The sequence below is a fragment of the Streptomyces sp. AHA2 genome (assembly GCF_036857595.1).
In the GTDB taxonomy this organism is placed as follows: Bacteria; Actinomycetota; Actinomycetes; order Streptomycetales; family Streptomycetaceae; genus Streptomyces.
Map to the genome: position 1 here is coordinate 510,129 of NZ_JAUQWJ010000003.1, position 57,123 is coordinate 567,251.

Genomic DNA, 57,123 nt, shown 5'->3' on the forward strand with positions numbered 1-57,123 from the left:
AGGACATCCACGCGGCCGGCATCGTCCACCGCGACCTCAAGCCGTCCAACGTGCTGGTCACCATCGACGGCCCGCGCGTCATCGACTTCGGCATCGCCCGCGCCCTGGAGACCGTGACCGACGGCGGGCTCACGCGCACCGGCGCGCTCGTCGGATCGCCCGGGTTCATGGCCCCCGAGCAGGTGCGCGGCGACCGCATCACCCCGGCGTGCGACGTCTTCTGCCTCGGCTCCGTCCTCGCCTACGCCGCGACCGGCGCCCTGCCCTTCGGCACCGCCAACAGCGGCGTCCACGCCCTGATGTTCCGCATCGCCCAGGAGGAACCCGACCTGGAGGGCGTCCCGGAGGGCATCGCCGACCTGGTCCGCGACTGCCTGCGCAAGGACCCCGCCGCCCGGCCCACCCTGGACCAGATCCTTGAACGCACGGGCGCCGACGACACCGTCGCGGACGGCCGTGCCCTCGACCCCTGGCTGCCGAGCGCGCTGGTGGCCCAACTGGGGCGCCACGCGGTGCGGTTGCTGGACGCGGAGAACCCGGAGGCGGACACGGCGGCGGGAGCGGCCGCCGGCGCCCTTCCGCCCGGGCAGGGGACTGCGGGCACGGACACCGGCGAACGCCCCGGCCGGATCGCGCCTGCCGCTGCGGGCGGACATCCGGGTCCGGGCGCCGCCGACGGGCACGTCGGTCAGGGCGGACCGTCCGGCCCCGGCGCGCGGCAGGGGCCCGGCCCCGGTGGGCAGTACGGCCCCGGCGCGCGGCAGGGGCCCGGCCCCGGTGGGCAGTACGGCCCCGGCCGCCAGCCCGCTGCCGACGGCCACCCCGACGCCGACGGTCGCCCAGCCCCCGGCCCGTCCCCCGAGCACGCCGCCGCGGCCGACGAAGCGTCCCGGCCGGGCCTGCCTCCGGCCCCCGCGCTGCCCCCGGTTCCCGGAGCCGCCGCCGGGGCCGCCGTGCCGCCTCCGCCGGGCCGGCCCGGCGACGGGCCGCAGGTGAATCACCTGCCGACCATGGTCGCCGGGCAGGGCACGGCCCCAGGCGCCCCGGCCCGTCCGCAGGCGCACACGCCCCCGCCGCCCCACCCCGCCTACGGCTACCCCCAGCAGCACCCCCAGCCCGGCGTCCCCGTGCATCCCGGTCACGGCGGACTCGGCTCCACCCCTCCGTACGGGCCGCCGCCCCACGGCCGGACCCCGCCGTACGGGCCGCCGCAGCCGGCGCAGCGCAGGGACGGCCGGTCCACCGCGCTGCTCGTCGTGATCGCCCTGGTCGTCGCGCTCGCCGCGGGCGGGTCGGTGTACGCCCTGATGCAGGGGGGCGAGAACGACACGTCCGGCGGCGACCCGAGCCCCACCCGGAGCACCGGCGCACCCCCGACCACGCCGGGCCCCGGGCCGACGACCACGCAGCCCGACGTCTCCGCCTCCCCGCAGGACGGCACCATCCCGGCCGGGTACCTCGGCACCTGGTCCACGACCATCGACAACGCCGACGGGCAGCACAGCCGTTCGCTGACCATCCGGCAGGGCGAGCCGGGCGACACGGTGCTGTCCCTCGTCGCCGACGGGCCCACCCGGGGCGGCGGCTCGTACCACTGCGTGTTCGAGGGCGAGCTGATCACGGCTCCGGGAGCGGGCGGCCCGCTGAAGATCGGCCCGTCCACGGTGACCGTCGGGCAGCCGCGCAGCGCCTGCACCCCGGGCGCCGCCACCGAGGTGACCCTCCTGCCGAACGGCACGCTGGAGCGTCTCAACACGAGCAGCGGGGAACGCCTGACGTACACGAAGCGGTAGCCGAAGTCCCGCCGCAGGTGCGGAGGTTGAACGTCCGGCGAATTCCGGCCGACGTGAGCCGGGTACGCGCCCGTGCGGCCGTACGGTGACCTCCCGGCCGATCGGGCGATCGGGCGATCGGGCGGCGACGGACGCGGGCACGGGCGGCACGGGGGCATCCACGGTGGAGTGGTTCAGCGCGGAGAACCTCGTGGCGGTGGCGACCGCCCTCCTCGGCATCGTCGCCTCGGGCGTCATGGTCTGGTACGAGCGCCGGGTGCCGCGGCGCAAACGCGTCGGGTACCGCGTCCAGATGGACAACGCCATCGGCGACGACGTGCGTTCGGGCCGGGCCAACCGCCGCCTCGGCCTGTTCGACGAGGCCCCGGGCATGGCCGACGCGACCCTCGTGCTGCTGCGCATCGAGAACGACGGCTCACAGGGCATCGACCGCGACGACTACACCGGCCCCGAACTCCACGGCCTCACCGCCGTCTTCACCGGCCGCACGGTGCACGGCGTCTCGGTCACCCAGCCGTCGGGCACCGACCACCTGATGGACCACTTCACCGCCGCACGCGGATTCGCCTACGACGGCAACGCCCTGCGCATCCCCCGCGTCCCGCTCAACCGCGGCGACCACTTCAAGCTGCTCGTCCTGCTGTCCGGCGGCGACGTCGGCGACGACATCCGGCTGGTCGGCGGCCTGCGCGACGGCGAGGTGCACCCCAACCGCAGCGCCACGCCCGACGACACGCCGCCGCTGTTCAGCCGGGCCGCGCGGCTGATCACCATCGCGCTCACCGCGAGCGTGGTCACCCTCGCGGCGATCGTCGTCGCGCGGGACGGCACCCCGGCGCCCATCGGCTGCGCGAGCGGCACGCTGACCCTCACCGGCTCGACCGCCTTCGCCCCCGTCCTGCGCGAGGCGGCCAGCGCCTACGAGCGGGACTGCGGCGGCGATCCCGTCATCGACGTGGACACCCACGGCTCGACGGCCGGGATCCGGGAGCTCGCGGCGGCCGGGGCCCGGGCGCGGCGGGACGGCACCGGCCCCCCGCCGCTGGTGGCCCTCTCCGACGGGCCCAAGCCGGCGGGCCTGCCCGCACTGCGGGAGACCCGGGTCGCGGTGTCCGTGTTCGCGCTCGTGGTCAACGACGAGGTGGGGCTGGTGAACCTGTCCACCGACGCCGTGCGGCGCCTGTACCGGGGGGAGATCCGCAACTGGCGGCAGCTCGGCGGCCCCGACCTGCCCGTGCGCCTGGTCAGCCGGGACGCCGGCTCCGGGACGCGGCAGGTCCTGCAGCGCCGGGTCCTGGGCCGCGGCGAGACGGCCAACTCCTCGGTCGACTGCGTCCACAAGGACGACCCGACGGCCCCCGTCCCGCGCTGCGAACTCGACTCCACCGAACAGGTCCTGGCCACCGTCGCCGGCCTGCCCGGTGCCGTCGGCTACAGCGAACTCAACCTGGCGGCCCGGGCGAAGGGCCTGCACGCGCTGCGCCTCGACGGCGACCCGCCCTCCGCCGACGCGGTCGAGCACGGCACGAGCGACTACCCCTACCGCGAGATCGAGTACGCCTACACCTACGGCCGTCCCCCGGCCCACTCGCTCGCTGCCGGCTTCCTGACGTACCTGTCCCGGGGCAAGGGGCAGGACGTCGTGCGCAGCCACGGCCACGTGCCCTGCTGGACTCCGGAGGGCCTGACGCTGTGCGCACCGGACGGCAGCGGGTCCTGACCGGCGGCACGACCACCGGGACGGCCCGGGGTCACCTCGGCTCGGGCGGGCGCTGGCGGGGCATGTTCGGCCGGGCGCCGCCCGCCGGCGGCACCGCGAAGCGCCCGTTCACGCTCCCCGCCTCCACGGGGCGGCCCGGCCCCGGGAACACCACCGTCTGCAGGCCGGCCGCCGTGGCGCAGCCGGTGCGGAACTCGCCCATCCAGTCCGCCGTCTCCACCCGTACCAGCTCGGTCACGTCCTCGGAGAACCTCCGCAGCACCCCCAGGCACCGCTCGGCGGCCTCACCGGCCGTGCCCTCCGCCGGCCCCAGCACCTCCCGCACGCTCTCCGCGGCCCAGTCGAACTGCAGCGCCTGGAGCCGGCGCTGCACGGCCTGCGCGGTGGCCACGTCCCGCATCCAGCCCGACGTCACCCCGAAGTACCGGTCGACGGCCACGCACGCCACCCCCAGCAGCAGCGCCAGACATCCCCAGGACGCGATCCCGCCCGCCACGCCCGTCAGGTCCAGCAGGGGCAGCGCGACGCCGGTGACCGCCCCGGCCAGCGCCCCGCAGCGCAGCACCCGCGCGCAGCGCCGCTTCCACATCCGGTCCGCCAGGTACCAGGCCGCCGTCCGCAACGCCCCCCGCTCCACCCACCGGTACAGCTCGTCCAGCCGGGCCGCCGGCTCGCCCCAGTCCCCGAGCGGGAAGGCCCGCCCGGTCAGGTCGCCCGGCCGCAACCGGGCCGCCGCCCCCTCGCCCCGCCCGTCCTGAGGCGGCCCCTCGGGCTGCATCTCCGGCTGACCCACCCGGCACTCCTCACTGACCACGAATGACCACGTACGGTTCACTCACCGATCACGCTGTGCGACGGACGGACGCCGCGTCCTGCCGCGCCCGACCCTTCCTACCCCCCAACGGGTGGCGAAGATGAAGCTTTCGCCGGTTTTCCGCCCGGAAGTATTCCTTGATCGGTTATGGGGCGCGAGAGGGACTCACTCGAAAGAGTGCTGGGGCGGCGGCAGGCCCGACCACGTAGGCTCGTGCCGAGCGGGAAAACCCGTACCGAGCAAGGAGCTGATCGTGATCCCCGGTGGTGGCCAGCCCAACATGCAGCAGCTGCTCCAGCAGGCCCAGAAGATGCAGCAGGACCTGGCGAGGGCGCAGGAGGAACTGGCGCAGACGGAGGTCGACGGGCAGGCGGGCGGCGGCCTGGTGACCGCGACCGTCACCGGCGCCGGCGAGCTGCGCGCCCTGAAGATCGACCCGAAGGCGGTGGACCCGGAGGACACCGAGACCCTCGCCGACCTCGTCGTGGCGGCCGTCCAGGCGGCCAACGAGAACGCCCAGACCCTCCAGCAGCAGAAGCTGGGTCCCCTCGCGCAGGGCCTCGGCGGCGGCGGGATCCCCGGCCTGCCGTTCTGACCCGCGCACCGCCTTCCTCGGGAGGGCGGCTGACAACTACGGTACGTACGGGTGGGTGCGTACCGACCCCGAAGACCCAGGAAGGGCAGTCCGTTGTACGAAGGCGTGGTCCAGGACCTGATCGACGAGCTGGGGCGGCTGCCCGGCGTCGGTCCCAAGAGCGCCCAGCGGATCGCCTTCCACATCCTCCAGGCGGAACCGACGGACGTGCGGCGGCTCGCGCAGGCGCTGATGGAGGTCAAGGCGAAGGTCCGCTTCTGCGCGGCCTGCGGCAACGTCGCGCAGGAGGAGCTGTGCAACATCTGCCGCGACACCCGCCGCGACCCGGCCGTCATCTGCGTGGTCGAGGAGCCCAAGGACGTCGTGGCGATCGAGCGCACCCGTGAGTTCCGGGGCCGCTACCACGTCCTGGGCGGCGCGATCAGCCCGATCGACGGGGTGGGCCCGGACGACCTGCGCATCAGGGAGCTCCTGGCCCGTCTCGCCGACGGGACGGTCACCGAGCTGATCCTCGCAACCGACCCGAACCTGGAGGGCGAGGCGACAGCGACGTACCTCGCCCGCATGATCAAGCCCATGGGCCTGAAGGTCACCCGCCTGGCCAGCGGCCTCCCGGTGGGTGGGGACCTGGAATACGCGGACGAGGTCACCCTCGGACGCGCCTTCGAGGGGAGACGACTCCTAGATGTCTGACGCCACGCTGCACGCGACCGACCAGAACCCGGACGACTTCGCGGTCCAGATCGCGGACCAGATCGAGAGCTTCCTGGTCGCCGTCACGGAGGTGGCCAAGGGCGACGAGCCGGAATCGGCCGTCCCCTTCCTCCTCCTGGAGGTCTCGCAGCTCCTGCTCGCCGGGGGCCGGCTCGGCGCGCACGAGGACATCGTGCCCGACGAGCGCTACGAGCCCGACTCGGGACCCGAGGCGGACGTCGACGAACTGCGCGAGAACCTGGCGCGGATGCTCGACCCCATCGACATCTACTCCGAGGTCTTCGACCCCTACGAGCCCCGCAAGGCCCCCGTCCCGGCCCGGATCTCCGACGACCTGGCCGACGTCATGGCCGACCTGCGCCACGGCATGTCCCACTACCGCGCGGGCCGCACCAGCGAGGCCCTGTGGTGGTGGCAGTTCTCCTACTTCTCCAACTGGGGCTCCACCGCGTCGGCCACCCTGCGCGCCCTGCAGTCGGTCCTCGCCCACGTCCGTCTCAACCAGCCCCTCGCCGAACTCGACGGGCTGGACACGGACCAGGGCATGGGCGACGACACGCTGGAGTTCGAGGCGGGCCGCGTGATGGTGGAGGAGATCGCGCGCCCCCTGGGCCTGCGCCAGACCAAGTGACGCGCCGTCAGGCCGCGGCCGGGCGCGTCAGATCCGGACGGCCGTGCCCGTCACGCCGATCCCCTCGCGAGGATCGGCCGGCACCGACACGGTGAGGGTGCTCGGCCGTCCCATGTCCTCCCCCTGGCGGATCGTCAGGGTCGCCGGGGGAGCGACGAGTCCGAGTTCCCTCAGGTAGCCGCCGAACGCGGCCGCCGCCGCACCCGTGGCCGGGTCCTCGACGACACCGCCGGGCGGGAACGGGTTGCGGGCGTGGAACACGGTGGGCGACTCCCGGTGCACCAGGTCGATCGTCGTCCAGTCCCCGCGGGCCATCAGCCCGGCGAGCGCGGGCATGTCGTAGTCCAGACGGGCCAGCCGCTCGCGGCTCGCGGTGGCGATCACGGGGTGCCAGGCCCCCGCGTAGGCGACCCGGGGCGGGAGCAGCGGGTCCAGGTCCCCCGCGGACCAGCCGAGGATCGACAGCAGCGCGTCCAGGTCCGCCTGGTCGAGCGGTGCCGTGCGCGGGGTCACGCTCACCAGCGTCGCCACCAGGCCGCCGTCCGCCGCCCGCTCGGTGGTGACCGGGACGAGCCCGGCCGCCGTGCGCAGCACCAGGGGGCCGGGGCCGTGCCGCTCGGCGTGGGCCACGGCCGTGGCGATCGTCGCGTGCCCGCAGAAGGGGACCTCGGCGAGCGGGCTGAAGTAGCGCACGGCCAGGGAGCCGTCGCAGGCCGCGGTCGCGAACGCCGTCTCCGAGTAGCCGACCTCGGCCGCCGCAGCCAGCATCGCCGCGTCGTCGGCCCCGCGCGCGTCCAGCACCACCCCCGCCGGGTTCCCGCCCCCGGGATCCCCGCTGAACGCCACGTAGCGCAGTATCTCCATGCCCGCACGGTAGCGCCCGGTGCCCGGCCGTACGGCGTGATCGGGAGGTTTCCCGTGCGCCCCGGGACGGCACCCGGGCAGGCCGGGGCGCGGGCCTGTGACGCCGGGCACTTTCCGCGTGGCCCGTGCCCAGATGGGCATGAGCCCCTCTGGACGGGCGCCGGGGTCTCACCATGCGATATCGCGGAGGGGATTTTCGGACGCTCGTTAGACTGAGCCGACCGCGGTACGAATGCGTATGAGCGGACAGAGACGGATTGAGCGAGGAGCGCACGTGGGCCTTGTCGTGCAGAAGTACGGAGGCTCCTCCGTAGCCGATGCCGAGGGCATCAAGCGCGTCGCCAAGCGGATCGTGGAAGCGAAGCAGAGCGGCAACCAGGTGGTTGCCGTCGTTTCCGCGATGGGCGACACGACGGACGAGCTGATCGATCTCGCCGAGCAGGTTTCCCCGATGCCTGCCGGGCGCGAGCTCGACATGCTGCTGACCGCCGGAGAGCGGATCTCCATGGCCCTGCTGGCGATGGCGATCAAGAAACTGGGTCACGAGGCCCAGTCGTTCACCGGCAGCCAGGCGGGTGTCATCACCGACTCGGTCCACAACAAAGCCCGGATCATCGACGTCACGCCGGGCCGGATCAAGACCTCGGTGGACGAGGGCAACATCGCGATCGTCGCCGGTTTCCAGGGCGTCAGCCAGGACACCAAGGACATCACCACCCTCGGCCGCGGCGGCTCCGACACCACGGCGGTGGCCCTCGCGGCCGCGCTCGACGCCGACGTCTGCGAGATCTACACCGACGTGGACGGCGTGTTCACCGCCGACCCGCGCGTGGTGAAGAAGGCGAAGAAGATCGACTGGATCTCCTTCGAGGACATGCTCGAACTGGCGGCGTCCGGGTCCAAGGTGCTCCTCCACCGCTGCGTGGAGTACGCCCGCCGGTACAACATCCCGATCCACGTCCGGTCCAGCTTCAGCGGACTGCAGGGCACGTGGGTCAGCAGTGAGCCGATCGATCAAGGGGACAAGCAGGTGGAGCAGGCTCTCATCTCCGGTGTCGCGCACGACACCTCCGAGGCCAAGGTCACGGTCGTCGGCGTGCCGGACAAGCCGGGCGAGGCGGCTTCGATCTTCCGCACGATCGCCGACGCCGAGATCAACATCGACATGGTCGTGCAGAACGTGTCCGCCGCCTCCACGGGCCTGACGGACATCTCCTTCACGCTGCCCAAGACCGAGGGCCGCAAGGCCATCGACGCGCTCGAGAAGAACAAGGCCGGCATCGGCTTCGACTCGCTGCGCTACGACGACCAGATCGGCAAGATCTCCCTCGTCGGCGCGGGCATGAAGACCAACCCGGGCGTCACGGCCGACTTCTTCACGGCCCTGTCCCAGGCGGGCGTGAACATCGAGCTGATCTCGACCTCCGAGATCCGCATCTCGGTCGTCACCCGCGCCGACGACGTCCCCGAGGCCGTCCGCGCCGTGCACACGGCCTTCGGTCTCGACTCCGACAGCGACGAGGCCGTCGTCTACGGAGGCACCGGCCGCTGATGGCCGGCCTTCGAGGGACCGCCCGGACCGGCCGGTCCGGCCGGCCCACCCTCGCCGTGGTGGGAGCGACCGGCGCCGTCGGCACGGTCATGCTGCAGATCCTGTCCCAGCGCGCCGACGTCTGGGGTGAGATCCGGCTCGTCGCCTCCCCGCGCTCGGCCGGCCGCAAGCTGGCCGTGCGCGGCGAGGAGACCGAGGTCGTGGCGCTCACCGAGGAGGTCTTCGACGGGGTCGACGTCGCCTTGTTCGACGTCCCCGACGAGGTCGCCGAGCGGTGGGCGCCCGTCGCCGTCGCCAAGGGCGCGGTGGTGGTGGACAACTCCGGCACGTTCCGGATGGACCCGGACGTGCCGCTCGTCGTGCCCGAGGTCAACCCGCACGCCGTGCGCATGCGCCGGCGGGGCATCATCGCCAACCCCAGTTGCACGACGCTCTCCATGATCGTGGCGCTGGGCGCGCTGCACGCCGAGTTCGGGCTGCGCGAGCTGGTCGCCTCCTCGTACCAGGCCGTCAGCGGCGCCGGGCGCGAGGGCGTGGCGACCCTGCGCCGCCAGCTCTCCCTGGTCGCCGGCACCGAGCTGGGCACCAGCCCCGGGGACGTGCGGCGGGCCCTGGGCGACCGCACCGGGCCGTTCCCGGAGCCCGTCGCGCTGAACGTCGTGCCGTGGACCGGTACGGCGTGCGAGGACGGCTGGTCCTCGGAGGAGCTGAAGGTGCGCGGCGAGACCCGCAAGATCCTCGGGCTGCCCGAGCTGCCGGTCGCCGTCACCTGTGTGCGCGTCCCGGTGATCACCGCGCACTCCCTCACGGTGCACGCCCGCTTCGAGGGCGAGGTCACCGTCGACAAGGCCCGCGAGATCCTCGCCACGGCGCCCGGGGTCGTGCTGTTCGACAACCCGGCCGCGGGGGAGTTCCCGACCCCCGCCGACGTCGTGGGCACCGACCCGACCTGGGTCGGGCGGGTGCGCCGTGCCCTGGACGACCCCACCGCGCTGGAACTCTTCGTGTGCGGGGACAACCTGCGCAAGGGCTCCGCGCTCAACACCGCCCAGATCGCCGAACTGGTGGCCCGGGAGCTCGCCTGAGGGCCACCGCCCCGCTCCGGGGGCCCGCCGGCACGGAAAACTCCCGGGCCGATGTCGGTGCCGGTTTGTAGGATCGGTGCACCCCGCATGTGATCCGGTCGATGATCCGGACCACTTGTGGCCTGGGGCTTTCGCGTCGGAGGATTTGTCTCCCCGCTCTCCGCAACCGCGCGGAGGGCGGGGAGCGTCTTTGCGGTCGCCCTTCGGGCCGTGGGAGCGCTTGTCAGGCGTGGGGACGCCTGGAACCGGACGTGGGGACGCCCGGTCACATCTGGACATAGGGGAAGAGCGGGACGCATGAGGGCATTTGATGCACCATCGGTTGTGCTGCCTGACGCGGGTAGACCGTCGGCGGCGGCGGTCGGCGCGAAAGTGACGCCCGGCACGTACAACCCTCACCGGGGTGAGCGTGTCCAACAAGCGTGGCAGAGGTACTCGACTTCAGCGCGGCACGCGGCACGGTCCTCAGACCGCCCCGTCCGGCGGCTCTCCGACCCCGCATGCCCGGCACGCCCGGTGGCATGCCGGTGATCGCGCCCGTGCCCGCAGCGCGGCCGGCCCGCATACCCAGTCAGCGTGACGGCGCCGAGGACTCGGTCGCGGCCGGGACGACCGTCGATCACCTCACCGAGACCTACCGCGCGCACTACCGCTCGCTGCTGGGTCTCGCCGCCCTCCTCCTCGACGACACGGCCTCCTGCGAGGACGTCGTCCAGGAGGCGTTCATCCGTGTCCACTCCGCCCGCAAGCGGGTCCGCGACCCTGAGAAGACCCTGGCGTACCTGCGCCAGACCGTCGTCAACCTCTCGCGTTCGGCGCTGCGCCGCCGCATCCTCGGCCTGAAGCTGCTGTCCAAGCCGATGCCGGACATGGCCAGCGCCGAGGAGGGCGCCTACGACCAGCTGGAGCGCGACTCCCTCATCAAGGCGATGAAGGGCCTGCAGCGCCGCCAGCGCGAGGTGCTGGTGCTGCGCTACTTCGCGGACATGACCGAGGCGCAGGTCGCCGAGACGCTCGGCATATCGCTGGGCTCGGTCAAGGCGTACGGCTCGCGCGGGATCGCGGCGCTCCGGCTGGCCATGGAGGCGCCGGCATGAGCGACGGGGACGGCGCGCCCCGCGACGGGCGCGACCGGCACGAGCCCTTCGAGTGGCACGAGCCGACAAGGCTGCACGGGCAAGATCCGAAGCAATCGCACGCTGGGAACGGAACTGTGAACCACGGCCCCGACGACCAGAGCCCCGACCGGCTCGACTCGGACGAGCTGGACCTGCGCAGGATGCTGCACCAGGCGGTGCACGAGGTGGAGCCGCGCGACGGCACCCTGGACTACCTGCGGAAGGCGGTGCCGCAGCGGCGCGCCCGCAAGCGCCAGGCCCTCGTCGGCATGGCGGCGGCCGCGCTGTTCGTCGGCACCGCCGTCCCCGCCCTGGTGCACGTCTCCGACGCCACCGGCTCCGACGCCAACCCCTCCGCCATCGGCCACGCCTCCGAGACGCCCGGCGACTCGGGCGGCGGCAAGGACCCGGACGGCCGTGAGAACTCCTCGGGCAAGCCCTCCGACAAGGTCGAGGAGAAGGAGAAGGAGGGCAAGAAGGACAAGGACAAGGGCAAGGGCTCCGGCGCCTCCAAGGGGGGGACGTCCGGCGGCGGCACCGGCCCCTCCTCCACGACCGACGCCGGCATCACGGCCTGCACCGCCGCCCAGCTCGGCCCCGCGTCCGCGAGCAGCGGCGCCCCCGACTCCACCGGCGCGGTCTCCGGCTCCTTCCGCGTCGTCAACGTCTCCGGTGCGGCCTGCACGGTCGGCGGCCCCGGCTCGGTGCACGCCTCGGCGCAGGGCGGCGCCGACCCGGCGAAGGTCGCAGCGGTCCGGCACACCGCGGGTGACGCGGCGGCCGGTCTGCTGCCCGACCCGTCCCTGGAGGCGGCCGGGCTGGTGCTCCGGCCGGGTGCCGGCTACGACGTGAGGTTCGCCTGGGTCCCCTCGGAGACCTGCGGCACCCCCGGCGGCGGCGTCGGCGGCCCCGACCCGAGCCCCGATCCCACCCCCTCGGACGACCCGGCGGCCACGGCGGGCACCTCCACCGGCGGCGACACGGGCACCGCCCCGCAGCTCGTCCGGGAGGACGGCACGATCGACGGCAGTGTGGCGGTGACGTACACCCCGGGCACGGGCTCGGGCGCGGGCTCGGTGACGGTGCCGAACGCGTGCGCGGGGACCGTGTACTGGACGGGAGTGCTGGCGGGGGCGTGACCCCCGCCCGGGGCCCGCGGGCGGGCGCCGGGGTTACCCGGCGGCGCTCTCCGCGGCGACCGGCTCCTCGTCCGGCACCAGCCCCAGCTCCATGTCCCGCGCGAGCTCGGTCTCGCGGCGCAGCAACCGGAACCACATGAAGATCACGAACCCGACGAAGGCGAACCACTCGGCGGTGTAACCGAGGTTCTGGAACGCCTTCAGGTCGAGCCCGGAGTCCGGCGGCGCGGCGGCCGGCACCGCCTTCATCCCCGCGTCGCCCTCGGCCAGCGTCACCCACGCGTCGTAGACGTCGTAGGAGACCAGGTTCACCAGCGACGCCGCGCTGATCGCCGCGGTCTGCCCCGCGGGCAGCCCGCCCCGCGCGCTGACCCCGTTGTCACCCGGGGTCTCCGACGCCTGCAGCACCCCGGTGACGGTGACCTCGCCGCGCGGCGGCGCGGGGGCCTTCGCCGCGTCGGCCGTGCCGGGCAGCCAGCCGCGCACCACCGGCAGGGCCTCGCCCGAGTCGGTCCGCAGCAGCGTCAGCACGTAGAAGCCCTGCCGGTCGTCGAGCTCGCGGTCGGGGACCAGCAGTTGCTTGCCGTAGCGCCCGGTCGCGGTGACCGGCTTGCCGGAGGTCGCCTTGGTGACCGGCAGCATCTCGCCGAGCGGCCGCGGCGCCTCGCGCCCCGCCTCGGAGACCTGCTCGGTCGCGGTGCGGTGGTCCTGCACGCGGTCCTCGAACCGGCCCAGCTGCCAGGACCCCATGAAGATGCAGAAGGGGATGGACAGCAGCACGAAGACGTTGATCCCCCACCATCGGGGCGTCAGCAGAAACCGGTACACACCCCCACGGTACGGGGCCTGCGGACGTTCCCGGCCCGCGGGGTGGGCAACGGCGGCCCCGCCGCGGCACCGCTCGGCGGCCCTCGTCGCCGGCCTGCGGCGGAGGGGGACCGGTGCGGGTTTTCCACAGGCTGGGGACCTCGGCAGCGAACAGCCGGTCCGGGCGTGCACTATGGGGCCATGACTGAGAGCAACGGGTCCGAAGCGCGCGATCGGCGGGACCAGCAGCGAGGGGCGGCACCGGGTCAGCAGGAGCGGATGCCGGACTGGGAGAAGCGCTTCCGGGCACCCCGGGTGTCCCTGCCCGACTGGGCGCTGGACGCGCCCGACCGCTCCCTGTTCGTGTCCAACGCGACGGGGACCTACGAGCTGTACGCCTGGGACCGGTCGACCGGTGAGCAGCGCCAGGTGACGGACCGGCCGAACGGCACGACGGACGGCGTCCTGACGCCCGACGGCGCCTGGATCTGGTGGTTCGACGACAAGGACGGCGACGAGTTCGGCGTCTGGCGCCGCCAGCCCTTCGAGGGCGGCCCGGACGAACCGGCCGCCGACGGCCTGGACGCCTCCTACCCGGCGGGCCTCGCCCTCGGCCGCGACGGCCGGACGGCGGTCGTGGGCCGTTCGACCGACGAGGACGGGACGACGATCCACCTCGTGCGCACCGGCGAGACCCCGGTGGAGATCTACCGCCACCGCGAGTCGGCCGGCGTCGGCGACCTCTCGCACGACGGCTCCCTCATCGCCGTCGAGCACACCGAGCACGGCGACGCGATGCACTCCGCGCTGCGCGTGCTGCGTCCGGACGGCACGCCGGTCGCCGAGCTCGACGACACCGAGGGCGGCACCCGGGAGCTGGGCCTGGAGGTCCTCGGCTTCGCTCCCGTCGACGGTGACACGCGTCTGCTCATCGGCCACCAGCGCCGCGGCCGCTGGGAACCCCTGGTGTGGGACGTCGCCACCGGCGAGCAGACGGACCTGGCGCTGGAGCTGCCGGGCGACGTCAGCGCCGAGTGGTACCCGGACGGCAGCGGCCTGCTCATCGTCCACAGTTTCGAGGCGCGCAGCGAGCTGTTCCGCTACGACCTGGCGGGCCGCGCCCTCACCGAGATCCCGACCCCGCCCGGCACGGTGTCCGGGGCGACGGCCCGCCCCGACGGCAGCGTCGAGTACCTGTGGTCCTCGGCGGCCGAGCCGCCGGCGGTGCGGTCCACGAGCGGCGGTGTGGTGCTCGACCCGCCCGGCATGAAGTCGCCCGGCTCGGTGCCGGTGCGGGACGTGTGGGTGGAGGGCCCCGGCGGCCGCATCCACGCCCTGGTGCAGAAGCCCGAGGGCGCCACCGGCCCGCTCCCCACCGTCTTCGACATCCACGGCGGCCCCACCTGGCACGACAGCGACTCCTTCGCCGCGGGCCCGGCGGCCTGGGTCGATCACGGCTACGCCGTCGTCCGGGTCAACTACCGCGGCTCCACGGGCTACGGCCGGGCCTGGACGGACGCCCTGAAGCACCGCGTGGGACTCATCGAGCTGGAGGACATCGCCGCCGTCCGTGACTGGGCCGTCGAATCCGGCCTCGCCGACCCCGACCGCCTGATCCTCACCGGCGGCTCCTGGGGCGGCTACCTCACCCTCCTCGGCCTCGGCGTCCAGCCCGACGCGTGGGCCCTCGGCATCGCCGCGGTCCCCGTCGCCGACTACGTCACGGCGTACCACGACGAGATGGAGGCGCTGAAGGCGATGGACCGCACGCTCCTCGGCGGCACCCCCGAGGAGGTCCCCGACCGCTTCGAGGCGTCCTCGCCCCTCACCTACGTCGACAAGGTCACGGCCCCGGTCTACATCTCGGCCGGCGTCAACGACCCGCGCTGCCCGATCCGCCAGATCGAGAACTACGTCAAGCGCCTGGAGGCGAGGGGCGCGGTCCACGAGGTGTACCGCTACGACGCGGGCCACGGCTCGCTGGTCGTGGACGAGCGGATCAAGCAGGTGCGGCTGGAGTTGGAGTTCGCGGAGAGGCACCTGCAAGGGGCGCCGGTCGCGAAGTAGCCCGAGAGGCGGGGGCGGTGGGGCGGCCCGCGGCCGGTGTCGGCCGATCGCGGGCCGCGGGGCCCGCAGCCCCGCGGCGCGCCCAGGTGCCCCTTGGTGCGCCCCTGTGCCGCTTGGGGCGTCCGGCGTTCTTCGGCTGTCCCGCGTCCCTCGGCGTCCGGCGTCTCTCGGCGTCCTCGCGCCCCTCGGGGCGCGGGGAGCCCCGTCACGCCCCCGCCCGCTCCCGCCGTCGGCGTCCCAGCAGCTCCGCGAGGCCCCGCCGAGTCGCTGCCAGCACCACCCGGTCCGCGGCCCCCAGCACATACGAAGGAGGCAGATCCCACACCAGCCCCGACGCCGCGCCGTCCTCCTCGGCGCCCTCCCGGTCGCCCCGCCGGGCCCCGGAGGGCGCCGTGTTGAGCGCCAGCACCCGCCAGGCCCCCGGCCGGAACGCCTCCCCGACCGTGCGCCCCTCGAGCTGCGGATGCCCGCCCACCTCGATCTCCGCGAACAGCAGCACCCGCCGCTCCACCGGGATCGCACCGAGGATCTGCCGCCCCATCATCGCCCCCGCGAAGGCGGGTGCGGCCAGGTGGGACACGCTGCGGCTGCGCGTCAGGGCGGAGGGGTGCGCGGCCCGCAGCGTCCGGTAGACGGCGGTGGCGAAGTCGTCGTCGTACAGCCGCAGGACGACCCGCAGGTCGGGCCGCAGGGACCTGGCGTACAGGGACGCCTCCAGGTTCGTCGTGTCGGCGCTGGTCAACGCCAGCAGGGCGTGGGCGCGGTGGATCTTCGCCGCCTCCAGCACGCCCTCCTGCGTGACGTCGCCGAGCACCACCGGCACCCGCAGCCGCCGTGCCGTGGCCATGCCGCGCGCCTCCGGGTCGGACTCCACGCACACCACGGGGATGTGCAGCTCCCGCAGCCGTGTCAGCACCCGGGTGCCGATCTTCCCGAGCCCGAGCAGCACCACGTGGCCGCTCAGCCCCCGCGGCGGCTTGCGCAGCGCCGACGCGCTGCGGAAGGTGCCCAGGGCCTCCAGGACCGCGGCCAGCAGCACCGGCAGCAGCAGTAACCCCACCAGCCCGGACAGCAGTTGCAGCACCTGCTGCCCGGTCGGCCGGTGGAACGCGGGGTCGTTGATGCCGAACAGGTCGAGCAGGGTGACGTAGGTGGCGTACAGCGGGTGCTCACCGGTGACCAGCGTCAGGGCGACCGCGAGGGCCAGCACGCATCCGATCAGCCCGGCCAGCGACCACCGCAGCCGCCGCGAGAACAGCGAACCCAACGGCGGCACCCCGCCGCGCCCGTTGGGCAGGGAAGGACCGGAGTACGACACCTGCTCCAGGACGACGGTCCCGCGCCCCGTCGCCGACGCCACCGCCGCCTCGTCGGGCAGCAGCCGCGGGCCCTGTTCCCCGCTGCCCTCCGAACCGTCGGCGCCCGCCGGGTCGCTGCTCGTCGCGGACAGCAGCGCCAGGGTGCACAGCCCCGGGTCGGCGACCTCCCCCGGCCGGGGCGGCTGCCGTTCGACGGCCCGCAGGACGAGCCCCTCGGTCTGCACGACCTTGCTGGTGCCGACCAGGGCGGTGGCGGCCAGCGCGGGTGCGGCCGTGTCGGCGTCCGACAGCACGGTCGTCGACGCGTCGAAGCCCGGCCCGCCGCCGTCACCCGAGCCGGAGGCCAACGAGGCCGCCTGGTCGAGCAGTTCCTCGATGTGCTGCCCCAGCCGGCGGTTGTACAGCCGGAGAACGAGACGCAGCCGGGGGTTGAGGCGGCGGGCGGTGAGCGCGGCGCGGATGTTGGTCTCGTCGTCGTCGTACACGAGCGCCAGGGCCGCCGCCCGTTCGGCCCCTGCCTCGCCGAGCACCGCCTCGGTGACCTCGGCGGCCTCCACGACCTGCTCGTTCCCGGCGGGTTCGCCCCCCGGGGCGCCCGCGCCCGCCCGGTTGACGGCGGCGCTGACCCGGTCGAGCAGGGCCGCCGAGGCGGCCCGGGCCCGTCCCACCACCGGCTGCCGCACCCGGCGCCCGGAGGGCGGCACGACGAGGGTGACCTGTTCGCCGTACACACCCCGCAGTTCCGCGGCGAGCCGGTGCGCGAGACCGTCGTCGCCGCACACGATCATGTGCGTCGCCGGATCACCTGGCCGACCTTGGTTCGGAACGCTCCCCACGGGGAGAAGACTGCCCCACCCGGACCGCTGGTTCCAGACGGGCCGCCGGGACGAACCCGCGGTCGGGGCCGCCGGTTCCGGAGGGGACCGCCGGGGGCGTGAACGCGCGGGCCCGGCCACACGTACGCATCGGGAGGGAACGGGGAACGCCCCCGCGCACCACCGGAGGTACCGGACCCGTGGGCAGCACGAAGACCGCACCGCGCGACGGCGGCGAGCGCGCGGGCGGCGCACCGGACGGCCGCGCCCCGCACAAGGCCCCGCGACTCGACTCCCCGCTCCTGCTGACGCTGCTGCTGCTGACCGCGGTGATGTTCCAGGGCCCCGTCCGCGGGGTGCTGGCCGCACCGGTGATGCAGAGCTGGACGACGGTGTTCGTCGCGGTCATGGTGCAGGCCCTGCCGTTCCTGGTGCTGGGCGTGCTGCTGTCCGCGGCGATCGCGGTGTTCGTGCCGGCGGCCTTCTTCGCCCGCGCCCTGCCCGGGCACCCGGTCCTGGCCGTGCCGGTGGCGGGCGCGGCCGGCGCGGTGCTGCCCGGCTGCGAGTGCGCGTCCGTGCCGGTGGCCGGCGCCCTGGTCCGCCGCGGGGTCACGCCGGCGGCCGCCCTGGCGTTCCTCCTCTCGGCGCCCGCCATCAACCCGGTCGTGCTGACGGCGACGGCCGTGGCGTTCCCCGGCGAGCCCGAGATGGTCCTGGCCCGTTTCGTCGCCGGCCTGCTCGTCGCCTGCGCCATGGGCTGGCTCTGGCACCGGGTCGGCCGCGCGCACTGGCTGCGGCTCCCGGCCCGGGCCTCCTACGAGGGGCAGGGCAAGGGGGCGGCCTTCTGGGGCTCGGTCCGCCACGACGTGACGCACGCGGGCGGATTCCTGGTCGTCGGCGCGATGGCCGCGGCGACGCTGAAAGCGGTGGTGCCGGCGCACTGGCTGGGCGCGGCGGCCGGCCACCCGGTCCTGTCGGTCCTGGTCCTCGCGGCCCTGGCCGTGCTGCTGTCCCTCTGCTCGGAGGCGGACGCGTTCGTCGCCGCGTCCCTCACCCAGTTCTCCCTGACGGCCCGGCTGACGTTCCTGGTGGTCGGGCCCGTGATCGACCTGAAGCTCTTCGCGATGCAGGCGGGCACCTTCGGCCGTGCCTTCGCCCTGCGCTTCGCCCCCGCGACCCTCGCCCTGGCCGTGCTCGTGTCGGCCCTGACCGGAACGGTCCTGCTGTGAACCGCCTCGCCCAGTCGGCCCTGCTGTTCCTGCTCGGCGCGACCCTCCTGCACGCCGGCACGACCGACCTGTACCTGCGCTACGTCAAGGAGGGCCTGCGCCCTCTGGTCCTGCTCGCGGGCGCGGTGCTGATCACCACGGCGGCGGCGACCTGCTGGTACGACCGCCGCAACCCCGCACACGACCACGGGCACCGCGAACCCCGCGTCTCCTGGCTCCTCGTCCTGCCGGTCTTCGCCCTGATCCTGGTCGCGCCACCGGCCCTCGGTTCCTACAGCGCGACCCACACCGGCACGGCCCTGACCGAGCCGCTCGGCTTCCCGCCCCTGCCCGCCGGTGACCCCCTCCGCCTGGCGGTGGCGGACTACGCGGGCCGGGCGGTCTACGACGACGGCCGCTCCCTGCGCGACCGCGAAGTGAAGATCACCGGCTTCGTCGCCCTCGACCGCGCGGGCACCCCGTACCTGGTCCGCATGGGCCTCAACTGCTGCGCCGCGGACGCCCAGCCGGTCAAGATCGCCCTGACCGGCGACGTCCCCCCGGTGCTGCGCCCGGACACCTGGCTGGAGATCACCGGCCACTACACCCCGCGCCGCACTCGGGACCCCGTCAACGACGGGCCGATCCCCTACGTCGAGGTCACGGGCTCCAGCCCCGTACCCGCGCCGCAGGACCCGTACGACGAGACGCAGAACGGCTGAACCGCGGTGTGGCAGGCCCCGTCCGGGGTACTCGGATATGCCGCTGTTCAGCGAGGGGGGCTGATGACCACACTCGGAACCCGGCGAGCCGGAGGGCGCATCGGAGCGGCCGGACGGGCGAGAAGGCAAGCGCCGCGGGGGAGGGGAGCGACGGCGTCGCCGAGCCGGGAGCGGGCGAGGGCCGACGACCGGGCCAATCTGACCCTGGCGACCCTGGGCGCGGTGCTGACCGCCCTCCTCACGGCGATCACCACCGGCGTCCTGACACCGGCCCAGTACGCCGTACTCCCCCAGCTCCTGCTGTGGACCGGCTGCGCGGCCTGCGCCCCGTCCCTGTTCCTGCTGAGTCTGGCCGCGGGCCCCCGCCCGACCGCCACGACGAAGCACCGCCGCACACGGCACGCGATGCTCTGGGGCGCGGCCTTCCTCGCCCTCACGGCGGCGGGGACGCTGACCGGCACGCTGACGTGAGGGACCGGCCGGCGGACAGCCGGTGGTGACCGGCCGTCACACCGCCGGGTGGACGGCGAACACCCGGGCCGGGAATCCCGAACCGCCGTGCGGCCGGGGCCAGGAGGCGACGAGCAGCGCGCCCGCCTCGGGGACCCGGTCCAGGTGGGTGAGCAGCTCCAGTTGCCAGCGGTCGCGGGCCAGGACGTACTCCTCCAGGCGGTAGTCCCCCGCGGAGGCGGCGAGACCCGGGTCGGTGTCGGCCTGCTCGTGGCCGATGGCGGTCACGCCGGCGTCCTCGAACAGGTACCGCAGGACCTCCCGCGACCAGCCGGGCGTGTGGCGCACACCGGCGTCGTCCCGGTTGTCCATCGCCACCGGGTCCGGCCAGCGGCGGCTCCACCCGGTGCGCAGGGCGACGAACGAGCCGGCGGGGACCGGGCCGTTGCGGCGCTCCCAGGACGCCACGTCGTCCGTGGTGGGGGTGGCGTCGGGGTCGGTGGCGACCCGGGCCGAGATGTCGAGCACCACCAGCGGCAGGATCATCTCCCGCACCGGGATGAGGTCCAGGGTGCGGGCGCCGGCGACGAAGTGGGAGGGCGGGTCCACGTGGGTGCCCCACTGGCCGGCCAGGGTGTAGCGGTGCACGGTGAAGCCGTCGCCGCGCTCCACGTCGAAGAGGGTCTCGCGCCGCTCGTCGCCGAAGCCGGGGAAGTGGGGCTGGCCGGGGCGGAAGGCGTGGGTGAGGTCGGTGAAGACGGTGCCCTCGATCAGCTCCCGGTGCAGCGACCACAGCCGCGGCTCCCCGCCGCTCACCGCACGCCCCCGGGTGTGCCCCGCCGCGCCGCGCCGGGCCGGGCGGACCGCCGCCCGGCCCCGTCGCCCCCGGCCGCGGTCGCTTCGGCGTCGATCCGACTCCCGTGGACGCCGGTTCGGCCCGCGTCGGTGTCGGTTCGGGCTCCTTCGCCGTCGGTTGCGTCCGTTCCGGTCTCGTCGGTGTCGGTCCCGTCCGTCCCGGTGGCGTCGGCCGCGTCCGGTGCCGCCGCCGGGCCGGCTGCCGGGGCCCGTCCGGTGGTGGGTCCGGCCGGTGCGGAGGTCCGGCGGGTCATCGCGACGCCCGCCAGGACCACGGCCATGCCGAGCACCACGCGCAGCCCGACGTCCTCGCCCAGGACGACCGCGCCGAGGAGGACGGAGACCACCGGCAGCAGGTAGCCGACGACGGCCGCGTTGGTGGCGCCCTCGTCGTTGATGATGCGGTAGGTGAGGTGGAACGTGACGGCGGTGCAGAACACGCTCAGGACGACGGCCGCCACCAGCACCACCGGTGTGGGGTCGACCGGCTCCAGGCCGCCGCCCGCCGGCAGGGCCACGGCGGTCATCCCGCTCGCCGCCAGGAGCTGGGCGGACGACAGGGAGAGGGTCGGCGTGCCCCGGCGGACCAGGGTGCGGCCCATGTAGGTGAACGCCACGGCGTAGCTGGCGGCCGCGCCGAGGATGGCCAGGGCGCCCCAGCCGGTGGCCCCGGAGGTGCGCCACGGGGCGAAGATGACGATCGTGCCGGCGAATCCGAGCACGAGCCCGGCGAGCCGGACGGGCCGGATCCCGCGTTCCGAGCCGAGGGCGAGACCGAGGGCCACCGACCACAGCGGGGTCGTGGCGTTCAGGACGCCGGCCAGACCCGAGCCGACGGTCTGCTGGCCCAGGCTGAACAGCGCGAAGGGGAGGGCGTTGCAGAAGAAGGCCGCGACGCCGATGTGACGCCAGACGGCGACGCCCCGCGGCAGCCTCCGCCCCGTCGCCCACGCCGCGCCGACGAGCACGAGCGCGCCGAGGAAACAGCGGACGAACGTGACCTGGAGCGGGGACAGCCCGCGCAGTGCCAGTTCGATCCACAGGAAGGTCGAGCCCCACAGCAGGGCGAGCACGGCCACCCGCACCCCGCCCCGCAGGCCCCTCGTCCCGCTGTCCACCATGGCCCTCCTTCACCGGGTCGCCGTCGGACCCGTCACGCCCACGCCGTCCGGCGCTTCCACGCCCTCGGCCGTCCTGCTCCTTCGAAGGTGCCCCAGCATTGGATTGAGCACAAGCGAATGGTTCTGTACGTTCTGTTAAGCTGCACTACATGCTTGATGTGGGGCGACTGCAGGTCCTGCGCGCGGTGGTCACCAGCGGCACGGTCACCGCGGCGGCGGCCCACCTCGGCTACACCCCGTCCGCCGTCAGCCAGCAGATCGCCGCGCTGGAGAAACAGGCGGGCACGGCACTGCTCGAACGGGTCGGGCGCGGGGTGCGGCCCACCCCGGCCGGCCTGCTGCTCACCGAGCACGCGGCGCTCATCGGCTCGGCGGTCGCCCAGGCGGAGTCCGCCCTGGCCGACCTGAGGGCCGGTCGCACCGGGCGCCTGGCGGTGCGCTACTTCGCCACCGCGGGCTCCACACTGGTGGCCCCCGCCCTGGCCCGGCTGCGCGCCGACCATCCCGGCGTCCGCGTCGACCTGCGGCTGACCGACCCGGAGGACCCGTTCGAGGACGTGGCGCGGGGCCGGGCCGACCTGGCCGTGGTGGTGCAGGCTCCGGGCCGTTCGTCCGGCGAGGGATTCGACGTCGTGCGCCTCCTCGACGACCCCTACGCCGCGGTGCTTCCGGCCGGACATCCCCTCGCCGGCGAGGACGTCGTCGACCTGCACGAGCTGGCCGGGGAGCACTGGGTGGGCAGCGAGCCGCCCGGACCCTGCCTGGAGCCGGTGACCGACTCCTGCGCGGCGGCCGGTTTCAGCCCCGACTTCGTCATCCAGAGCGAGGACTACGCCACCGCGCAGGGCTTCGTCGCGGCCGGTCTCGGCGTCGGACTGATGCCGCGCCTGGGGCTGCGCACCCTGCACCCCGGCGTCGTCGTCCGCCCGGTCCGCAACCCCGAGCCGGTCCGGGTGATCTCGGCCGCCGTACGGACCACCGCGCTCGACCAGCCCGCGCTGCGCGGCCTGCTGGACGCCCTGCGGGACGCGGCCACCACCGCCGACCCGCCCCTGCGCGGACCGGACTGAACGCGGTCCGTACGGCGGGAGCCGGTGACGGCGGCGGGCCGCGCCCGCGTCACGTCGTGCGGCCGGAGGCGAGGGCCGGTGCCACGGCGAGGCTCACCACACTGGAGAAGATCTCCCGGTCGTGCTGCCAGGCTCCGACGCGCACCAGGCCGGAGTCCGCCGACCGTTCGGTCTCCAGCCAGCAAGGGGCGTCCAGCTCCGCGTACTTGACGAAGTCGGAGTCCATGCCGGTGACGACCGCGGAGCGAGGGTGGGCCGTGGCCAGGGCGGCCTGGCGGGCGGCCTCCAGCAGCAGCATCCCGGGGGCGTGGTCCACGACGTGGTCGAAGAGGAAGGGGTGGGTGGTGTCGACGCGCAGCTGCCAGCGGTCGGGCAGGTCCGTCGCGGCCAGCACCACGTCCGCGAACCGGTCGCGGCCGAACGCCGTGAGACCTGCCGGGGGCGGCAGCGGGACGGCCCGCGCGGTGGCCGCGGCGGCGTCGGCGTACGCGCCGCGCAGCCGGTTGTAGACGGTGCGGTCCTGGATGGTGAAGCGCGAGTGCGCGGTGGCCAGTCCGCGTCCCCCGCGCTGCACCTCGGCTCGCAGTGAGACGGCGGACGCCCGCTCGCGACGGTAGGTCACCTCGTCGCAGGTGATGTGCAGTTCGAGTTCCGCCGGATCGCCGTCGGCGTACGCGGCGGCCGGGTCGAGCGTCCAGTCGAAGTCCTTCCACAGCAACTGGTGCCCGAACGGCACCTGGTAGGCGCCGTGGGAGAGCAGGGGCAGCGTCTGGCGCACCGTCTCGCAGAGCAGGAGCGGATCGTGCAGGCCCTGACGGCTCGCGTAGAACGGGTGCGCGGCGGGCCAGGCGGCGGTGACCGTGAAGGAGTCGGACGCGGTCCGCCGCCAGCTGCGCAGCAGCACCTCGTTCTCGTTCGTCTTGTGGGTGAAAGACTGAGATATCACGCTAAAACGGCTGTCGTCGAGGCAGTGCTGGGCGATGTCGATGGACACGAGGTCCCCCCTGGATGCGGTGGCTCTGCGAATGGGCACGCGCAAGTGAAGCGGCGTCGCTCGCCGTGACAGGCGGGCGCCGACGTGAATAAAATAGAGGTCGTTCTTTTTGTTTGTCTACGGGTACTAGGGAGACTGCCGATGGCACGGCAACGGCAGGAACGCGCGGAACGCACCCGCGCCGCACTCATCCACGCGGCGGCCGAGGTGTTCGACCAGGCCGGCTACCGCGGTGCGGGCCTGAACACGATCCTGCAGCGAGCGGGCATGACGACCGGAGCCATGTACTTCCACTTCAAGTCGAAGGAGGAACTGGCGCGCGCGGTCATCGTCGAGCAGGCCGCCGAACTGCGGTGGCCCACCGGCACGAAGGGCCTGCAGCAGCTGATCGACGTCTGCCGGTACCTGGCCGTCCAGATGCGTTCCGACGTCCTGTTCCGGGCCGGTGTCCGGCTCGCCGTCGAGCAGAGCGAGGTGAACCTGCTCGACTACTCGATCTACGACTGGTGGGCCGAGCGGTTCGGCACCTACCTGGCCGAGGCACGCGAGCTCGGCCAGCTGTACCCCCAGGTCGACGAGGCCGCCTTCGCCCAGGTGCTGGTCGCCTCGTACACCGGCACGCAGATCATGTCGCGCCTCGCCAACAACCGGGACGACCTGCCGGACCGCATAAACGAGATGCTGCGCTGCCTGCTGCCGGCCGTCGCACCGCCGGACGTCGTCGCCACGCTGCGGTTCCCGGCCGACGACGGCGGCCGGCTGCCGGACGAGGGGACCGAGGAGACGGAGCAGGCCGTGGAGGCCGTGGACGGCGCCGCCTCATGAGAGCGGTGCGGGTGCTGCTGACGGGCCCCACCGGCTTCGTCGGCCGGGCGGTGCTCGACCGTCTGCGGCAGGAGCGGGCCCTGGGCCGGGACCTCGAGGTGCGGGCCCTGGCCCGGACCGTGCCGGAGGGGCCGCGGGAGCCGGGGGTGGAGTGGGTGCGGGCCGACCTGTCCGATCCCGACTCGGTGGCGGGGGCGGCCAGCGGCACGGACGTCCTCGTCCACCTGGCCTGCCGGGTGGACGGAAGCGCCGAGGAGTGCGAGCGGACCAACGTCGGCGGCACCCGCGCGATCGTGGGCGAGGCCCGGCACGCCGGGGTGCGGCGCATCGTCCAGCTCTCCACGGCGGCGGTGTACGGACCCGGACCGCACCGCGGCATCCCGGTGGACGGGGTCGCGCCCGCCCCCGTGTCGGCGGCCAGCAGGACCCGGCTGGCGGCCGAGGGGATCGCGCTCGACGCCGGCGCCGTCGTCCTGCGCCCCGGGCTCGTCCTCGGCGTGGGGGACCGCTGGGTCGTGCCCGCGCTCGGCGAACTGCTGCGGCGGGTGCCGGCCCGCTGGGACGGCGGGCGCGGGCGGCTCTCCGTCGTGGCCGTCGAGGACCTGGCCCGGCTCGTCGCGGCCCTGGTCACGGCACCGGAGCCGGCCGGCCCGGGCGTCTTCCACGCGTCCCACCCGGTGCCGGTGCGCAACGGCGACCTCATGACGAGGCTCGCGGAGCTGGACGTGCTGCCGGCGACCGGTGCCGACTGGCCCTGGGACCGGTGCCTGGAACGGCTCCGGCAGCAACCGGGTCGCATCAGCGAGCGGCAGTTCGCCCTGCTGGCGCGCGATCACTGGTACGACAGCGAGGAGATCTGGCGGCTCGCCCGCTGCGCCCCGGGACCCGGACCGCTGTACCGCCTGGCAGCGGCGGCCCCCTGGTACCGACGGCAACTGCAGCCGCAGCCGAACTGAGCCGCGTCTTGGTACCGGCGGACCGGGCGGCCCGCCGTGGTGCCGCAGTGGCCCGCAGCCGCGGCCGGGGGCACCGCGGTTCGTGGGGGAGCCGGGGAGGAAGCCGGGGAGATTCCGCCCGACTTGGCCAAGCCGTTCCGGGTTCGTGCGCGGCCGGAGCCGTGGGCGGTGCCCGGCGGTACGTTCGCAGGACCGGGCCCGTTTGGCTGCCGACGTCCCCCCGCGCGGGCGGGGCCGGAGCCCCCGCCGGGCCCTCCCCGGGCACGTGGAGCGCGCACCGCCGTCCGGGCGGCCCGTGGGATTCAGTCCCCGCGATGGATACCGAGGTCAAGCCCATGGTGAAGCAGGTGAGAGCGGAACGCACCCGTCAGGCGCTGCTCGCGGCGGCGGCCGAGGAGTTCGACCGGCAGGGCTACGCCGGCACCTCTCTGTCCGCCGTGCACCGGGCCTGCGGCGTGACCATGGGAGCCCTGACCTTCCACTTCCACGCCAAGGCGGACCTGGCGGCCGCCGTCTGCCGCGAAGCCGAACTCCTCACCCGCCGGGCCCTGGCGTGCCTCGCGCCGGCCGAAGCGCTCCCGCCGGTCGCCGAGTTCACCTTCGTCATCGCCCGGCTGCTGGAGGAGGAGGTCACCGTACGGGCGGCGGCCCGGCTGGCCCGCGAGCAGGCCGTCACACCCTGCTGGCACACCGTCTGGCGCGGTGCCCTGAGCCAACTCGTCGCCCCGGCCCGAAAGATGCCCGCTCACGGCGGTGAAGCCCTGGCCGACAGGCTGGAGTTGCTGGCGGTCTACCTGACGGCCGGCGCCGAGGCCGCACTGCGGGCGGGCCGTCCCGGCCGGGACGTGCAGACCGAACTGGTCCGGCTGTGGGCCCTGGTGCTGGTGCCCGGACCGCTGCCCGGCGTGGACAGACGCCCGGCCGCCGTCGCCACGCGCCCCGAACCCTCGCGCTCCTCGTAGGCCCGGTCCGCGCACCCTGTTCATCCCCTCACGAAAGAGCTCACTCCATGACTCGACGCTGCGCGCTCGTCACCGGTGCCTCCCGGGGCATCGGGGCCGCCATCGCCACCGAACTCGCCACCGCCGGGCACCGCGTGGCGGTGCACTGCCGTGCCGACGCGACCGCCGCGAAGGCCGTGCTCGACTCCCTGCCCGGAAGCGGCCACGCCCTCGTGACCGGCGACGTCGGGGCCCCCGGCGGGGCCCGGGAGATCATCGGTTCGGCCGTCGAGCAGCTGGGCACGGTGGACGTCCTGGTCAACAACGCCGGCCTGTACGCCGAACAGCCGGTGGCCACCACCTCCTTCGAGGACTGGCAGGCCTCCTGGCGGCGCCTGGTCGACGTCAACCTGTACGGTCCGGCCGATCTGATCTGGTGCCTGGTCGACCATCTGCGGCACCGGATCCAGGGACCGCAGGGCGCCTGCGTGGTCAACGTCGGGTCCCGCGGCGCCTACCGCGGGGAGCCCGACGCGCCCGCCTACGGCGCGACGAAGGCGGCCCTGCACGCCCTGACCCAGTCGCTCGCCCAGTCCCTCGGACCGCTGGGCATCACCGTGTCCGCCGTGGCCCCGGGCGTCGTCCGCACCGACCTGACCGAACCCATGCTGGCCGGTGACGCCGAGGAGGCCGTCCGCCGCCAGAGCCCGCTCGGCAGGATCGCCGTCCCCTCGGACGTCGCGGCCGCGGTGGCCTGGCTCAGCAGCGCCCGCGCCGAGTGGTGCAGCGGCGCCGTGCTCGACGTCAACGGCGCCTCCCACCTGCGCTGACCACCGGTCCACCCGACCCCGCACGCCCAAGGAAACGGAGACACCGTGCGCGCCGCACTGCTGCAGATCGCCGTACGACCCGGGGAACCGGCCGAGGAGCGGCGGGCCCGCGCGGCCGCCCTCGTGCGTGAACAGCGCACCGCCGACCTGGTGATGCTCCCCGAACTCTGGCCGGTCGGCGCGTTCGCGTTCGACGCGTTCGGCGCGCACGCCGAGCCGCTGGACGGTCCGACGGCCCGGGAGATGAGCACGGCCGCCGCCGCCGCCGCGGTCTGGCTGCACGCCGGCTCGATCGTCGAACGCGCGCCGGAGGGCGGCCTGTTCAACACCTCGCTCGTCTTCGCGCCCGACGGCCGGCTGCACCGTACCTACCGCAAGATCCACCGCTTCGGCTTCGACCGGGGAGAGGCGGCCCTGCTGGGCCGGGGCGAGCAGGCGGTCACGGCCCCGCTCGGGGACGGCCCGACGGCCGGTCTGGCCACCTGCTACGACCTGCGCTTCCCCGAGCAGTTCCGGCTGCTGGTGGACGCCGGGGCCGAACTGCTCCTCGTCGCCGCCGGATGGCCGGCCGCGCGCCGGGCGCACTGGTCGCTGCTGGCCCGGGCCCGGGCCGTCGAGTCCCAGGCGTACGTCCTGGCCTGCGGCACGGCGGGGGAGCACGCCGGGGTCCCCCAGGCCGGCCACAGCGTGGTCGTCGATCCGTGGGGCGAGGTCGTGGCCGAGGCGGGGGCGGGGGAGGAGACGCTCGTCGCCGACCTGGATCCCGGGCTCGTGGCCGCGACACGTGCCGAGTTCCCGGCCCTGCGTGATCGGGTGCTCGGTGTGCCGGCGCCCCGCTGACCGGCTCTCCCCGCCCGGTGCCGTCTTCCCCGCACAGCGCGGGGAGGGCGGCATCTGCCGTCTGCGGACACCGAGTCGGGCTTTCCCCGGCAACCCCTTGCGGCTGATGCGGCAGACGTGTAACACTCTTTCGCGAGGCAGTGTGTCCGCTTCCGGGCTCCTCCTCACCGTCACCGCGTCGCCCTCGGGCGGCGCTTTTTTGTTGCCCGCGCCAGCTCTCGGCCGCGCGCCTCCTTCCTCGCGTGCCTTCCTCTCGCGTGCCTTCCTCCTCGCTCGGTGCCCCTCTCCGCGCGCCGCGCTCCGACCTTCTTCCCAGTGAGGCGAACGATGACCACGACAGACCCGACCACCTCCGGCTCCGACGCCCGGGCGTGCGCGTCACGCCGGTGCCGCCGGGCGGGCGGCTCCGACGGGCTGCGGCGCAGGCCCGCACTGCCCGGCGCCCGGCTCTGCGGCTCCTGCAGGCGCGCCCTCGCCGCCGATCTGGCCGCCCTGCCCGGGCTGCACGACGACAGCGAGGAGCACCTGATCCTGCCGGCCCGGCAGGCCGGGCTGCCCCGGGTGACGGGCCACCGCCCGCAGGCGCCGCCCGTGAGCGAGGAGGCGCTGCAGGCCCGGCACGACACGGTCGTCCGGCTGGCCTTCTGGGCCCGGCTGGTCCTGGAGGAGGCCGGTACCGCGCCGAAGCCGCCGGAGCGGACCGTCCCCGCGCTGGCCGCCTTCCTCGGCCGGCACGCCGACGTCCTGGCCGCTCTTCCCGCGGCCGGGACGGCGGCCGACGAGATCGCGCACGCGTCCACCGCCCTGCGCCGGATCGTCGCACCTCCCCGGCCGGCGCTGGTGCCGCTCGGGCGGTGCGTCGAGCCCGGTTGCGAGGCCGAGGTGTCGCTGCCCGGGCGCGGCGGCGACGACCTGGTGCTGCGCGGACCGATGTGCGGGGCCGGGCACGTGCTGACCCCGCGCCAGTGGCTCCTGCTCAACCAGCGACAGCAGACCCCCCGCGACCGGCGACAGCGGACCTCGCGCGACAAGGAGACGGCATGACCGGCACCCCCGCCCCCCGCGGCGCACGCGTCCCCACCTCGCTCGCGGCGCTCGCCCTCGGCGTCCGTGAGGGCACCATCCGCCAGTGGGCGCGCCGCGGCAGGATCACCCGCTACGGCACCAAGCGCCAGGCCCTGTACGACCTGAACGAGCTGGCCGCGCTCGCGGCCGGGGAGGCCGCCCCCGCGACGGCCGCCTCCCCCGCCCGCACCGCCTGACCGGCGGCACCACCCGTACGGCACACGGCCGCCCGTGACCGTGGCGGATCGCCCCGCCCCGGCGTGGCGCCCCGCTCCGTCGCCCCCAGCAGCACCGCCCAGCACCGCACAGCACCCGCACCACACACCACGCCACCGTCCGGCGCACGCGCCGCGCGGCGCCGACGCATGCCCGGAAACGGCCCGTCGGCCCTTCCCCGAGGAGACAACAGCAGTGGACACCTCGCACACGTCACCGTGGCAGCAGAACTGGCAGGCACGGCGCGACCCCTTCGCCGAGGAGTGCTTCGCGGCACGCGAAGGCCTGCTCGCCGACCTGAAGGACCCGGGCGCCGCACAGGCCCGCGTCCTGGACGACCTCATCGACATCGGCGTGAGCGCGCTGCACTGGAAGGAGCGCGGCTACGACGTGGTCGCCGCCGACCCGTCCCGCTTCCGGTCGGTCCTGCCGGTCATGCGCTACGACGACTTCGCCGAGCAGATCGACCGCGAGACCCGCACCAAGGGCGGCATCCTCTCGTGCAGTCCGGTCCTGCGCTGGCTCAAGACCAGCGGCACCACCGGCAACCCCAAGCGGGTCCCGTACACGCTGCACTGGCTGCTGACGTACCGCATCCCGGCCATGAAGGCCATGTGGGGCACCTACCTCCAGCACCACCCCGAGATCCTCGCCCACCCCTGGGCCACCCTCGACACGCAGACCGTCCGGGAGGACGTCTTCGACTTCGTGCACGGCGTCGAGCACCAGGCGATCAGCAACCGGCATCCGCAGATCAACAGCCGCGACTGGAACCCGCCGTGGTACGACTCGCCCTGGTTCGGCCCCGGCACGCCCACCAGCCACGCCGGACGGATGTACCACCGCGTACGGCACCTCGTCGGCAAGGACCTGCACTACATCTCGGCCATCAACCCCAGCACCCTCGTGTCGCTGCGCGACCTCATCGCCGAGCACGGTGACCAACTGGTGCGCGACCTGCGCGAAGGCACCCTGGAGGGCCGGCCGTGCACCGAGCCCGACGAGGGCGCGGCCCGCCACCTGGAAGGGGTGCTGGCCAAGGGCGAGTTCAGCCTCGTCGACGTCTGGCCGTCGCTGACGCTGTACAGCTGCTGGCTGTCGGCCTCGGCCGAGCTGTACCGGCCGCGCCTGGACGCCGTGCTGCCCGGCGTCGCCAAGCTGCCGTTCATGAGCTGCGGCACGGAGGGCGTGACCACCATCCCCGTGGACGACACCCTGAACAGCCAGCCGCTCGCCGTCGGCCAGGCGTACTTCGAGTTCGTCCCCGCCGAGGTGCCGCTCGGCACGCTGCTGGACGCCGGCGAGGAGATCGGGACGCTGCTGTACGACGAGGTGGAGGCGGGACGCGACTACCACCTGATCATGTCGCAGGGCAACGGCCTGTACCGCCTGTGGACCGGCGACATCTACCGCGTCGACCGTGTCGTGGACGGCACGCCCTGGATCCACTTCACGCACCGGGACGGCGTCTTCCACTCCTTCACCGGCGAGAAGATCACCGAGGGCCAGGTCACCCAGGCCATCCGGCAGGGCCTCGCGCACGGCGGCCTGGAGACCGGCCTGTACATGTGCGGCCCGCGCTGGGACGAACTGCCCTCCTACACGGTCGTCGTGGAGGTGCCCGACCCGGGCGCCGCACTGGACGGCGAGCTGTCCGCCGCGATCGACCGCGAACTGTCCGTCATCAACATCGAGTACGCCTCCAAGCGGGACAGCGGCCGGCTCGCCGGGCTGCGCGTGCGGACCGTGGCGCAGGGCGCCATCGCCGCGTACGTCGAGTCGCGGCGGCAGCAGGGCAACGCCACTCAGTACAAGTACAAGCCCTTCCAGAAGGACACCGCCTTCGCCGACGAGATCCTCGCCGGCTGACCGCCCGGCGGAACGGCCTCACCGACCACCCCTCACCCCGGGAGAACCCGTCATGATCGAGACCCTCAGGCCCCCGCAGAACACCCGCCGCGAGATCGTCGACCTGCCCTGCGGCGACACCCGGCTCGCCCTGCACGTGTGGCGGCCGGAACGGATCAAGGGAGCCGTCTTCTACTTCCACGGACTGCAGAGCCACGCCGGGTGGCTGTGGGAAGTGGGACCCAGGTTCGCCGACAACGACATCGCCTTCTTCGTCCTGGACCGGCGCGGCAGCGGCATCAGCCCCGGCCCGCGCAACGAGATACCGGACGCGGACACCCTCCTCGGCGACTACGCGCAAGCCGTCGCCCACGTACGGGAGATGATCGGCGGGACCGTACCGCTGTCCCTCTTCGGGCACTGCCTCGGCGGCTCCTTCCTGGCCGCCCTGATGTGCCACGAGGAGTTCACGACCCCCTACGACGCGGCCGTCTTCTGCTCGTCCTGGCTCGGCAGGATGCACGCCACCCTCGACGCGGACGCCCGCGCGGCCCTCGCCGAGGACGGGAGCGGGGAGCCCTGGGACGCGGGCCTGAAGTCCGCCGACTTCACCGACGAGGCCAAGTACCAGCACTTCATCGACCACGACGACCTGGCCGTACGGCAGTTGACGCGCCGCTCGCGCGCCGTGCTGCTCGAACTGGAGCGGCGCTACCTTTCCCGGAGCCGCACGAACCCGAACGTGCCCGCGGCCACGTTCGTCTCCGGCATGACCGACCCGATCGTCGACCTCGACGCCGCCCACCGCGTCTTCCAGGACCTCGTCTCCGGACGTGGCGCGATCATGAAGTTCCCCACCGACCGGCACTACCTCTTCTACACCGACGTCTGCGACGACCTGGTCGACTGGACGTCGACGTACACCCTGCTGCGGGGCGTGAACCGTGGCGCCTGAGGGCGGCCGGGCCCGGCTGTACCACGTCGAGCTGCCGATGCGGACACCGTTCGACCACCCCGCGGCCCGGCGCAGCAGCTCCGACAGCCTGGTGCTGAGGCTCTCGGCGGACGGCACGGACGGCATCGGCGAGTGCGCGCCCCGGTCGTACGTCACCGGCGAGACCACCGCGAGCGTGCGCACCGCCCTGGGGCAGGTCGACCTCGGCGCGCTGTCCGGCCTGTTGACGGGCCGGCCCCCGGAGGAGACGCTCGGCCTGCTGCACCGGGACGGCTTCGCGCGGACCTTCGGTGTCGACGGCGGCAACAACCTGCTGTGCCTGCTGGAGACGGCCGTCCTCGACTGGCTCGGCCGGCGCACCGGCGCCGGCGCCCGCGCGCTGCTGCCCGGGACGTCACCGGGCCCCGCGACCCTGCCCGTGTCGCAGGTGCTGGATCTGAGCCTGGACGCCGAGGAGTTCCTCGCCACCCGGGGGCCCTTCCACTTCGTCAAGGTCAAGGCATCGGACGACATCGAGCGCGACGCCCGCACGGTCCGCACGATCCGCGACAAGCTGGGCGAGAGCGTGCCGGTCATGGTCGACGCCAACATGAGCTGGACCCCGGCCGATTGCGTCCGCCACGCCCGCCGTCTGGACGAGGCCGGTGCCGACTACGTCGAGGAACCGCTGCCCCGCAAGTCCTGGCAGGCGCTGCGCACGCTGCGCCGCGACGGCGGGGTGCGCATCATGCTGGACGAATCGGTGTGCACCGCCCGTGACGCCCGGACGGCGGTCGAGTCCGGGGCCTGCGACGCGTTCAACGTCCGGGTGTCGAAGAACGGGGGACCGCTGCCCGCCGCCCGGCTCGTCGCCTACGCGCGGGAGCACGGTCTCGGCCACCAGTTCGGCGTGCAGGTGGCCGAGGTGGGCCCGCTGATCAACGCGGGCCGGGCCCTGGCCTTCGGCCACCCGGACGCGCTCACCGTCGAGGCCGGCCAGTCCGACCGCTTCTTCCCGGAGATGATCGTGGTCCCGCCCCCGGCCGTCGACCGGCACACCAACACCCTGTCGCCCGCGGGCGGCACCGGCTGGGGCATGGAACTCGCCCCGTTCGCGGAGCGCTGGGCCGTCGCCGACCTCTGAGACCGGCCGCCTTCCGCACCGGCACTCCCCTCCCCGCCACGCACGCACCCGCCCCTCACCCGTGCCCGAAAGGCTGGAACTCCATGACCGTACTGTTCGAATGCACCTACCAGGGCCGCCGTCACGCCGGCCTCGGCCTGCCCCGGGCCGGCGAGCCCCTGCGCCTCGTGCCGCTGCCGGGCGGGCGCCTCGCGCAGGCCCTGGCCGAGGGCCTGGATCCCGCGGCCCTCCTCGCCGGCGCCGAGCAGGTGACCGTCCCGGCGGAGGCCCTCGGCGAGGTGTCCTTCCGGCCGCCGCTGCTGCCGGAGCACCCGGGTGACGCCATGGTCGGCGGTTTCATGCAGACCCACAACGTCAAGGTGGACGCGGACACCCCGTCCCAGCCGAACTGGTTCCTCAAGGGCCTCGGCGACGTGCTGAGGACCTCCGGGGAGGACCTGCGGGCACCCGCGGGCGCGGTCGCGCTCACCGAGGAGGCCGAGATCGTCCTCGTCTACGTCACGGCCGCGGACGGCACACCCCGGTACGTCGGCCACACCTTCGGCAACGACCTCACCGACATCGGCCGCTTCCGGCGCCACCGGGGCCATCTCTCCTACGCCAAGCTGTGCGACGCGGCCGTCGCGCCGTGGCTGTTCCCCGGCGAACCGCCGCGGCACGTCACCGGCCGCGTGACCATCGAGCGGGACGGCGAGACGCGGTACCGGGGCGAGTTCACCACCGGCACGAAGGCCCTGCACTACGGGCTCGACGCCATCATGTCCGAACTGTTCGCGCACGACGCCCTGCTCACCCCCGGCCGGGTGCACTACGTCTACATCGGCGCCGACCGCAGCAGCTTCCACGGCGGCCATCGCATGGCCGACCGGGACCGGGTCACGCTGGACTTCACCAGCCACGGGGTGACCCTGTCCAACACCGTGCGATGTGCCTCCCCGGCGCTCGCGTCCCCCCGGCGCGAGGCGTCGTGACCCGGGACGGGAGGGCACGCGGGGGCGGCGACCGCGTCCGCCGACTCAGCGACACGGAGGCCCTGTTCGCGCACGCCCACGCCCTCACGGGCGCCGGCCGGATCACGACCTCCTTCACGGTGGACGGGCGGTTCCCGCCGGACAGGGTGGAGCGGGCCGTCCGGCGGTGGGCGGGACGGCTGCCGCTGCTCTCCCTGCGGATCGCCGGCACGGGCGACGAGCTGTGCTTCCGGAGTCCGGCGACCGGACACGCACCCGGGGACACGGTGCCCGGGCCCGGGGACGGGGAGCGGCTGTGGGGACTGCGCGTCGGGCACGGTCCGTCCGGGGCCACCCGTTTCACCCTCAGCCTGCATCCGGCGATCGGCGACGCCCACTCGGCCGGAAGGCTGGTGCGACTGCTGCTGGACGCCCTGCTCGGCACCCCGCACACCGGTTCCGCCGGCCCCGACCGCGAGGCGCTGCCGCCCGACACCGACGACCTGACCTACGAGGCCGGCAACGGGTGCGCGTGCGGCGGCTGCGGATCCCCCGCGCCCGCACCGGCCCGGCGCACGGCACACCCCGGCGCGGGCCGGCCGTACGCGCAGGAGGAGGGGCGCGGTGAGGGGGCGGTGTCCGGCGGCCGTGCGGACGGTGCCGTGACGCTGGCGCTCACCGCCCGGGAGAGCCGCCGGCTGCGGGACTGGTGCGCGCAGCGGCGGGTGACGGTCGGCGGGTACCTCACGACCGTGCTGGCCGACGCGCTCGCCCGGGAGACCGGCCGCAGCGAGGTCACCGTGGCCACGGCGATGTCCCTGCGGCGGCGGTACGCCGAGCGGGCACTCATCACCGAGCCCGGGTGCGTCCAGACCCTGGTCGCCACGCGGCTGCGCGCGGGCACCCGCGGAGAGCCTCTGCGGTGGGCCCGCGCGCACGCCGCCGCCCTGTGCTCGGCCCGGCGTGCCTGGCGTCCGGCGCGGTGCGGGCACGCCGCCGTCCGCCGGGCCGTCGAGCGGGCGGCGCTGAGCCGTGCGCCCGAACTGCGCCTCGTCGACGCCGGTTGCTTCGACACCGTGCTCGGCGCGCACGCCGCGCGGGTCACCGCCCTGCACACGGTGACCGGCCACGGCGGTGGAGCACCGGGCGGCTCGCTGTGCCTGTCCACCTTCAAGGGCGGCTTGACGCTGGCTCTTTCGCCGCGGGGACCGGGTGAGCGCTGGGCCGCGCTGGCCGAGAGGGAACTGCGCGCGGCGGTGCTGCCGCAGCGGGCGCTCACCACCCTTGTCCGTGTGCACGGGTGAAACCGCAGGCGGGAGCGGTGCGTGGGGCCGGACTCCACGAAGTCGCACGCATGGCCGGACTCCTGTTTGAAAACAAAGAGATCACTCTTTATTGTTTTCCCCGGCGGGCCTCGAACCGACGGGGTCCGAGCGCAGCGACCCGTCAGACCAGAGGAGGGGAACGCGTCATGGTGAGAGCGTTGTCCACGCCCACGCCACGTCCCCGGGCCGGCTCCGTCGCGCGGCACGCCGCCTTCGACACCTACATCGCGGAGGTGTTCGGCCTGCTGCCCCGCGCCGACCAGCGCAGATGGGCCCAGGCCTACACCCGCGGCCTGTTGGTGACGCCGGGCCGCAAGACGGTGCGGCGGCTCGCGGCCTGCGTCTCGGACTCCGCCACGGCCGCCCAGGCGCTGCACCAGTTCGTCAACGCCAGCCCCTGGGACTGGGAACCGGTCCGCGACCGTCTCACCGACTGGGCCGTGCGCCGGTCCGCGCCGCGCGCCCTGGTCATCGGCGCCGCGGTGCTGCCCAAACGGGGCGAACGCTCCTGCGGGGTGCACCGGCGCTTCGTCCCGGGCGAGGGCCGCACGGTCAACTGCCAGGTCGGTATCGGGGCGTTCCTCGCGACGGAGGGCGCCACCGTCCCCGTCGACTGGCGGCTGCTGCTGCCCGGGCCCTGGTCCGGCGACCGGGAGTTGCGCGGCCGGGCCCGCGTCCCCGCCGCCGGTGAGGGCCGGGACTCGGCCTGCGCCCAGGCTCTGGACCTCGTCGACGCCTTCTCCCGGCGCCGGCCCGCCGCCGGCGCCGCACCGAACGCGGACGCGGACGCCGTGCCGGTCGTGGCCGACCTGTCCGGATTCGCGGACGCCGCGGCGCTGACCGCCGGACTCGCCGCCCGCGGGCGGCGGTTCGTCCTGGCCGTGCCGGACGGGCTGGCCGTCGTGCCCGAGCGCGGCGCCCCCGCCGACCGGGGCGCGGCGGCCCCGGTCCGGGCGCGGGACGTGACGGCCGCCCACCGAACCCGGCCGTCCCATCCCCGGCCGGCGGCCGTGGCGACGGGGAGGGTGCGCCTCCCCGGCCTCCCCGTCGCCCTCCGGCTGATCAGCGAGCACCTGCCGGACGGCACCGGCGAACGGGTCTGGCTCACCGACCTGGTGGACCGCCCGCCCCGCGAGGTGCTGGCACTGGGACGGCTGTCCGCGGACGCCGCCGGCACGGTCGACCGGCTGGCCGAGGACTTCGGACTGCGCGCCTTCGAGGGGCGCTCCTACCCCGGCTGGCACCACCACATGACCCTGGTCTGCGCGGCCTACGCCTACGCGGCCCTCGGCTCCACGGCGCCGCCCGCCGCCGCACCGTCCCGTCCCGCCCGGGGCCCCCGCGCCGGCCGTCCGCCCCGCGGCGCCCGCACACCGTCCGCACCCGCACGGACCGTGCCCGGCGCGACGGGCCCGTCCCCGGCGGGCCCCCGGACGGCGACGAGCGGCCCGCCCCGGGCCTCTACGGGCCCGGCCCGAACGCCCGTCCCGACCACCGGCGCCGGGCCGAACCGCCCCCGGACCCCGACCCCCGCGGCCCGCCCCCCGCAGGGCGGGCCCCCGCCCGCACCGAGCGGATCACGCGCCCCGGCCACCCCTCCCCGCCCCCGGCAGGACCCCTCGGGGTGCTCGTCGGCCCCGACACGAACGGACCCCTCCTGATGGCCCTTCCCAAAGCGTTCTGGCTGCTGTGGTGCGGGCAGACCGTCAGCCGGCTCGGTACGCTCGCCCCCGCCTTCCTCGTCCTCTACCTGGAGCAGGACGGCCTCGTCGCCCCCGGGACGACCCCGCTCGTCGTGGGCCTCTTCGGGGCCGGGGTCGTGCTGTCGGGGCTGGTGGGCGGGGCGGTCGCCGACCTGATCGGACCGCGCCGCACCATCGTGGCGGCCCAGCCCGTCACCGCCGCGATGGCCCTGCTGTTCGCCGTCGCCGACCATGTGGCCGCGCTCTGCGTGCTGTCCCTGATCACCGGCTTCCTGTCGTCCGTCGACCGGCCGGCCGGTGCCGGGCTGATCTCGGCGATCGTGCCGCAGGAGCAGTTCTCGAAGGCGTACAGCCTCTTCCTCGTCGGGTTCAACATCGGCATGTCGCTCAGCCCGGTCGTGTCCGGGTTCCTGCTGGCGGTCAGCCCCGGTGCCCTGTTCGTCGTCTGGGCGGCCTCCAGCCTGATCTACGCGGCCCTGGTGTTCGCCGTGCCCGCCGACGCACCGGCCGCCGCCGACCGGCCCGCCGGGGCGGCAGCCGCCCTCCGGTCCGCCGCGCGCGGCATCACCGAGCCCTTCCGCACCCCCGTGCTGCTGGGCTTCCTCCTGCTGACCTTCCTGCTGGCCTGCATCTACCTCCAGGTCAACTCCGCCCTGCCCCTCGGCATGCGGGACAACGGCCTGACCCCCGGCGACATCGGCTTCGTCCTGGCGGTCAACGCGGTGCTGTCCGTGGTGCTGCTGCCCCTCGTGCCCCGGCTCGTCGGAGGACTGCGCGCCCACGTCCCGCTGATGCTGGCCGGCGCCTTCATGGCCGTCGGCTTCGGCGCCAACGCCCTGGCCGGCGGCATCGTCTCCTTCACCGTCACCACGGTCCTCTGGACGCTCGGCGAGGTGCTGTGGGCCCCGATGTCCGCGACCTTCATCGCCGACCGGGCCCCCGCCGGCCGCAGCGGCACCTACCAGGGCTCCTACTTCTTCGCCTGGAACGCCGCCTTCGTCGTCGGCAGCCCCGCCGGCCTGGCCCTCGCCCGGTCCCACGGTTACGCGTCGCTGTGGATCACCGCCCTCGGCCTCGGCCTCGCCGTGACGCTCGGCTTCGCCCTGCTGCCGCGCCTGGCCGGGTTCACCACCAAGCCCCGGCCGGACGCCGCACCCGAACCCGCCCCGCGCACCACCGCCCCGCACCCCGCACAAGCGCTGACCCGAGAGAACAGGTGACCCTCATGTCCGCACCCGACACCGCCCGCACCGCCCTGCTGATCGGCGCCGCCGGCGGCATCCTCAAGGAGGTCGCCCGCGAGCTGGCCGAACAGGGGCACACCCTGGTCCTGTTCGACCGCGACGCCGAGGCCCTGGACCGCCTCGCGACGCAACTGGCCGCGATCACCAAGGTCGAGGCCGTGGTCGGCGACATCACCGACATCCCGGACGCCGAGCGCCGACTGACCGACATCGTCGACCGGTTCGCCCCCTCGATCCTCGTCAACGGCGTCGGCGGCGACACCCGCGTGATCGGCTACGCCGACCTGACCACCGACCACTTCGACCAGTCGTTCCTGGAGAACGTGGTCAGCAGCTGGATCGCGGTCAAGGTCTGCGCCCCGCGCATGGCCGCCGACGGCTACGGCCGCATCGTCAACTTCGCCTCCGCCGGGGGCCGGACGTACAGCCACTTCAACAACGCCGCCTACGTCGCCGCCAAGGCCGCCGTCATCGGCATGACCAAGCAGATGGCCTACGAACTGGCCGCCACCGGTGTCGTCCTCAACGTCGTCGCCCACGGCCCCATCGCCACCGACCGGGTCGCCGGCGCCTGGGAGCGGCGCGACCCGGCGCAGAAGGAGGCCGTGCTCGCCCGGTTGCCGATGGGCCGCATGGGCACCGTCGCCGAGGCCGTCGGCAGCGTCCTCCACCTGTGCTCCGAGAGCGCCGGCTACTCGACCGGTTCCGTCATCGACATCAACGGCGGCCTCTACATGTGAGGTCCGTCCTGCGCACGCGCGGCCCGTCCCGCGCCCGCCAGGGCCGCCGTCCGCGTGCCGGACCCGCTCCACGTGCCCCACCGGCAACCGCCCGCAACCGCCCGGCACTCGTCCGGGCACCCCAGGAGGCATCCATGGCGACCTTCGTCGTCGAGTTCGAGTACAACGTCGACCGCGAGGGCCGGGAGCACCTGCACCCCGCCCACACCGACTACCTGCGCAGCCTCACCGACCGCGGCGTGCTCCTGCTCGCCGGCCCGCTCGAGGACGTCAACGGCGGCCTGCTCGTCTACGAGGCCGACGACCTCCCGCGCCTGCAGCAGATCCTGGACGCCGAGCCCTACGTCAAGGGCGGCATCGTCTGCCGCGTCCGCATCCGCCGGTGGGCCCCCGGGAAGGGCGCGTGGCTCGCCGCGCCGCAGCCCTCCGCCGCCTGACCGCGCCGCGCCCCGCCCGGCCGCCCCTCCCGTTCCCCAGCCCCGGAAGGAAGCAACTGACGTGCTCGTGACGCCAGTCCAGCCCGACACCGCCCTTCGCCGCGAAGCGCTGCACGCCGGCATCGTCGACCCGGACATGGACTCCATGCGCCTGCTCAGCGAGACGGCGATGAAGTTCCCCGACGCCCTGTCGTTCTCCTCGGGCGCACCCCACGACGGCACGCACGACCTCGCCAAGCTCTCGTACTACGTGAACCGGTACCTGACCCACCTGCGCGACAACGGCGTCCCCGAGCAGCGCGTCACCCGCCTGCACTTCCAGTACGGGCCCGTGAACGGCTTCATCCAGGACGAGGTCGTGCGCATGCTCGCGCAGGACGAGGGCATCGAGGTGCCGCCCGAGGCCGTGATGATCACCCACGGTTTCCAGGAGGCGGCCCTCATCGCCCTGCGCGGGCTGTTCCGCTCGCCCGACGACGTCCTGCTGTGCGTGTCCCCGGCCTACGTCGGCATCCGGGGCGCCGCCCGCATGCTGGACATCCCCGTCAAGGGCATCACCGAGGGGCCGAGCGGTCTCGAACCCGAGGCCGTGGCCGCCGCGGTGCGCGCCGTCCGCGCCGAGGGCCGGCGCCCCGCCGCGCTGTACCTGGTCCCCGACTTCTCCAACCCCTCGGGCACCGTCGTCCCGCTCGAAGCGCGCCGGCGACTGCTGGAACTGGCCGCCGAGGAGGGCTTCACCATCCTCGAGGACAACCCGTACGGCCTGTTCGCGAGCGACGACGAACGGCTGCCGACGCTGAAGGCCCTCGACACCCGCGGCGACGTCGTCTACCTCGGCTCGTTCGCCAAGTCCGCGTTCCCCGGCGCCCGCCTCGGCTATCTGGTCGGTGACCGCACGGTCGTCGGCGAGGACGGCGTGCGGCGCACGCTCGCCCAGGAACTGTCCAAGGCCAAGGCGATGTTCACCGTCGGCTCCTCCTCGCTCTCCCAGGCCGCGATCGGCGGCATCCTGGTCGACGCCGGTCACGACCTGCGCTCCGCCACCCGCGACCTGGCCGCCGTCTACCAGGAGCGGCTCGCCGCCACCCTCGACGCCCTCGCCGCGCACTTCCCGCCCGAGCGCTACGCCGAGCACCAGGTGCGCTGGAACCGGCCGCGCGGCGGCTTCTTCCTGGTCGTCGAGGTGCCGTTCGAGGCCGACCTGGCCGCCATGGAGCGGTCCGCCCGCGACCACGGCGTCAGCTGGGCGCCGATGCGCATGTTCCACCTCGACGGCGGCGGCGAGCGGGCCCTGCGCCTCGGCTTCAGCAACCTCACGCCCGCCGCGATCCGCGAAGGCGTCGCCCGCCTGGCCGGCTTCATCGGGGCCGAGACCGCGCCCGCCACCGGCTCCCCCCGCCCGGCTCCCACATCCCCGATCGTGTCGGAGGCCCACGCATGACCAGCACACCCCCCGGACCGCACCGGCGCCCCGTCGCCGTCGTCGTGGACGGCTACTCCGCCGGCAACTTCTACCCCGTCGCCTTCGCCGCGTACGGCACGGACGTCGTCCACGTGCAGAGCACGCCCGAGCTGATCCCCGCGATGGCGCCGCCGGACCTCACCGCGTACCGCGAGAACATCGTGTCCTCGGACGAGGCGGCCCTCGTCGAGACGCTGCGCGCGCTGGACCCGGTGTGCGTGATCGCCGGCCAGGAGTCGTCCGTGCCGCTCGCCGACCGGCTGAGCGAGGCGATCGGCGTCCCCTCCAACGGCTCGGCGCTCTCCCCGGCCCGCCGCGACAAGTACGAGATGACCGAGACGCTGCGGCGGGCCGGTGTGCGCTGCGCCCGGCAGTTCAAGACCGCCGACCCGGACGAGGCCGTGGCCTGGGCCGAGGACCACGGCAGCTACCCGGTGGTCGTCAAGCCGCTCAGCTCGGCCGCCTCCGACGGCGTCGTCGTCTGCGACGGCCCCGACGCCGTGCGCGCCGCCGCCCACGCCGTCCTCGACGCCCCGAACATGTTCGGCCTGACCAACACCGAGATCCTGGTGCAGTCCTACCTCAAGGGCACCGAGTACATCGTCGACACCGTCAGCTGCGGCGGCGAGCGCTACGCCTGCGGCGTCTGGGAGTACGAGAAGACGCTGCTGCCGTCCGGCAAGAACATCTACAACCGCGACCTGCTCGCCGACCCCGACACCACCCCGCTGGTCGCCGACCTCACCGGCTACGTCGACCAGGTCCTCGCCGCCCTCGGCGTCGCCTGGGGACCGGCCCACGCCGAGGTCATCGTCACCGACGAGGGCCCCGTCCTGGTCGAGATCGGCACCCGCCTCAACGGCAACATCAACGCGCCCTTCCACGACGTGTGCCTGGGCCACAACCAGGCGGCGCTCACCGCCCAGGCGTACACCCGGCCCGACGAGTTCCGCGCACACCACGGCGGCCGCACGTACACCCGGCTGCAGCCGGCCGTCGTCTACAACACCCCGACCGCCCTCGACGGCGTGGTGGAAGCCGTCGACGAGACGGCCGTGGCGGAGATCCGCTCCCTGGAGAGCGTGTTCTGCACGGCGGTCAAGTTCGCGCCCGGCTCCCGCATCAGGCCCACCGTCGACCTGCTGACCAGCTCCATGCGGGTGTACCTCACGGCACCGGACGAGGCCGCGCTCACGGCCGACTACGAGAAGGTCCGCTCGCTCAAGGACGCGGTCTACAAGCTCGCCTGACACATCCGCGAGCCGGCCCGACGCCCTTCCTCTGTTCTCCCTGATCTCCTTCGCCGCGACTCTTTTCGGAGGCTCACTGTGCACAGCCGTATCGGTCTCTTCCTGTCCCCCGTCCACGAGACCGGCCAGGACCCCCACCTGGCGATCCGCCGGAACCTCGACCTCGTGGAGTACGTCGACGACCTCAACTTCGACGAGGCGTGGTTCGGTGAGCACCACACCCTGGGCTGGGGCCTGGTCGGCGCGCCCGAGACCCTCATAGCCGCCGCCTCGCAGCGCACCCGCCAGATCAAGCTGGCCCACGGCGTCGTACCGCTGTCCGGCCACCACCCCTTCCACGTGGCGAGCCGGGCCGTCCACCTCGACCACCTCACCCGCGGCCGCTACATCCTGGGCGTCGGGCCGGGCGTCCCCTTCGACGCCAAGATGTTCGGCCTGGAGCAGCCGGTGCAGCGCCGCCGCCTGGAGGAGGCCCTGCCGACCGTCCTGGAACTCGTCAACGGCGAGGAGCGCATCACCCAGCAGACCGACTGGTTCGACCTGCGCGACGCCAAGCTCCAGCTGCCCCGCTTCAGCCCGCAGGGCATCGAGGTCGCCGTCGCCACGTCCGGCACCTCGCAGTCCAGCCCCCGGCTGATCGGGCGGTACGGGCTGAGCATGACCTCGTTCGCCCTGCCCTTCGCCCTGCTGACGCCGGGCGCGCCCGCCCACATCAACCTCGCCCACCAGTGGAAGTACGCCGAGGAGGCGGCGGCCGAGCACGGGCAGACGCTGGACCGCGACAAGTGGCGCATCGCCCTGCCGGTGCACGTCGCGGAGACCCGCGAGGAGGCGTACGCGGACGTGCGCGACGGCTACGACCGCTGGCTGTTCGAGTACTTCGGCAAGGCCGCCGGCCGCGACGTGCTCAGCCCCGACGTGCCCCGCGAGCGGGCGCTGGAGGCCCGCGTCGAGGCGGGCGGCGCGCTCGTCGGCTCCGTCGACGACGTGGTCGCCGGCATCGAGCGGCTGCACGAGATCACCGGCGGGTTCGGCACACTGCTCGTCTACGTCGCCGACTGGACGTCGTGGGAGAAGACCAACCGCAGCATGGAGCTGCTGGCCCGCTACGTCGCCCCGCGCATCACCGGTTCGGCGGCCCGGCCGCAGGAAGCGGTGGACTTCGCGATCGCCGCCCGCGGCAAGTAGCGCCCCACCTGCCGCCGGCCGGGCACGCCCGTCACCCGTCCCGCCGGGGTGGGTACGGGGGCCGGTCGGCACCGGCCGAGGGCCACCGCTGCCGACCGGGGAGGCCGACCGGTACGACGCGGCGGGAGCCGGGAGCCGGGAGTGGGGAGTCGGGAGTGGGGGATCGGGTGAGGCGGGCGACCGGGGGAGGCGGGGAACAGCGGGGTCAGGGCGCCGGTGGACCGTCGGGAGCCGCGGGACCAGGAGCCGACGGACCGGTGGACCGCCGGTAGCCGCGGGGCCGCGGAGGCCGGCGGACCGCCGGAACGACGGCGACCGGCAGGTGGCGGCAGCCGGCACGGCCCAACCACAGGAGCCGGTACGGCCCCACCACGGGAGCCGGTACGGCCCCACCACGGGAGCCGGTACGGCCCCACCACGGGAGCCGGTACGGCCCCACCACGGGAGCCGTCCGCACGGCGCAACGACGGGAGCCGCCGACACGGCACAACGACGGAACCTGCCACGGGCCGGACCGCGGCCCGCACCGCACGACACCCCCGACCCGCAGGAAGGCCCCCGGCCTCGCACCCGTCACCCACCACTCACGCACCGGGCCACCCGGCACACAACCCCCTGCCCCCACCCCGGGGTTCGCCGCCCACCACCCGCGCCCGGCCCACGGTCCCACGTCCGCCACCCGTGCCACGCCTGCACACACGTACGCCTGCCCGCCCGCACGCCATCGGAGAGAACTCATGCTGGAGCAACGCTCGTTCCGCGACATACTCGGCCGGTTCACCACGGGAGTGGTCCTGGTCACCGCAGACACCGCCGAGGGCCCCAAGGGCATGGCGGTCAACTCCTTCACCTCCGTCTCCCTGACCCCGCCGCTGGTCGCCCTGTGCGCCGCGGACACCTCCTCGACCTGGCCGGCCATCCGCGAGCACGGCTCGTTCGCCGTCACGATCCTCGGGGACGGACACGCCGACCTGTGCCGGCTGTTCAGCACCAAGGGCGCCGACCGGTTCGCCACCGGCCGGTGGTCCTCGACCCGGGCCGGACACCCCATCCCGGCCGACGGCCTGGGCTGGCTCGACTGCCGCATCAGCACGGTCCACCCGGCGGGCGACCACGAACTGGTGATCGCCGAGGCTCTGGAGGGCGCCCTCACGGAGCAGGCCGGACCGCTCGTCTTCCACGCCGGCCGCTTCACGGCCCTGGCAGCGGCCTGACGCACGGCCGGGGTGCCCACCCCGGCCCCCCGCGTCGCCCGCCGCAGCTCGTCGCGCAGGCGCAGGCGCTGTCGCCGTCTCTCCGTCGCCGCATCGACGGCCGGGCGCCCGGCCGAGGCCACCGGCGTCCTCGGCCCGCCCGTCCGCCCGGTCGGTCCGGGCACCCGGCCCGTCGCGACCCGGGCGCGAGCCGTGCAGGCCGGACCCGGGCCGGCCCCGGACCCGGGCCGGCCCCGGACCCGGGCCGGCCCCGGCAGGACCAGGCAAGCGCTCGGCAGGGTCCGGTACGCGCCCGTGCCGACGCCCACGAGAAAGGCAACCCGCGTGTCCCTCACCGACCCCACACCCACCCTGCCCCTGCCGCCGGATGCCAGGGGCGAGGCCGAGCTCCGCTTCGTCCGGACCGCACCGCGCCATCTCGTCGACCGCACGGCGGTCGCCGAGGTGCTGATCACCGACTGGCGACGGCTCGGCCCGGACACCTTCCGCCTGGGCGCGCAGTGGCCGCGCGGCCACCACTTCTACGCACCCGTGGCGGGCGTCTGGTACGACCCGCTGCTCGCCGTCGAGACGCTGCGCCAGGCGTCCGTCCTGGTCGGCCAGACGTACTACGGGGTCCCGGCGGACCACCACTTCGCTATCGCCGACCAGGAGATGGAGATCGTCCCGGCCGCCGTGCTGCTGGGCCCCCGGCCCGCGGAGATGCACGTGGAGGCGACGGCCGCGGACGTCCGGCGGAGCGACGGCACCCTCACCGCGCTCACCCTGGAGGCCGACCTGCTGCGCGACGGCGACTTCGCCGGCGCGGGCCGCCTCACCCTGCGCGTGGACGCCCCGCGCGACCCCGCCGCGGCGGAGGGCGGCGGGTACCCGCCCCTGCCGCCCCCCGTCCCGCCGGCGATCGTGGGCCGTCTCGACGAACGCGACGTCGTCCTCGGCGTCCCCGGCTCCGCCGCGGGCCGCCGCGGCCTGTCCTGGGACCTGCGCATCGACCCCGGTCACCCGGTGCTCTTCGACCACCCCACGCACGACGTGCCCGGCATGGTCCTGCTGGAGGCCACCCGCCAGGCCGTACAGGCGGCCTGCGCCCCCTACCGTGTCCTGCCCACGGAACTGCGCAGCGCCTTCCACGCCCCCCTGTCACTCACCGTCCCCTGCCGCGTCACGGCGACGAGACTCCCGCCGCAGGACGCCACGGAGGACGCCGTGCTCCGCGTCACGGCCCACCAGTCCGGCCACCTGGCCTTCGACAGCCTGGTCGTGGCCACCCTGTGCGACTGACGCCCCACCGGCCCCGTTGCGCACCCGACGGGCCGGCGGAACACACGACAGGTCAGGCCCCTACCGAACCCGGTAAGGGCCTGACCTGCTGTTCACTGTCGGGGTGGCGGCATGTGAACCCAAGACCTACTCGTCCCGGATGAGGTTCGGGTTCTGGGAGAAGAACTTCTCCCAGATTTCTCTCGCACCACCCTCGGCAAGCTGATCACTGCACGCAGGGTGATCCGGTTCCCCGGTCACCGCATCGGCGACAAGCACCTCACTCGGGACGGCCACCACACCGTCCTGGGCCCCGAGGAGATCACTGGCGAACGAACCGTGGGCGGGCGCCGCATCGACCGCCTGCTGTTGGCGACAGCGTATGAACGGGCGGCGCTCACCGAGCCCGGTCAGGTCGTCTACACCCTGGCGCCCCACCTCGGCGTGTCCGTCGACCAGCTTCACAGGTCGTCTTCATCGACGGGGTCAAGCTCGCGGGTGCAGGCGAGGTCGAGGACGTAGCGTTCGGTGACGGGGCAGTTGTTCCAGGCTTCGGTGAGCTGGTCTTCGGGGGAGTCGTCGGTGAGTTGGTCGAGGGTGGTGTTGTAGTAGTCGGCTGCTGCTTGGCGGTTCTGCCACCAGGCGTGGCCTTCATAGACGCCGGGGCAGGGCAGGGTGATCTCGTCGGCTGGTCCGCGGTCGAGTTGGCCGACGACCAGGATGCCTGTCTCGGATTCGACGCTGACGTCGGTGTGGCCCTCGGCCTCGGCGGGCGGGGTGGGTGGGGTGTCCCAGATGCGGATCGTCATCTGGACTTCCATGTCCGGTTGCAGGCTGAGGAGGTACAGGTGGTAGCCGTTGCCGGCCACCACCTGTGTCTCCGCGGCGTCCATGGCTGCTTCGTCGCCGAGGTAGGCGTTCGCGTCGTAGACCTCCAGCACGCGGCGGCCGGGGGTAGCGGTGACGTTGTGTTCGGCGAGAAGCGCCATGGTCAGTGGTGTCTTCCTGCTAGTTGGTGATCTTCACGTAGAAGGGGTCGCCGTCCAGGATGCGGTTGAGGGTGTACATCTCGTTGAGGCGCTCTCCGCCCTTGCGGTTGTCCTTGCCGTCGATCAGCCGGACGGAGAAGCGGTTGTCGCCCTTGGTGGATCCTTCCTTGGTGGAGGCGAAGGGGTACTCGTCGCACTCCAGGCCGCTGCCGGCGTAGTCCCCCCACACCTTCTTGCATTCCTTGATGGACGCCGCGCGATTGTCTTCGATCTTCTTCGGATCGACGACTCGGCGCAGGGGTTCCTTCGATCCCGGAACGCTCTTCCCGGGCCAGGAGGGGAAGGTGCGCTCGGGGCGGTTCAGGGCGTCGTAGATGTGCACGGCGCTCTCGTTGACCGCCGAGTCCTTCTGACTCATCACGAGTTCCACACGCGCCTTCGTGAAGACGGTGCCCTTGTACTTGCCCGCGACCTTACCGGCGTAGTCATAGCGGACGCCGGAGTTGTAGACGTTGCTGCCTTCCAAGAACGGGGCGGAGTTGGGGGAGCTAGCGCTCAGGTCCATCGTGACGGTCGAAAGGACGCGTTGCTGGTTGCCCTGGTCGAACAAGGCGCCTTTGTCCGGGGAGGTGTAGGTGAGGTTCCAGTGGGGCTTGGTGTCCCACACGCCGAGGAGCTCATCGCGGTTCACGGTCTGCGGCGCGGTCACCTTGGCATCCGGATCGCTTTTGGATGCGTTGATGCTGTGGTGAAAGTGCTGGCCGATCCGCCACTTCGTGGCATCTTCGGTGGGTATCGGCTCGACCCATATGTTCTCGATGCTGGCGACATAGTCCACGCGCCGACTGCCGTCGTAGGCGAAGCCGAGAACCCATTGGTCGAACTTGAGGCGGCCGAGCGTGGTCGTACCCCTGATGTCACGCAGCACCAGGTCAAATGGACGTTTCTGGCAGCTCTCGAAGCGGGATTTGACCCACCCGGTGGCAGTCTTCGCCTGTGCCGCGTGGTTGGCACACTGCTCTCGCAGGTCCTGTTGGTCGCCGGGAGCCGGGTCGGCCACCGCCTGCCGCGCCACGGACTTCGATCCGTGGGATCGGGCGTACTCGGCGTACGGGATGGGCTGGCCGAGGCCACGCAGTTCCTCGGCGGGGAGAGAAGCGGCGTCGACGAACACCGTGCCCTCGGGAGCCGGGTCGTTCGGGGGCACCGCGGCGTGGGCGGCTGTGCTGGTGGCCGCCGTGAGCAGTGTCAAGGTCGCCGTGGTGGCGGTGACGCGGGCGAGACGTATGAGTGCGGTGCGTATCTTCACCAGTGGACTCCTTGCTGGCGTGCGGAAGCGGCGGGATTTCTGCGGCACATGGTGATCACGAGGCATCGCAGAGGTCGCCCCAGCACGCCTCCAGCAGTGCGCCGGTGTGCGCGGAGTAGCGGGCGGTGAAGCCGTCGAAGCGACGGTCGGTGCGCTGCAATCCGGGGGTGGAGCTGGCGGAGGTCACCGTCCAGGCTCCGTCGCCGCTGCTGCTGGCGGCCGCGTGCAGGTGAGGCTTCGTCGCGGAGGGTGAGGTGGGCGGCTTGACGGCGAGGGCGTCACTGGGGACGCCGAAGGCGGCTGCAGCTCGGGCCCGGATGTCAGAAGCCGATATGTCCGCAGCTGCGGCCTCCTCCGATGGCCCACCGGACGGCACGGCGGCGGCGTTGCAGACCCGTACGGTGACCACGCACTCGGATAGGCCAGGCACGCTGGCCAGGCAGCTGTCGGGGTCGTTCTCCAGACAGGCTTGCAGAGCTTGCTGGTCCACGCCGTTGAACGTGGCGGGCAGGCCGGCCGCAGCAGCGTCCCGACTGTGCGTCGGGGCAGCGGTGGCGGCAGCCGGGGAGGCAGTGGCGGCGGCCTGCCGGCGCGGCTTGCTCACGGTCCACTGGGTGAACTTGCTGTTGTCGGTCAGCTTGGTGGTGAAGCAGTTCGGCGGCTTGTGGGTCGTGCTGCACACGGGGAGCGTGACGGACTTGGCCACGTTGGGCGTCGCCACCTGCTGCCACACCTTGTTCCCGGTCATGAACTGCGTACGGTTCGCGATCGAGGGGACGTTGATGTACTTCGGTCCCATCACCTCGAGACCGACGTCGATGCGGTTGGTGTTACCGCCCAGCACCTTGAGCTGTTTGGTGGTGGAGCCGACCTTGTTGAAGTCGTAGAGCACATCCCACTGGTTGCCGCTGTCCTGCCGGACGGTCATGTAGGTGTGGTTGCGCTTGTCCGGCTTGGTCGGGTTGACCCCGGCCTTGATGGCTGTCGTGCGACCACCGCTGGTTGTCAGCTCCGACCAGCGTGGCCCGTAGGTGTGGGTGGTCTTCCCCGTCTTCTCCGCGTACAGGCCGATCTCGATGTTGGGAGCCAGCGGACCGCTCGACGTGTTCGGGCTGACACGCATGTAGTTGGCCGCCTGCACGGTCGTAGACCCGGTGTCGACCTGATCGAAGGTGATCGGTGTGTTGCGCCAGGTGGCGAAGCCGCCGATCATCGGCTCGCCCGGCTGACTGCACGTCATCGCCCAGAAGGTGATCCGGGCGTTGTAGAGGCCGGTGCAGGCTTCCTTGGGTGCGGCGGCATTCGCGGACGGGGCGGTGCCGACGATGGTGAGTGCGGTGACCCCGGCGCATGCCGAGGCCAAGAATCTCGCGCGCGAACACGACAAGGTTCCCCCTACGAACGATCACAAGTGGTCACACGGGAACCTACAGGTGCTCTTTCTCTGACACGTCTGCTTATAAGGCAAGTTGGCTGAGTCACTACACGTGATCACGGCCACGTCTGTCGGCGGCTCACCGGTATCTACATCCGGCGAGAGACGTTGACTTGAAGTGAATCCACACGGTCCGCAGCCAGCGGCCGAGGATTGTCTTGCGTACGGCGCGCGCTGAGATGGCCTGGTGACGGGTAGCGAAGTCCGCGCGGTTCCAGTGCAGAGGGGGCGTCGCTGTCGTGTCCCGTCTCGTGGTCTAAGCGACCTTGCTCGAAACGCTCCGGTGAACCGCGCGCAGGCGACGCCACGGGAACACAGCCCGGCGTCGTGCCCGGCTGACCGGCCGTCAGCGCCACGGCGGCCCCGAGCAGCGTCGATGCGGCGGTGACCAGCACCTTCCGGGTACCTGATCAGCTACACCACTTGGCGTGAGCCATCCGCGTCGCCTCAGCAGTTGCCGACGCAGCTCCTGAAGTCCGCCTGAAACCCCGGCAGGAGTTCGTCACTCACCGAACAGACTGTCCTGTACGTACTCGATGACCTTCCGCTCCGGGTAGAAGACGGCCAGCAGCATGAACGTTTTGGGATGGGCCGCGATGTTACCCACGAAGAAGTGAACGGCTCGGTTCGAGGCACACATCCGGTTGTACCAGCGCTCGCGAAGCGCATCACGGACCCCGCGCTCGCCGTACTTGCGCAGGAACTTGCGGTACGACTGGCCGGCCTCCCAGTCCTTCAGCCCCATGTCGTGGGTCGGGCAGTCGTCATCGGCACAGCGAAAGCTGTAGCGGAGGTCGAGTGGCACCCACTCCAGCGGGTCCAACTCCTGCTCGAAAAGGTCGAGTTGGTTGGCCAGTGCAGCTCTGGAGGCAGACCAGGGCTCCGCGGGCTCCAGCCGGAAGCGGGTGATCTCGGCAGGCCGGAAGACGCCGAGGGAGGTCCCTCGCTGCTCCTGATCCCGCTTGATGGCGCAGAGCGACGGTGCGACCAGCGGCTCGACATACCGGTACCGCTTCTTCCAACCGCCGTCGGACGGCACCTCACCCACGATCTCCAAGGTGTCGAGGTCGGGCCGGAGACTCTCCGGGCGTGAGTCTCGCTCCGGACGGTGCGGCTCGACGTCGACCTCGATGATCGAGTACTTGGAGAACTGGGTTTCCTCGCTCAGGAGCCGGAAGGGCACCGGGAAGAGCCGTACATGCTGTGGCTCGCCCTGGTCGAGGCGTATGCCGGCCACACAGCTGGTCTCGCGGTACTTGTTGGACAGCTCGGGATACGTCTTGACCGTGATCATGATCGTTGCGCGCTGCCGATTCCGCGATCCCATGGTCGCCCCCTCCACTGATCTCCCGGATCCGATTGGAGGAGAGGCATGCGCCACCGGCAAGAGCGCGTGCGGCGGCGAGGGGCGAAGTCAGGCCAGCGGAAGTACGGGTACGGCGGCCCGTTCACGGACCGTCTCCAGGACGACCTGCCGGTGGCAGCGGCTCTCGTCCTTCTCGAAACACAGCACGGCGACACGCGACTGCCGAGCTTGCTCGGCAAGGCGATCGAGGTCGGCCTGTGCCCCATCGGACCGCAGCAAACCGCGGAAGCGAGCCCGGCCCACGTCGAGTCGGCCGTCCCAGAACGGCGCCCGGTTGTCCTTGGGATTGCCCAGGCCACGCAGGTGGGTGTACTCGATGCCGGCCACAGCGAGCGCCTGCCCGAGCCGAGTCTTGCTGAAGCCCTTCTTGCGGCTGATGGGCGTGAGTCGTACGTCCGCCACGACGTCGATACGGCTGTCGAGGAGAGAGGCGACGAAAGAGTCGATGTCCCGGCCTTCGTATCCAGCGGACCATAGACCAGGGGCGACCTTGGCCTCCCGGAAGAGCTCATCGAGGGAGACCTCAAGTGCCTCGGCGACCGCTCCGACGGTGAAGAAACCTGGCTGGATCGCTCCCTCGCTCTCCAGACGGGCCAGCGTTCCTGCGGCGATGCCAGCTTCTTTCGCGAGCCGCTCCCGCGTCCACCCACGGGCCTCCCGCAGGGCACGGACCCGCTGGGCGAGTGCTCGGGCGTGGTCGTGGGGACGCGCTGAGCGATGGCTTGCCATGTGTCGTGATCCTAATGGCCGTTGAGGCGGGCGGGCATGGTGTTCCCAGCCCGACTACGGGGCTGTTTCGCGAACGCGCAGGTTCGAGTGCCCGCAGCCGCTGCACTTCAGAGGGCCTCACCAGTCACCCTCTGGGAGAACCCGACCAAGATCGTCTCCCACATTTCGTCAAAGGATCTCCAGAAACCCGTCAGGGGCCCGATCCACTTGGTGGATCAGGCCCCTGACCTGGTACTTCACTGTCGGGGTGGCGGGATTTGAACCCACGACCTCTTCGTCCCGAAGCAACTTTGATGGGTGCTCGGCCTTGGGCTGGTGCGTCTCTCACCTGCGGCGATGGTCCAGGGGCGTCCGCGCTTGTCCGCCGCTGTCCGTCGGCGTTGTCACGCAGTTAGACACTCACCGCCCGATCGCACGCTGCTGCATAGCCGTGACCGGGTCGGAGCTGGACCAGTAGAGAATGGCAGGGTGGACGTAGCTGCGGAACTGTGCGCTCTTACGGGCTCATTGTCGCGAGAAGACGGGGTTTTCGGGCGTGTGGTCGACGAGGCCGACGGATCCGTTCGGGAACTCGTTCGCCAAGTGGCCGCCGAGGCTGAAGAGGCTTGGAAGCTGTATGCAGTGGAAGGCGCAGTCGGCCCGGACACACCAGTAGAGATCGACGACGCACTCTTGCAGATCGACGCTGAGCGCGCAGCGGAGCTCTTGACCTACCTGGCGACCTACAACCTCGTGTTCCCGGGCCCAGCACGCCGAGACCGCGCCCACGCCCGAAGAGCGGCGGAACGTGTTGTCCGTCTGCTGGGCTATGAGGCCGCCTGGTACACGAACATCACTGACCTCCCGCCCGGAGCAAGAGCGTGGAACCCGGTCACCCGGCATACCTTCGATGGGGTCGTTGCCGGGACCGGCGGGTCCTTCACCCTGGTGTTGCTGCAGGTAGGCGAGGACTGAACCCCGCTGACATTCTGCCGCGGCCGTGTCAGCCGCGACGTTGCGCGAGCACCGCTTCAGGAGTTCGATCCGGGCCCTCTCAGGCTGCGGTCGTCGGCTGGTGGGACGGCCAGACAGAGACGCTGGTGTACGTCCCCGTCCGGCGTCGTTGATGTCAGATATGGATGTCAGGAACCGTCTGAGCGACTCTCTGGACCGGTCGTCATCACAGGCACCGGGACTGGACGGGAACCGTTGGCCAGTGACTCCGCGCCGGCCACGCCGACCAGTGACGCGGCCACGGCGGGCCGTACCGGTACCAGCGGTGGCTCTCCGCGCTCCATCGTGGCCCGGAAGGCGCGCAGTACTCGTACGGTGCCCTCGACCCCGCGTGCCACGGGCTCCCCGGCGAGGGTGAAGGGCGGAGGGGTGCGTTCCTCCTCGCGTGCGTGGCCCTCCGGGGCCGCCCAGCCCTCCGTCCTGACACGGACAGACCAGGACCGTTCGCCGGCGGCCCGGACGGACTCGGCCAGCGCCTTGGTGCCGCGTACGGAGATCCAGCTCCAGTGGCTGTCGGCCTCGCCCTGGAGGAACCCGTGCCGAGTGAGGGCCAGTGCCCCGGTGGACAGCCGTACGGCCATGACGACCGCGGCGCGTGGGTCCGCCTCGTCCACCGAGAACGCCGACACCTCCACCGGCCAGGCCTTCGTGAGGGCCAGTATCGGTGAGAGGGTGTGCGTGCAGTACGCCGTGGGAGCGATGCGCCCGCGCCAGTGCGCCGGATCACCGATCAGGCCCGCGACCTCGTCCGGGGACATGCCGTGCAGATAGTCCGCTTCGATCAGGCTGATCCGGCCCAGCTCCCCGGCCTCGATCGCCTGCCGGATGAGACGGACATGCGGATGGACCACGTAGTTCTCGGCGAAGGAGTAGGTCGCGGACGACCTGTCCGCCGCCGTGATGAGCCGCTCGCCTTGCACGGCGTCCACGCACGCCGCCGACTCGGACAGCACATGCACCCCACGGTCCAGGAACGCGATGGCCAACGGCGCGTGCTCGTCGAAATCGTTGGCCAGGACGACTCCGTCAAGACGGTGCTCTAACAGCTCCTGCCACCGTTCCACCAGCACCGCGTCGGATAACTGCGCCCGCGCCACGGCACGGCGTTCGGGGTCGCGGTCACATGCCGCCGCGACCTCCAAGCCCACCTTGCGGCACCAGTCCGCCAGGTGAAGCCCCATCCTGAGTCCGACCACTCCTACCCGCATACAGACATCCTCTTCTGAACCCCCCTTCCCGCACAGCTGGTTTCTCACCGTGAGAAGGCAGTGGGTGAAGGGACTGACCGGAGCGCACGACGAAGGGCCAGGCCGGGGGGAGATCCCTCCTGAGCTGCGGCTTCACCGGCAAGGGACCGTGCGGGTACTCGCCCATGAGGCACCGGTGTCGACCGTGGCAGACCCCTGCATCCGGCACGGTTGCGGCACGCGACCTCTCCGCTGCGAGATGCACCACTGGGCTGCTGCGATGGTCCGTGGGGCCTTACCGCGATTGCTGCGTCAGGAGCCCAGGTGGCCACGTGAGCCGGGGACTGAAACCGGCCCGTGATCCAGACCGGTGCCGTGGTCATGGACGGGATCTTCGGCGCTGATCCGCAGGGCCGTGGACACACGGGAAGCGGTAGTCACGCAGAGAGACACGCACACGAAAACAGGTGAGGCACCTAGGAACGTCCCTAGGTGCCTCACCTGGTGTTTCACTGTCGGGGTGGCGGGATTTGAACCCACGACCTCTTCGTCCCGAATGAGGTTCGGGCGAGATCACGGCCAGTACGTATGGCGTTTGTGCAGGTCACGGTGTTGGAGTGACCGGGTGTCGCGTGGTCCTGCGGGGGCTCGGGGAGCGGGTCGGCTCCCAGGGGGCGCAGGCGGCGGTCAGGGTGCTGACCTGTGCACTGCGAGGTCGGCCGGTACGGGTGTGCCGGCCGTCCTTCTTGAGGCAGGCCAGCAGCCAGCAGTGTGCGGCACCCGCCGAGATGCGCTGGTGCCGCACACTGCCTGATCGTTCAGCTTGCCGCCGTTGGCGCGGCCGGGTCGGTCAGTGCCTGCTCCCCCCGGGGCAGGGACGGGCCGTGAGCAGCGAGTACTTCACTGGTTGAGGTACCGAGTGGCCGCGATCTGGATGAGGATGCCGCCGCCGGCGAAGGCGGCCCCCTTGAGGATCTGGATCACCAGCGTCCAGCGGAGGAAGCGGAGCCGGCGGCGCATCTTCTCCCACAGGGGGCCGACGCGTTCCGGACCTCCGGTGGCATTGCGGAGCCGCAGGCAGACAGGTTTGATCTTCCTGGCCAGTCGGGCCGGGAGGGCCTTACAATTCAAGATGGAACTCCTGGTTGGTCATCGATCTAACGGGCGTTTCGGCAGGGGAGGTCTCGGTCGCGGTTTGCCGACCCTTCAGGCCGAGCCTTCCCTGCACTGCCGGGGGTGCGCGGCAGCCGTAAAGGGGCGGGGCCCCTCGTACCTGTCGCTGGACACATGTGTTCCCTGTTCCTGATTTGAGTGAGAGTCGACCATTCAAAATGCTAGCGGAGTCCGCCGAGGGTGATTGCAATTTCCGTTGAGTCCCTCCCGGCTGATTTAGCAGAACGGATCAAAACCTCCATTTCGGTCTTCATTCCTGCACGCGCAAGGATGTCGGCATATATGCCGATATCCCCTTCACTCAGCGCCGCCCCCAGGTCCAGCAGATGGGCCACGCGGTCGGCCTCGGCCATCGCCGCCAGGTGTGCCGGTAAATTCGGGTTCATCGGCGCCGTGCTGTTGCGCCGGTCCCCCTTGTCGGCGGAGGTGTTGCAGAAACTGTTGCGCCGGTCCCTCTCGCCCCCCGCCTCGTCGCAGGTGCACCTGCCCGCGCATCGACGGCAGGTCGACTTCCGCGCGGCCTGAAGGAGCGGCTTGAGTGCTGCGAACTCGCGGGCCAGTGCGGCGGCATCTCCCCCGTCTGGCACCCCCTCGGCCGCCAACCCGGACATCTCCTCGATAACTGCCGTACGCGGAAGCCGCCGTCCGTTGAGCCAGTGGGAGAGGAGCGGCGGCGAGACGTGCAGCGCCTTCGCCTTCTGCGCCATCGTGTCGCCGGGGCGGACATGGTGGATGAGGAGCTTGAGGGCTTTGGCGAACGCCTGAACCTCTTCCGTGGCCTCGGGCGCACAGGTGGTGCTAATCGATCCAAGTGACGGCATGCCAAACGAACCCTTCCGCTCGCTCGAGATTGCCTAGGGGGAACCGGTGATCACCGGAAGCCTAGCCACTCCCCGGCTCGGTGGTGCACAGTTCCGTGCTTTTTCCTGGCTACTTTTCCCGGGGGTATTTGCCACCTTCAATGCCGACAAATGATCCTAAAACGGATCTTTACGGACGCCTTCTCTTTCCCCGCCCGTGTAAAGATCGCTAATCGCTGGAATAAGGGTGTGGGGGCGTGCTACTAATGAATGTCCGCAGCCCGCTGCCCACCAGCCACCCCGGGCCATCCCCGCAGGGAGGCCCCCGCGAATGGAGATGTCATGCCGTCCTGGCAGGATGCCGGCCTCGGAACGATGAAGCGCGTGGCCCTGTGGTTGGTCTCCGTGGTCGGCGAAGGCAATACCTTCACCAAGGAGGACCTGCGGGCAGCCTTCCCTGGGGTGTCCCAGGTCGACCGCCGCATGCGGGACCTCCGTGATTTCGGTTGGCGTATCGACACCAACAGGGAAGACGAGGAGCTGGACCCCCACGAGCAGCGCTTCGTGAAGCCCGGCGACCCTGTCTGGGAGCCAGGTCGCGCGACTCGCAAGTCAGGAACGATCGCGATCGGTGCGGCGCGCCGACGCGAGGTGCTGGCTAGGGACGGGAACATGTGCCGCTCCTGCGGCATCACCCCCGGCGAGATCTACGCCGGCACCTATGAGGCAGCCCAGCTCGACATCGCCCGTAGGGAAGTGGTCAAGCCGGACGGCACCAAGGCCACGGAATTGGTCACCGAGTGCAAGCGGTGCCGGGTGGGAGGCAGGGAGCTCGCAGTGGATCTGGGCAAGGTGCTCAAGGCAGCCGCCGTCCTCGACCCGGCCGAGCGCAGCGTACTGTCCGACTGGGTGGTGGCCGACCGGCGGGAGTTCAGCCGCCTGGAGCAGATTTGGAGCGACTACCGCTCTCTGCCTGAGGAGTCGCGGGCGCAGCTCCGGGCGGAGCTGGGACTCGGCTGAGCACCCGGTTGCACAGGGCAACCCTCGTAAGAACGCGAACGGAAGTAGGAGCAAGTACATGGCCAAGGGCTACGGTCTGCCGCCGGGTGCCGAGGAGAACCGCGCCCTTGTGCGGTCCCGGTTGGAGGAGATCGCGGCCGGCGGCGGCCCCCGCGAGACCTTCACTGTCGAGTGGCGGGGCGGGCCGGAGCATCTGGAAGTCATCCAGATGCCAGTGGGCAGCCTCTACTACAACCCGGCAACCCACCGCATCCGCGCACAGGCCGGTCACGACCCGAAGCAGGCGGAAGCGCTCGC

53 protein-coding genes and 1 pseudogene (2 of these 54 running past the window's edge) are annotated in these 57,123 nt (G+C 72.8%); 38 read left to right on the forward strand and 16 right to left on the reverse strand.

Features of this window, described 5'->3' with window-relative positions; translation table 11 throughout:
- Both Q5694_RS09700 and Q5694_RS09705 read left to right on the forward strand, forming a co-directional pair.
- On the forward strand, positions 1–1,793 hold the 3' portion of the coding sequence (locus Q5694_RS09700) for a serine/threonine-protein kinase (protein WP_333932122.1). It extends 379 nt beyond the left edge of the window; only the last 1,793 of its 2,172 coding nucleotides appear in the window; its start codon lies beyond the left edge, outside the window; its stop codon occupies positions 1,791–1,793.
- A 163-nt stretch (positions 1,794–1,956) separates the two neighbouring features.
- A complete protein-coding gene (locus Q5694_RS09705; protein WP_333932123.1) occupies positions 1,957–3,513 on the forward strand; it encodes a substrate-binding domain-containing protein in 1,557 nt (518 codons plus the stop codon).
- 31 nt (positions 3,514–3,544) lie between these two features.
- On the opposite strand, the gene Q5694_RS09710 is transcribed toward Q5694_RS09705, so the two are convergent.
- Positions 3,545–4,306 carry an SLATT domain-containing protein gene (locus tag Q5694_RS09710; RefSeq protein ID WP_333932124.1) on the reverse strand — a complete coding sequence of 254 codons (762 nt, stop codon included), beginning with the start codon at positions 4,304–4,306 and terminating at the stop codon, positions 3,545–3,547.
- Positions 4,307–4,580: 274 nt separating this feature from the next.
- On the opposite strand from Q5694_RS09710, the gene Q5694_RS09715 reads away from it, so the two are divergent.
- The 3 genes from Q5694_RS09715 (at position 4,581) to Q5694_RS09725 (ending at position 6,267) form a co-directional block, all read left to right on the forward strand.
- Positions 4,581–4,922 (forward strand): YbaB/EbfC family nucleoid-associated protein, encoded by a 342-nt coding sequence (locus Q5694_RS09715; protein ID WP_333932125.1) that lies wholly within the window; start codon positions 4,581–4,583, stop codon positions 4,920–4,922.
- A gap of 93 nt (positions 4,923–5,015) precedes the next feature.
- Positions 5,016–5,615 (forward strand): recombination mediator RecR, encoded by a 600-nt coding sequence (recR, locus tag Q5694_RS09720; protein WP_333932126.1) that lies wholly within the window; start codon positions 5,016–5,018, stop codon positions 5,613–5,615.
- A complete protein-coding gene (locus Q5694_RS09725) occupies positions 5,608–6,267 on the forward strand; it encodes a DUF5063 domain-containing protein (RefSeq protein WP_333932128.1) in 660 nt (219 codons plus the stop codon). The genes recR and Q5694_RS09725 overlap by 8 nt, the downstream gene beginning before the upstream one ends.
- A gap of 27 nt (positions 6,268–6,294) precedes the next feature.
- Here the strand turns inward: Q5694_RS09725 and Q5694_RS09730 are convergent, their stop codons facing one another.
- Complete coding sequence (locus Q5694_RS09730; RefSeq protein WP_333932129.1) at positions 6,295–7,131, reverse strand: PhzF family phenazine biosynthesis protein; 837 nt, start codon at positions 7,129–7,131, stop codon at positions 6,295–6,297.
- Positions 7,132–7,405: 274 nt separating this feature from the next.
- Between Q5694_RS09730 and Q5694_RS09735 the strand changes: the two genes are divergently transcribed.
- The 4 genes from Q5694_RS09735 to Q5694_RS09750 all read left to right on the forward strand — a co-directional run bounded on the left by Q5694_RS09735 (position 7,406) and on the right by Q5694_RS09750 (position 12,025).
- Positions 7,406–8,683, forward strand: coding sequence for an aspartate kinase (locus Q5694_RS09735; protein WP_333932130.1), 1,278 nt, complete (start codon positions 7,406–7,408; stop codon positions 8,681–8,683).
- The gene (locus tag Q5694_RS09740) at positions 8,683–9,768 is read left to right on the forward strand and encodes an aspartate-semialdehyde dehydrogenase (protein WP_333932131.1); all 1,086 of its coding nucleotides are present in this window, start codon (positions 8,683–8,685) and stop codon (positions 9,766–9,768) included. Before Q5694_RS09735 ends, Q5694_RS09740 begins: the two co-directional genes overlap by 1 nt.
- A gap of 521 nt (positions 9,769–10,289) precedes the next feature.
- Positions 10,290–10,865, forward strand: coding sequence for a SigE family RNA polymerase sigma factor (locus tag Q5694_RS09745; protein ID WP_333932132.1), 576 nt, complete (start codon positions 10,290–10,292; stop codon positions 10,863–10,865).
- Between the two features lie 116 nt (positions 10,866–10,981).
- The gene (locus tag Q5694_RS09750; protein WP_333932134.1) at positions 10,982–12,025 is read left to right on the forward strand and encodes a hypothetical protein; all 1,044 of its coding nucleotides are present in this window, start codon (positions 10,982–10,984) and stop codon (positions 12,023–12,025) included.
- A gap of 33 nt (positions 12,026–12,058) precedes the next feature.
- Here the strand turns inward: Q5694_RS09750 and Q5694_RS09755 are convergent, their stop codons facing one another.
- The gene (locus Q5694_RS09755) at positions 12,059–12,853 is read right to left on the reverse strand and encodes an SURF1 family protein (RefSeq protein ID WP_333932135.1); all 795 of its coding nucleotides are present in this window, start codon (positions 12,851–12,853) and stop codon (positions 12,059–12,061) included.
- Positions 12,854–13,033: 180 nt separating this feature from the next.
- Between Q5694_RS09755 and Q5694_RS09760 the strand changes: the two genes are divergently transcribed.
- Positions 13,034–14,899 carry a S9 family peptidase gene (locus Q5694_RS09760; protein WP_333932136.1) on the forward strand — a complete coding sequence of 622 codons (1,866 nt, stop codon included), beginning with the start codon at positions 13,034–13,036 and terminating at the stop codon, positions 14,897–14,899.
- A gap of 205 nt (positions 14,900–15,104) precedes the next feature.
- Here Q5694_RS09760 and Q5694_RS09765 read toward each other — a convergent pair whose 3' ends face one another.
- Positions 15,105–17,006 carry a potassium channel family protein gene (locus Q5694_RS09765; protein ID WP_333932137.1) on the reverse strand — a complete coding sequence of 634 codons (1,902 nt, stop codon included), beginning with the start codon at positions 17,004–17,006 and terminating at the stop codon, positions 15,105–15,107.
- Positions 17,007–17,233: 227 nt separating this feature from the next.
- Here Q5694_RS09765 and Q5694_RS09770 point away from each other — a divergent pair, with 227 nt between their 5' ends.
- The 3 genes from Q5694_RS09770 (at position 17,234) to Q5694_RS09780 (ending at position 19,434) form a co-directional block, all read left to right on the forward strand.
- A complete protein-coding gene (locus tag Q5694_RS09770; protein ID WP_443040840.1) occupies positions 17,234–18,262 on the forward strand; it encodes a permease in 1,029 nt (342 codons plus the stop codon).
- On the forward strand, positions 18,259–18,963 hold the full coding sequence (locus Q5694_RS09775) for a TIGR03943 family putative permease subunit (RefSeq protein ID WP_333932139.1): 705 nt from the start codon (positions 18,259–18,261) through the stop codon (positions 18,961–18,963). The genes Q5694_RS09770 and Q5694_RS09775 overlap by 4 nt, the downstream gene beginning before the upstream one ends.
- A gap of 63 nt (positions 18,964–19,026) precedes the next feature.
- Positions 19,027–19,434, forward strand: coding sequence for a hypothetical protein (locus Q5694_RS09780; protein WP_333932140.1), 408 nt, complete (start codon positions 19,027–19,029; stop codon positions 19,432–19,434).
- 36 nt (positions 19,435–19,470) lie between these two features.
- Here the strand turns inward: Q5694_RS09780 and Q5694_RS09785 are convergent, their stop codons facing one another.
- Together Q5694_RS09785 and Q5694_RS09790 are read right to left on the reverse strand one after the other, a co-directional pair.
- Positions 19,471–20,229: a cyclase family protein gene (locus Q5694_RS09785; protein ID WP_333932141.1), complete on the reverse strand. Its 759-nt coding sequence runs from the start codon at positions 20,227–20,229 to the stop codon at positions 19,471–19,473.
- Positions 20,226–21,389: a DMT family transporter gene (locus tag Q5694_RS09790; RefSeq protein ID WP_443040841.1), complete on the reverse strand. Its 1,164-nt coding sequence runs from the start codon at positions 21,387–21,389 to the stop codon at positions 20,226–20,228. Before Q5694_RS09790 ends, Q5694_RS09785 begins: the two co-directional genes overlap by 4 nt.
- A gap of 149 nt (positions 21,390–21,538) precedes the next feature.
- On the opposite strand from Q5694_RS09790, the gene Q5694_RS09795 reads away from it, so the two are divergent.
- A complete protein-coding gene (locus Q5694_RS09795) occupies positions 21,539–22,459 on the forward strand; it encodes a LysR family transcriptional regulator (RefSeq protein WP_333932143.1) in 921 nt (306 codons plus the stop codon).
- Positions 22,460–22,508: 49 nt separating this feature from the next.
- Here Q5694_RS09795 and Q5694_RS09800 read toward each other — a convergent pair whose 3' ends face one another.
- Positions 22,509–23,453, reverse strand: a complete 945-nt coding sequence (locus Q5694_RS09800) for a ScbA/BarX family gamma-butyrolactone biosynthesis protein (protein WP_333932144.1) — start codon at positions 23,451–23,453, stop codon at positions 22,509–22,511.
- 141 nt (positions 23,454–23,594) lie between these two features.
- Between Q5694_RS09800 and Q5694_RS09805 the strand changes: the two genes are divergently transcribed.
- The 21 genes and pseudogenes from Q5694_RS09805 (at position 23,595) to Q5694_RS09905 (ending at position 45,846) form a co-directional block, all read left to right on the forward strand.
- The gene (locus Q5694_RS09805; RefSeq protein ID WP_333932145.1) at positions 23,595–24,278 is read left to right on the forward strand and encodes a ScbR family autoregulator-binding transcription factor; all 684 of its coding nucleotides are present in this window, start codon (positions 23,595–23,597) and stop codon (positions 24,276–24,278) included.
- Positions 24,275–25,234, forward strand: a complete 960-nt coding sequence (locus Q5694_RS09810) for an NAD-dependent epimerase/dehydratase family protein (protein WP_333932146.1) — start codon at positions 24,275–24,277, stop codon at positions 25,232–25,234. The genes Q5694_RS09805 and Q5694_RS09810 overlap by 4 nt, the downstream gene beginning before the upstream one ends.
- 314 nt (positions 25,235–25,548) lie before the next feature.
- Positions 25,549–26,196: a TetR family transcriptional regulator gene (locus Q5694_RS09815; RefSeq protein WP_333932147.1), complete on the forward strand. Its 648-nt coding sequence runs from the start codon at positions 25,549–25,551 to the stop codon at positions 26,194–26,196.
- A 47-nt stretch (positions 26,197–26,243) separates the two neighbouring features.
- The gene (locus tag Q5694_RS09820; protein ID WP_333932148.1) at positions 26,244–27,005 is read left to right on the forward strand and encodes an SDR family NAD(P)-dependent oxidoreductase; all 762 of its coding nucleotides are present in this window, start codon (positions 26,244–26,246) and stop codon (positions 27,003–27,005) included.
- Positions 27,006–27,050: 45 nt separating this feature from the next.
- Positions 27,051–27,845 carry a nitrilase-related carbon-nitrogen hydrolase gene (locus Q5694_RS09825; protein WP_333932149.1) on the forward strand — a complete coding sequence of 265 codons (795 nt, stop codon included), beginning with the start codon at positions 27,051–27,053 and terminating at the stop codon, positions 27,843–27,845.
- Between the two features lie 327 nt (positions 27,846–28,172).
- The gene (locus Q5694_RS09830) at positions 28,173–28,889 is read left to right on the forward strand and encodes a hypothetical protein (protein ID WP_333932151.1); all 717 of its coding nucleotides are present in this window, start codon (positions 28,173–28,175) and stop codon (positions 28,887–28,889) included.
- A complete protein-coding gene (locus Q5694_RS09835; protein WP_333932153.1) occupies positions 28,886–29,107 on the forward strand; it encodes a hypothetical protein in 222 nt (73 codons plus the stop codon). Before Q5694_RS09830 ends, Q5694_RS09835 begins: the two co-directional genes overlap by 4 nt.
- Positions 29,108–29,321: 214 nt before the next feature.
- Positions 29,322–30,995 (forward strand): GH3 family domain-containing protein, encoded by a 1,674-nt coding sequence (locus Q5694_RS09840; protein WP_333932154.1) that lies wholly within the window; start codon positions 29,322–29,324, stop codon positions 30,993–30,995.
- Between the two features lie 52 nt (positions 30,996–31,047).
- Positions 31,048–31,929, forward strand: a complete 882-nt coding sequence (locus Q5694_RS09845) for an alpha/beta hydrolase (RefSeq protein WP_333932155.1) — start codon at positions 31,048–31,050, stop codon at positions 31,927–31,929.
- Positions 31,919–33,052, forward strand: coding sequence for an enolase C-terminal domain-like protein (locus Q5694_RS09850; protein WP_333932156.1), 1,134 nt, complete (start codon positions 31,919–31,921; stop codon positions 33,050–33,052). Before Q5694_RS09845 ends, Q5694_RS09850 begins: the two co-directional genes overlap by 11 nt.
- Positions 33,053–33,135: 83 nt before the next feature.
- Entirely contained in the window at positions 33,136–34,023 is an 888-nt protein-coding gene (locus Q5694_RS09855) for an FAH family protein (protein ID WP_333932157.1), read from the forward strand.
- On the forward strand, positions 34,020–35,306 hold the full coding sequence (locus tag Q5694_RS09860) for a hypothetical protein (protein ID WP_333932158.1): 1,287 nt from the start codon (positions 34,020–34,022) through the stop codon (positions 35,304–35,306). Before Q5694_RS09855 ends, Q5694_RS09860 begins: the two co-directional genes overlap by 4 nt.
- Before the next feature lie 167 nt (positions 35,307–35,473).
- Positions 35,474–36,649: pseudogene (locus tag Q5694_RS09865) on the forward strand (IS701 family transposase); the annotation flags it as partial.
- Positions 36,650–36,987: 338 nt separating this feature from the next.
- Positions 36,988–38,250 (forward strand): MFS transporter, encoded by a 1,263-nt coding sequence (locus Q5694_RS09870; protein ID WP_333932161.1) that lies wholly within the window; start codon positions 36,988–36,990, stop codon positions 38,248–38,250.
- 5 nt (positions 38,251–38,255) lie between these two features.
- Positions 38,256–39,014: an SDR family NAD(P)-dependent oxidoreductase gene (locus Q5694_RS09875; protein ID WP_333932162.1), complete on the forward strand. Its 759-nt coding sequence runs from the start codon at positions 38,256–38,258 to the stop codon at positions 39,012–39,014.
- A 134-nt stretch (positions 39,015–39,148) separates the two neighbouring features.
- Positions 39,149–39,451: a YciI family protein gene (locus Q5694_RS09880; RefSeq protein WP_333932164.1), complete on the forward strand. Its 303-nt coding sequence runs from the start codon at positions 39,149–39,151 to the stop codon at positions 39,449–39,451.
- Positions 39,452–39,512: 61 nt separating this feature from the next.
- Positions 39,513–40,892, forward strand: a complete 1,380-nt coding sequence (locus Q5694_RS09885; protein ID WP_333932165.1) for an aminotransferase-like domain-containing protein — start codon at positions 39,513–39,515, stop codon at positions 40,890–40,892.
- Positions 40,889–42,163 carry an ATP-grasp domain-containing protein gene (locus Q5694_RS09890; protein WP_333932166.1) on the forward strand — a complete coding sequence of 425 codons (1,275 nt, stop codon included), beginning with the start codon at positions 40,889–40,891 and terminating at the stop codon, positions 42,161–42,163. The genes Q5694_RS09885 and Q5694_RS09890 overlap by 4 nt, the downstream gene beginning before the upstream one ends.
- Before the next feature lie 78 nt (positions 42,164–42,241).
- The gene (locus Q5694_RS09895; protein WP_333932168.1) at positions 42,242–43,351 is read left to right on the forward strand and encodes an LLM class flavin-dependent oxidoreductase; all 1,110 of its coding nucleotides are present in this window, start codon (positions 42,242–42,244) and stop codon (positions 43,349–43,351) included.
- A 737-nt stretch (positions 43,352–44,088) separates the two neighbouring features.
- Positions 44,089–44,565 carry a flavin reductase family protein gene (locus tag Q5694_RS09900; protein ID WP_333932169.1) on the forward strand — a complete coding sequence of 159 codons (477 nt, stop codon included), beginning with the start codon at positions 44,089–44,091 and terminating at the stop codon, positions 44,563–44,565.
- Between the two features lie 324 nt (positions 44,566–44,889).
- Entirely contained in the window at positions 44,890–45,846 is a 957-nt protein-coding gene (locus Q5694_RS09905) for a ScbA/BarX family gamma-butyrolactone biosynthesis protein (RefSeq protein ID WP_333932170.1), read from the forward strand.
- Between the two features lie 126 nt (positions 45,847–45,972).
- Here Q5694_RS09905 and Q5694_RS09910 read toward each other — a convergent pair whose 3' ends face one another.
- From Q5694_RS09910 to Q5694_RS09935, 6 genes are all read right to left on the reverse strand, one after another.
- The gene (locus Q5694_RS09910; RefSeq protein WP_333932171.1) at positions 45,973–46,290 is read right to left on the reverse strand and encodes a hypothetical protein; all 318 of its coding nucleotides are present in this window, start codon (positions 46,288–46,290) and stop codon (positions 45,973–45,975) included.
- Positions 46,287–46,814 (reverse strand): hypothetical protein, encoded by a 528-nt coding sequence (locus tag Q5694_RS09915; protein WP_333932172.1) that lies wholly within the window; start codon positions 46,812–46,814, stop codon positions 46,287–46,289. Before Q5694_RS09915 ends, Q5694_RS09910 begins: the two co-directional genes overlap by 4 nt.
- A gap of 19 nt (positions 46,815–46,833) precedes the next feature.
- Complete coding sequence (locus Q5694_RS09920) at positions 46,834–48,123, reverse strand: NucA/NucB deoxyribonuclease domain-containing protein (protein ID WP_333932174.1); 1,290 nt, start codon at positions 48,121–48,123, stop codon at positions 46,834–46,836.
- 55 nt (positions 48,124–48,178) lie between these two features.
- Positions 48,179–49,486, reverse strand: coding sequence for a hypothetical protein (locus Q5694_RS09925; RefSeq protein WP_333932175.1), 1,308 nt, complete (start codon positions 49,484–49,486; stop codon positions 48,179–48,181).
- 574 nt (positions 49,487–50,060) lie between these two features.
- On the reverse strand, positions 50,061–50,852 hold the full coding sequence (locus Q5694_RS09930; RefSeq protein ID WP_333932176.1) for a hypothetical protein: 792 nt from the start codon (positions 50,850–50,852) through the stop codon (positions 50,061–50,063).
- A gap of 120 nt (positions 50,853–50,972) precedes the next feature.
- Positions 50,973–51,653 carry a DUF488 family protein, N3 subclade gene (locus Q5694_RS09935; RefSeq protein ID WP_333932177.1) on the reverse strand — a complete coding sequence of 227 codons (681 nt, stop codon included), beginning with the start codon at positions 51,651–51,653 and terminating at the stop codon, positions 50,973–50,975.
- A gap of 537 nt (positions 51,654–52,190) precedes the next feature.
- Between Q5694_RS09935 and Q5694_RS09940 the strand changes: the two genes are divergently transcribed.
- Positions 52,191–52,607 (forward strand): hypothetical protein, encoded by a 417-nt coding sequence (locus tag Q5694_RS09940; protein ID WP_333932178.1) that lies wholly within the window; start codon positions 52,191–52,193, stop codon positions 52,605–52,607.
- A 167-nt stretch (positions 52,608–52,774) separates the two neighbouring features.
- Here the strand turns inward: Q5694_RS09940 and Q5694_RS09945 are convergent, their stop codons facing one another.
- From Q5694_RS09945 to Q5694_RS09955, 3 genes are all read right to left on the reverse strand, one after another.
- Entirely contained in the window at positions 52,775–53,854 is a 1,080-nt protein-coding gene (locus tag Q5694_RS09945; RefSeq protein WP_333932180.1) for a Gfo/Idh/MocA family protein, read from the reverse strand.
- A gap of 879 nt (positions 53,855–54,733) precedes the next feature.
- A complete protein-coding gene (locus Q5694_RS09950) occupies positions 54,734–54,964 on the reverse strand; it encodes a hypothetical protein (protein WP_333932182.1) in 231 nt (76 codons plus the stop codon).
- A 203-nt stretch (positions 54,965–55,167) separates the two neighbouring features.
- On the reverse strand, positions 55,168–55,827 hold the full coding sequence (locus tag Q5694_RS09955) for a helix-turn-helix domain-containing protein (RefSeq protein ID WP_333932183.1): 660 nt from the start codon (positions 55,825–55,827) through the stop codon (positions 55,168–55,170).
- A gap of 321 nt (positions 55,828–56,148) precedes the next feature.
- Between Q5694_RS09955 and Q5694_RS09960 the strand changes: the two genes are divergently transcribed.
- Together Q5694_RS09960 and Q5694_RS09965 are read left to right on the forward strand one after the other, a co-directional pair.
- On the forward strand, positions 56,149–56,826 hold the full coding sequence (locus Q5694_RS09960) for a hypothetical protein (protein ID WP_333932184.1): 678 nt from the start codon (positions 56,149–56,151) through the stop codon (positions 56,824–56,826).
- A gap of 58 nt (positions 56,827–56,884) precedes the next feature.
- A protein-coding gene (locus Q5694_RS09965; protein WP_333932185.1) for a transcriptional regulator crosses the window boundary here: on the forward strand, positions 56,885–57,123 show its start. It continues 1,177 nt past the right edge of the window; only the first 239 of its 1,416 coding nucleotides appear in the window; it begins with the start codon at positions 56,885–56,887; its stop codon lies beyond the right edge, outside the window.

Coding starts and splice junctions, on each gene's coding strand:
- Q5694_RS09725 (WP_333932128.1), top strand. CDS start 5,608: ATGTCTGACGCCACGCTGCACGCGACCGACCAGAACCCGGACGACTTC.
- Q5694_RS09730 (WP_333932129.1), bottom strand. CDS start 7,131: ATGGAGATACTGCGCTACGTGGCGTTCAGCGGGGATCCCGGGGGCGGG.
- Q5694_RS09740 (WP_333932131.1), top strand. CDS start 8,683: ATGGCCGGCCTTCGAGGGACCGCCCGGACCGGCCGGTCCGGCCGGCCC.
- Q5694_RS09745 (WP_333932132.1), top strand. CDS start 10,290: ATGCCGGTGATCGCGCCCGTGCCCGCAGCGCGGCCGGCCCGCATACCC.
- Q5694_RS09760 (WP_333932136.1), top strand. CDS start 13,034: ATGACTGAGAGCAACGGGTCCGAAGCGCGCGATCGGCGGGACCAGCAG.
- Q5694_RS09765 (WP_333932137.1), bottom strand. CDS start 17,006: ATGATCGTGTGCGGCGACGACGGTCTCGCGCACCGGCTCGCCGCGGAA.
- Q5694_RS09780 (WP_333932140.1), top strand. CDS start 19,027: ATGACCACACTCGGAACCCGGCGAGCCGGAGGGCGCATCGGAGCGGCC.
- Q5694_RS09790 (WP_443040841.1), bottom strand. CDS start 21,389: ATGGTGGACAGCGGGACGAGGGGCCTGCGGGGCGGGGTGCGGGTGGCC.
- Q5694_RS09795 (WP_333932143.1), top strand. CDS start 21,539: ATGCTTGATGTGGGGCGACTGCAGGTCCTGCGCGCGGTGGTCACCAGC.
- Q5694_RS09805 (WP_333932145.1), top strand. CDS start 23,595: ATGGCACGGCAACGGCAGGAACGCGCGGAACGCACCCGCGCCGCACTC.
- Q5694_RS09810 (WP_333932146.1), top strand. CDS start 24,275: ATGAGAGCGGTGCGGGTGCTGCTGACGGGCCCCACCGGCTTCGTCGGC.
- Q5694_RS09815 (WP_333932147.1), top strand. CDS start 25,549: ATGGATACCGAGGTCAAGCCCATGGTGAAGCAGGTGAGAGCGGAACGC.
- Q5694_RS09820 (WP_333932148.1), top strand. CDS start 26,244: ATGACTCGACGCTGCGCGCTCGTCACCGGTGCCTCCCGGGGCATCGGG.
- Q5694_RS09830 (WP_333932151.1), top strand. CDS start 28,173: ATGACCACGACAGACCCGACCACCTCCGGCTCCGACGCCCGGGCGTGC.
- Q5694_RS09835 (WP_333932153.1), top strand. CDS start 28,886: ATGACCGGCACCCCCGCCCCCCGCGGCGCACGCGTCCCCACCTCGCTC.
- Q5694_RS09845 (WP_333932155.1), top strand. CDS start 31,048: ATGATCGAGACCCTCAGGCCCCCGCAGAACACCCGCCGCGAGATCGTC.
- Q5694_RS09855 (WP_333932157.1), top strand. CDS start 33,136: ATGACCGTACTGTTCGAATGCACCTACCAGGGCCGCCGTCACGCCGGC.
- Q5694_RS09870 (WP_333932161.1), top strand. CDS start 36,988: ATGGCCCTTCCCAAAGCGTTCTGGCTGCTGTGGTGCGGGCAGACCGTC.
- Q5694_RS09875 (WP_333932162.1), top strand. CDS start 38,256: ATGTCCGCACCCGACACCGCCCGCACCGCCCTGCTGATCGGCGCCGCC.
- Q5694_RS09880 (WP_333932164.1), top strand. CDS start 39,149: ATGGCGACCTTCGTCGTCGAGTTCGAGTACAACGTCGACCGCGAGGGC.
- Q5694_RS09890 (WP_333932166.1), top strand. CDS start 40,889: ATGACCAGCACACCCCCCGGACCGCACCGGCGCCCCGTCGCCGTCGTC.
- Q5694_RS09900 (WP_333932169.1), top strand. CDS start 44,089: ATGCTGGAGCAACGCTCGTTCCGCGACATACTCGGCCGGTTCACCACG.
- Q5694_RS09915 (WP_333932172.1), bottom strand. CDS start 46,814: ATGGCGCTTCTCGCCGAACACAACGTCACCGCTACCCCCGGCCGCCGC.
- Q5694_RS09930 (WP_333932176.1), bottom strand. CDS start 50,852: ATGATCACGGTCAAGACGTATCCCGAGCTGTCCAACAAGTACCGCGAG.
- Q5694_RS09935 (WP_333932177.1), bottom strand. CDS start 51,653: ATGGCAAGCCATCGCTCAGCGCGTCCCCACGACCACGCCCGAGCACTC.
- Q5694_RS09945 (WP_333932180.1), bottom strand. CDS start 53,854: ATGCGGGTAGGAGTGGTCGGACTCAGGATGGGGCTTCACCTGGCGGAC.
- Q5694_RS09955 (WP_333932183.1), bottom strand. CDS start 55,827: ATGCCGTCACTTGGATCGATTAGCACCACCTGTGCGCCCGAGGCCACG.
- Q5694_RS09960 (WP_333932184.1), top strand. CDS start 56,149: ATGCCGTCCTGGCAGGATGCCGGCCTCGGAACGATGAAGCGCGTGGCC.